The following is a 53916-nucleotide window of genomic DNA, read 5'->3' as shown; positions in this document are numbered from 1 at the left end:
CGCCCATGGCGTTGGGCTGGCCGGTGATGGAGAAGGGGCAGGCGCCGGGCTTGCCGATCCGCCCGGTCGCCAGGTGCGCATTGAGGATCGCCAGCCCCTTGGCCACGCCCTGGGCCGACTGGTTGGCGCCCATGGAGAACAGGCTGACCGTCTTGGGCGTGTCGGCGAACATCTGGAAGAAGGTCTGAAGGTCGGCCAGGTCGAGCCCGCAGTCGGCGGCCACGGCGGCAGGCGACTGGTCGGCCTGGGCGAGTTCGGCTTCCACGCTGGCGAAGCCGTTGACGTGTTCAGCGATGAAGCTGCGGTCGATGGCTCCGCGACCGATGAGGTCAGCCAGCAGGCCGTTCCACAGGCGCACGTCCATCTGCGGCGCGAGGGCCAAGTGCAGGTCGGCCACCTCGGCGGTGTCGGTGCGGCGCGGGTCGATGGCCACGTGCTTCTGGCCCCGGGCGCGTTGGGCCTCCATGCGCCGGAACAGCACCGGATGGGTCCAGGCCGCGTTGTGGCCGCTGAACACCACCAGGTCTGCCAGGTCGAGATCCTCGTAGCAGCCGGGCGCCAGGTCGGCGCCGAAGGCCTGCTTGTGGGCCGCCACCGCAGAGGCCATGCAAAGCCGCGAATTGGTGTCGATATTCCCCGAGCCGATGAAGCCCTTCATCAGCTTGTTGGCGACGTAGTAGTCCTCGGTCAGCAGCTGGCCCGAGACGTAGAAGGCCACCGAGTCCGGGCCATAGCGAGCGATGGTCTGGCTGAACCTGCGGGCCACCAGGCCGGCGGCCTCGCTCCAACCCACCTCGCGCTCGCCGATCATGGGGCTGAGCAGGCGGCCCTCCAGACCCACAGTGGCCCCCAGCGTCGAACCCTTCGAACAGAGCCTGCCTTCATTGGCCGGGTGGGCGACGTCGCCGCTCACCGCCAGGCTGCGCGCCTGGGCCACCACGCCCGAGACGCCGCAGCCCACACCGCAATAGGGGCAGGTGGTCTTGACGGCGGGGACGAGGGAACCGTCGGCCACCGCTAGCCTCCGACCAGACCCAGCATCAGGCGGCCGTCCACCACCTCCAGCGGCACCACCGGCGCGCAGCCGTGGCCCTTGTCGGCGCCGGTCCCTTCGCCGGTGGCCAGGTCGATGATCCGGCCGTGCAGCGGGCAGGTCACCGACTGGCCGTGCACGATCCCCTCGCTGAGGGGGCCGCCCTTGTGCGGGCACCTGTCCATCAGGGCGAAGACCGCGCCGTCGCCGGTGCGGAAGATGGCGATGTCACCCCGAGGGCTGGGGACCCGACGGGCGCCGCGGCGCGGAATGTCGGTCACCGCGCCCACGTCGGTCCAGAGGACGGAGGGTTCCTTCACGAGCGCGTTCATGCGGGTTCGAACTCCAGGCGGCGGCTAAGCGGGTTGAACTCTTCGGTGTGGCGGCCAGCGACCCGCTCCGCCCAGGGATCGACGCGGGAGAAACGCTGCGAATAGGAGAAGCGGTCGTAGAGCGCCCGGCGGTTGTCGAGGTCGGCGATCGCCGCCTTGATGCTGTCGAGGCCGACCCGGTCCATCCACTTGTAGATCCGCTCCAGGTACCAGCCTTCCTCGCGGTAGAGCTGCACCACGGCGCAGATGGTCCACATCGCCTCCTCCTCGGTGGCGACCTTGGTGAGGATCTCGGTGCCGCGGATATGCAGGCCCGCCGCGCCGCCCACATGGATCTCGTAGCCGCTGTCGACGCAGATCACGCCGACGTCCTTGCAGGTGGCCTCGGCGCAGTTGCGAGGACAGCCCGACACCGCCAGCTTGACCTTGGCCGGGGTCCAGGACCCCCACATGAACTTCTCCAGCCGCATGCCGAGACCGGTGGAGTCCTGGGTCCCGAACCTGCACCAGTCGGAGCCGACGCAGGTCTTCACCGTGCGCAGCCCCTTGGCGTAGGCGTGCCCCGAGACCATGCCCGCCGCATTGAGGTCGGCCCACACCGCCGGCAGGTCGTCCTTCTTGACCCCCAGCAGGTCGATCCGCTGACCGCCCGTGACCTTGACCGCCGGGATGGCGAACTTGTCGGCCACATCGGCGATGGCGCGCAGTTCGTCGGGCGTGGTCATCCCGCCCCACATGCGCGGCACAACGGAATAGGTCCCGTCCTTCTGGATGTTGGCGTGGACGCGCTCGTTGATGAAGCGCGACTGCTTGTCGTCCTGGTAGTCTCCCGGCCAGGCGCAGATCAGGTAGTAGTTGAGCGCGGGCCGGCAGGAGGCGCAGCCGTCCGGGGTCGTCCATTCCAGGGCCTGGTGGATGGCGGGCATGGACTTCAGCCGGCCATCGACGATGGCGCGCCGGACCACGTCATGGGTGTGCCCGGTGCACTTGCACATGGGGGCTGGGCCGGTCTGGACCTGGAAGCCATCCCCCAGGGTCAGCTTCAGCAGCTTTTCCACCAGCGGCGTGCACGAGCCGCACGAGGCCGAGGCCTTGGTGACCCCGCGCACGGCGTCCAGGGTGGTGAGCCCCTGGGCGGTGATGGCACCGGTGATCTGCCCCTTGCACACGCCGTTGCAGCCGCAGACCTCCTGGTCGTCGGACATGGCCGCAACGGCCGCACTAGGGTCCAGGCCCGACAGACCCTCCGTGATGGCCTGGCCGAAGATCAGGGTCTCGCGGATGCCGCTGACATCGGCGCCCTGGCGCATCAAATCGAAGTACCAGCCGCCGTCAGTGGCGTCGCCGAACAGCACCGCCCCGGCCACCTTGCCGTTTTCGAGAACGACACGCTTGTAGACGCCACGGCCCGCGTCGCGGAACACGATGTCCTCGCAGGTCTCGCCGCCCGCGAAGGCGCCGGCCGAGAACACGTCCACGCCCGACACCTTCAGCCGGGTCGAGAGCATGGAGCCGCCGTAGGCGCTGCCCTCATCGCCGGTGAGCGCCGCCGCCAGGGTCTTGCACATGTCCCAGATGGGGGCCACGAGGCCGTAGGCCACCCCCCGGTGCTCGGCGCATTCGCCCACCGCGTAGATGTCGGGGTCGTCGGTGCGCATCTGGTCGTCGACCACCACGCCGCGCGCCACGCCGATACCGGCGGCCTTGGCGAGCGCCGTATTGGGTCGGATGCCCACGGCCATCACCAGGACGCTGCAGGGCAGCACTTGGCCATCGGCCAGCTTCAGGCCGCTCACCTTGCCGTCTTCGCCGAGGATGGCTTCGGACTGGGCCGAGAGCACCGTCTCCACCCCACGCTGGGCCAGGGCCTCGGCGAGCAGGAAGCCCGCGGCGCTGTCGAGCTGGCGCTCCATCAGCACGTCCATCAGGTGGACCACGGTGGCCTTCATGCCGCGCTTGGCCAGGCCATAGGCGGCCTCCAGCCCCAGCAGGCCGCCGCCGATCACCACGGCCGCGCCACCGGCGTCGGCGGCGGCGACCATCTGCTCCACGTCGTCCAGGTCGCGGAAGGTGACCACGCCCGCGAGATCGGCGCCGGGCAGCGGCAGGCGGACGGGGTCCGAGCCGCTGGCCAGGATCAGCCGGTCATAGGGAACGCTCAACCCTCCCTCGGCCGATACCGTCTTGGTCGCCCGGTCGATCCCGGTGACCGCGCGGCCCTCGTGCAGGATGATGGCGTTGTCGCGGTACCAGGCCTCGTCGTTGATGACGATGTCGTCGAAGGCCTTCTCCCCCGCCAGCACCGGCGAGAGCATGATGCGGTTGTAGTTCACCCGCGGCTCCGCGCCGAAGATGGTGATCTCGTAGCGATCAGCATCGCGCTTGAGGATGTCCTCCACCACCCGGCACCCCGCCATACCGTTGCCGATGACGACGAGCTTCTGCTTGGCTTGCATGATCATCACCCTCAGACCCGGACCGGGGTGGAGTCGGCAGGCGCCAGGGTCGGCCAGACCGCGCGCCAGTGGTGCTTCAGGCCAGCCAGCGCCACCAGCGCGAAGACCGCCAGGGCCGCGAAGCCGAGGAAGCCGAACTGGTAGGTCCCGGCCATCTTCTTGGCGAGGCCAAGGGTGGAGGCCAGATAGAAGCCGCCGATCCCACCGGTCATGCCGATCAGGCCGGTCATCACCCCGATCTCCTTGCGGAACCGCTGGGGCGCCAGCTGGAACACCGCCCCGTTGCCGGCGCCCAGAGCCGACATGCAGAGCATCAGGACCGCGAAGGCCAACCAGACATTGGGCATCTGGAAGCTGGCGGTCGCCAGGCCAAGGGCCGCGAAGCCCAGCACCACGATCAGGGTCCGAACCCCGCCGAATCGGTCGGCCAACGCCCCGCCCACCGGCCGGATGAAGGAGCCCGCGAAGACGCAGGCCGCGGTGAAGAAGCCGGCCTTCACCGGATCGATGCCGTATTCGGAGTTGAAGTAGATGGTGAGCGAGGAGGACAGGCCCACGAAGCCGCCGAAGGTGACGCTGTAGAGCAGCATCAGCCACCAGGCGTCGGCCACCTTCAGGACGTCGAGATACTCCGAGAACTTCTTGGGTTCGGGCTGCTCGGGCGCGTCCTTGGCCATCAGCAGATAGACCACGAAGGCGACAGCCAGCGGTATGATCGCCAGGCCGATGACGTTGTTCCAGCCGAAGGTCTTGGCCAGCATCGGCGCGAACAGGGCCGCCAGGGCGGTGCCCGAGTTGCCGGCGCCGGCGATGCCGAGCGCCAGGCCCTGGTGCTCCTGAGGATACCACCGGCTGGCCAGCGGCAGGGCCACGGCGAAGGAGGCGCCGGCGACGCCCAGCAGGACGCCCAGAACCAGCACCTGCTGATAGTTGTGCACCCCCAGCAGCCAGGCGGCGCCCAGGCCGGTGATCACGATGCTCTGGCCGATCAGGCCGGTGCGCTTGGGGCCGATGCGGTCGACCATGACGCCCGCCACCAGCCGCAGCAGCGCGCCCGCCAGCACCGGAATCGCCACCATCAGGCCCTTCTGGGCGGGATCGAGATTGAAGTCCTTGGCGATGGCCACGCCCAGCGGGCCCAGCAGGACCCAGACCATGAAGCTGAAGTCGAAATAGAGGAAGGCGGCGAACAGGGTGGGCGTGTGGCCCGACTTGAGGAAGGAACGGCTCAACATGGGACTGAAACCTCGGATGAACGAGAGCGGCGGCATCGCCGTTGGGGTGACCGCATCCGAGCGGTCGTCTCGATCAGCCGCGAACGTCGTTGTCCGTGGGCCTGTCCCCATGACGCACCGCAACATGACCGCTGTCAGCCGCGGCGGCGCGATCCCAGGGCGGTTGGGCGGCAGCGCCTATTTCGCAGGCGCCGCAAAATCAGCGCTGGTGAATAACTAGGCGACTAGCCGGCGTCGAAGGTCGTGCCGTCAAACAGCGGTGCCGGATTCCCAAGGACCGGCGCGCCGAGGCCGGTGGTCCCCAGGGCCTCCAGCGCGAGGGCGGGACGGTAGACCGAGGCGATCAGGGCTTGGGCGTCCAGGTCCCCGTCGACCTGCTTCCAACGCCGCATCTGGGTGAGGAACCACTGGGCATGCTCCAGGCGCGGAACACAGGCCCCCTCGCGGTGGAAGATCAACTCCTCGCCGAGCGCCGGGCGGATCGCCTCGGCCGCCGCACCGACATATTCAGGCTGGGCCAGCAGCACCGCCAACTCGTCCCTGTTGTCCGCGACGTCGCACCAGGCCTGGGCCCGGACCAACGCCCGCAGCAGGGGCGCAAGACGATCGTCGTCGGCGAACTCCGCCCGCGCCCCGAGCACCTTGTCGGGGCCCCCTGGCCAGAACTGCGAGGTGCGCAGGGCGACACGGCCCAGGCCGCCCCGGGTCGCCACCGTGTTCCACGGCGCGCCGACGCACACCCCGTCCACCTGGCCGGTGCGCAACTGCTCCACCATGCGTGGCGGCGGCGTCACCACCAGCCGCACGTCGCGGTCGAGGTCGACCCCCGCCTCCGCCAGCCAGTAGCGCAGCGCGTAGTTGTGCATCGAATAGGTGAAGACCACCGCGAAGGTCAGCGGCGGTTCGCCGGCCGCGCGGCGCTGGCCGATGAAGGCCGCCAGTCCGGCGGCGATCTCCTGCAGGCTCTCGGCCCCGGCCGGCAGGGCCTGGCTCAGTCGGTTGGACAGGGTCACGCCTGCGCCATTCACCGCCAGGGCCAGGGGGGCGATCATCGGCGCCACGGGCCCCCCGGCGCCGGCCGTGGCCGCCAGGGCCATGGGGGCCAGCATATGGGCGGCGTCGAGGGCGCCCACCGTGACCTTGTCGCGGATGGTGGCCCAGGAGGCTTCCCGGCTCAGGGTCACATCCAGGCCCTCGCCGGCGAAGAAGCCCTTGGCCTCCGCCGCCACGAGAGCCGCGCAGTCGGTAAGGGGAATGAACCCCAGGGTCAGGCTGCTCACGATGCGTCCCCCTTCAGCACGCCCGCGAAGGCCAGCAGATCGGTGGCCACCGCACCGAGCGGCCGGCCGGTGTCCATGGCCAGTTTGCGCAGCAGCTTGTAGGCGGCGTCCTCGTCCAGGCCGCGCTCCTTCATCAAGAGACCCTTGGCGCGGTCCACCACCTTGCGGGACTCCAGGTTGGCCTTGGCCTTGGCCAGGTCGCCGCGCAGCTGCTGCATCAGCGAGAACCGGGTCATGGCCACTTCCAGGATCGGCCGCACCCGGGCCGGCGCCAGGCCATCGACGATATAGGCCGCCACCCCGGCCCGGATCGCCTGCTCGGCTAGGCCAGGCTCGGAGCGGTCGGCGAACATCACCACCGGGCGCGGATTGGTCTCGCCGGCTTCGCGCAAGCTCTCGAGCGTGTCGCGGTCGGCGCTGTCGCAGGCCACCACGATGATGTCAGGGGAAAAGCTCGCCACCTCGGCGGCGTTGAACTGGGCGCTCTGGCGCACCTCCAGCGGGTCGACGCCATCCAGCCCCTCGGCCACCAGCGCCGCCCGGGCGGGGTCGGGATCTATGACAAGGACGCGCATGGGGCCCTGCTAACCGCCAAGCCCGGCCAAGACGCCACCCGTGTCGCGCCAATCGCCCAAGGCGCCGCCAAGACGCCTGTTTTCAGGGCAAACATCGCAACTCATTTGGGCGCCTTAGGCCCATCGGGCTCGCCCGTCAGGCGATCACGCTCTTGCGGGGTATTGGCGCCTCGCAGCCGAGGAAGCAGCTCGGGGTCCAGCGCCACCTGGATCAACGCCGCCCGCTCCACGAACCGCCGCAGCGGCCAGTCGGCCTGGGCGTCCCCCGGAACCGCCGCCAGATCGAGCACCATAGGCAGAGGCTGCGCCTCGAACGCCGCGCCCGGCGCCTCGGCCGCCAGGAGGGGCGCAAGGTCCTCCGGGCGGATCGTCGGCGCATCGACCGCCAACACCAGCACCCGGCCCACCTGGTCGCCCAACAGAGCCACGCCCGCCAGCACCCCGGCCACCGGTCCGCTCAGCGGCGTGGGATCAGGCGCCCGGGGCAGGCCGAACTCGCCGTCGCCCGCCGACACCACCACCGTGGCCCCCACCGAGCGCGCCAGCTCGGCCACCCGGTCGACGGCGCGGCGGCCATCCCACAGTTGCGCGGCCTTGTCCGTCCCCATCCGACGGGACGCCCCGCCAGTCAGGATGATCGCGCCGAGGGTTGGGGGGGTGCTCATGGGCGGACCGATGGAGCGGCCGCGCCCCAAGGTCAACGCCGGAGCCTCAAATCGCGATTGACTGCGAACGGCGCCCGCCCGAGAGAGTTGGCCATGGCGAACCTAGTCCTCAGCGTAGTCGGCAGCGACCGCCCCGGTCTGACCCAGGCCCTGGCGGCCGCCGTGCTCTCGGCCGGCGGAAACTGGCTGGAAAGCCATCTCAGCCGCCTCGGCGGACTTTATGTCGGCTCCGTGCTTGTGGAGGCCGACGACCTCGAAGCCCTGCGCGCGGCCGTGCAGGCGGTGGACGCCCATGGGCTGGAGGTCCGCATCGCACCTGCCCTCGAGGCCCCGGTCGCCGGCGGGGAGGAGGTGCTCTTCGCACTGGTCGGCCAGGACCGGCTGGGCATCGTTCACCAGGTGACGGCGATCCTCAGCCGGCTAGAGGTCAATATCGAGACCTTCGAGACCCGCATCAGCGCCGAGCCCCATTCCGGCGGCGCCCTGTTCCATCTCGACGCCCGCCTGCGCCTGCCGCCGGTCCTGACCGCGCAGGATGTCCAGGCCGCCCTGGAGGCCATCTCGGCCGAGATCATGGTCGATATCAGTCTCGCCCCCGCCACAGCGCGCTAAACCTGATCGCGTTGGATCCGCCCCCGGCGGGTCTACCGGCTCGAGGCCTGACGTCGAGCCATGAGCAAGGCGCCCTCGAGGCCGGAATGTTCGAGGGCCGGGGTCCGCAGGTAGCCGGGCCCTGCGATCATGGGCGCGCCATATTCGCCCATCGCGGTCTTCAACGCGGCGGCCACCGCGTCCAGCAAGCCCGGCGTCGACATCACCCCGCCCCCCAGCACGATGCAGCGCGGCGACCAGGCGAGGGCCAGACTGGCGCAGAGCTGGGCGAGATAGTCGGCGGCCAGCGCCTTGAGGTCGGGACGTTCGGCCAGGGTCTCGCCGGCCGCCAGCCGCCGTCCCAGCGCCGGTCCCGCCGTCAGCCCTTCGGCGCAGTCGGTGTGGAAAGGACAGGCGCTGGGGGTGGTGTCGTCCAGACGGCGGTGCAGTCGCAGGTGTCCGATTTCCGGATGCAGGGCGCCTTTCAGGGTCCGCCCTTCCAAGCACAGCGCCCCGCCGATACCGGAGCCCACGGTGACATAGGCCACGGCGTCCAGGCCCCTCGCCGCGCCGATGGCCTGCTCGGCGATCGCCGCTGCGGCCACATCGGTCTCCACCACCACCGGCGCGCCGAGGCGCTGCGCCAGGACGGCGGCGAGGTTGAAGCCGCTCCAGTGCGGCTTGGGGGTCGGCAGCATCAGACCGCGGTCTGGCGAGGCGGGATCGACAATCAGGGGTCCGAAGCTGGCCAGGCCAATGGCGTCGAGCGTGTCGCCCGGCCTCAGGTCGGCCTGGATTGCGCCCACCAGGTCGATCACCGCCTGTTGCGGGGTGGTCGTCGCGAACCGATGGGTCGGGACATCAAGGGCGGCTTGCCGATCTGCGTCCGCCGTCGCCACCCGGCAGAGAATCTTCGTGCCGCCCGTCTCAATGGCGGCGATCAGGGAGCGGGTCATGCGGGCCTCCGTGGCGGTCACGCGGCAATGACCTCTGCCCGCGACGGACACTCAAGGTCAAAACTTGGTCGCCCGCGGCCCACGGGGCAATGATCTTTCCACCAAACCGGGCGCCCGCCACGGTCGCGGGCACGGATGCGAGATGTGGAAGTCGCGCGGCGGTATTCGGCCGACCCTCGACGCCCGCGACACAGGCTCACGCTCCCCGTGATAGGTTTTGGGAACCCGCGCCGGTTGAACCCTTCGTCTTGATGGGTTTCACAACTCAAGTTCGCTGAGCGATTTCTACCCAAACTGAGTACAGGTTTCCGCCGACGCCGACGAGGCTGGGCTGACGGGCCCAGCTTGGAGGTCCGCGCGACCGGTCTCCCACGCTTGAATCCAGCGCTATCGCGACTGAATTTCAAATAGAATCCCTCCTGTTGCGAGGCTGCATCCCGGCAGCATCGAACATGATCAGCGGGATTGTCGGTCGCGGCTCTCATGCCGCTTTGCAAAGGTGTAATATTCGCCTTTACTCGGCGAATCTTGAACGCGCTCCGGCCGCCCCCACCGAGCGCGCGCCGTGGTTGAGGAGAACAGGACTGTGCCGGAGCTATCCAACAAGACCCCGGACCCGATGGACGTCGCCCTGGGTGCTGCGGTTCGTATCCGCCGGCGAACGATCGGCATGTCGCAGGAGGCCCTGGCCGAACAGTGCGGCGTCAGCTTTCAGCAAATTCAAAAATATGAGAACGGCGCGAACCGCATTTCCTTCTCGCGCCTGGTGCAGATAGCCCGCGCGCTGCGATGCCGCGTCGTGGACCTGATGGACGTCCTGGACACCCCGGGGCACGACGCCGTGGGAGACCTGGACCTGCTGTCGCGCATGCGCACGCCAGGCGCCCTGGAACTTCTGGCCGCATTTGAGAAACTGCCGCAGGACGCACGCGCCTCCCTCGTCAACTTCATGCGCGCCCTCACCGGCCCGGACGGCAGCCTGCGCAGCAAGCAGAAGGAAATGGCGTAGGGACCCTAGCCGGCTGGCGGATCGCGATGGGCGAGCCCGGTCAGCTCTCAGCCAGGACCTTGTCGATGACGGCCCTTGCGTCCGTGCCTGCCCAGTCGGCGCCCCCGGCGAGGCGGGCGCGCTCCACCCCATCCTTGCCGAAGATCACCGTGGTGGGCATGCCGACGGCCGCTGGCTTGAAGTCGTAGGGAAGCTTCAGCTTGGGATCACGGTAGAAGACCAGGGGCGCGTGCTTGGCGATGAACATGCGCGCCTTGTCGGCGTCCCGCTCACCATCGACGCTGACGACCACCACGGCCACCGGCTGACCCTCATAGGCCGCCGCCAGCTTGGCCAGGGTGGGCATCTCGATCACGCAGGGGCCGCACCAGGTGGCCCACAGATTGACCACCACCACCTTGCCCTTGAAGTCGGCCAGCCGCACCGGCTTGCCGTCGGCGTCCTGGAAGCTGGTGGCCGGCGCGGGGCCGGCCTCGGCTGGGAAGATGAGCTTGGCCATCTCGCCCTTGGCGAGACTCTTCAGGCTGGTTGTCTGGCGGGGGTTTATGGATGCCTGCGCCATGATGTAGACAACCGCCGCGACGCCCAGCAGGGCGACGCCCCAGAGCGCGCCTTTCAGGAGGCCCGATTTGGGCTTCGACGTCTCCTCGGGTGCTTGGCTCATGTCCGACGACTCCACTCACGGTTCTGACGCGCCCGCATCTGGCCAGGCCATGTGGGGCGGAAGGTTCAGCGCGAAACCCGCCGAACTGATGCAGGCGATCAACGTCTCCATCGGGTTCGACAAGCGCCTGGCGCCGCAGGACCTGGCGGGGTCCCGCGCGCACGCGGCGATGTTGCGCAAGCAAGGCGTCATTACAAGCGCCGACGAGCAGGCGATCCAGGGTGGACTGCAGGCCATCGAGGCCGAGATGGCCGCCGGGACCTTCCCCTATCGCGACGAGTTCGAAGACATCCACATGAACGTGGAGGCCCGGCTGCGGGAGCTGATCGGGCCGGTGGCCGGCCGCCTGCACACCGCCCGCTCGCGCAACGACCAGGTGGCGGTCGATTTCCGCCTATGGGTCCGGGACGCCTGCGACCGCACCATCGCCCAACTGTGCGCTCTCCAGCAGGCCCTTGTCCTCAAGGCCGAGGCCCACGCTGAGACCCTGATGCCGGGCTTTACCCACCTGCAGCCCGCTCAGCCCGTCACCTTCGGCCACCACCTGATGGCCTATGTGGAAATGTTCGGCCGCGACGCCGGGCGCTTCACCGATGCGCGCCGCCGGATGAACGAGTGCCCCCTGGGCGCGGCCGCCCTGGCCGGCTCGCCCTTCCCCATCGACCGTGACGCCACGGCCCAGGCGCTCGGCTTCGACCGCCCCACCGCCAATTCGCTGGACAGCGTTTCGGACCGCGACTTCGCCCTGGAGGCCCTGGCCGCGGGCACGCTGGCGGCCATCCACCTGTCGCGTCTGGCCGAGGAGATCGTCATCTGGATGACGCCGCAGTTCGGCTTCATCAAGCTGACCGACGCCTTCACCACCGGCTCCTCGATCATGCCGCAGAAGAAGAACCCGGACGCCGCCGAGCTGGTGCGCGCCAAGACCGGCCGGCTGATGGGCTCGTTCACCCAGCTCGCCGTGGTGATGAAGGGCCTGCCGCTGGCCTATTCCAAGGACATGCAGGAGGACAAGGTCCCCACCTTCGACGCCTTCGACGCCCTGGAGCTGTCCCTGGCCGCCATGGCCGGGATGGTGGAGGACATGGAGCCGGTCTCGGCCAGGATGGCGGCCGCCGCCGGCGCCGGCTTCTCCACCGCCACGGATCTCGCCGACTGGCTGGTGCGCACCCTCGACATGCCCTTCCGCGACGCTCACCATGTGACGGGCGCGGCGGTGAAACGGGCCGAGCAGCTTGGCTGTGATCTCTCCGACCTGCCGCTGAAGGAGCTTCAGGCCCTGTCGCAGGGGATCACCGCCGAGGTCTACGACGTTCTCACCCCACGGGCTTCCGCCGGGAGCCGCAAAAGCTACGGCGGCGCCGCGCCGGACCAGGTTCGCGCCCAAGTCGCGCGTTGGAAGGATATGCTGAAATGACCCTTCGCCCCTTCATGCTGATCGGCGCGCTCGCGCTCTCCGCCACCGCTCTGTCGGGCTGCGGCAAGATGGGTGAGCTGGAACGCCCCGGCCCCATCGGCCAGGCACGCTCCAGCGCCGACGCCGGGTCCGCGCCGATGCGCTCGATCCGCACCGTCGATCCCCGCGACCGCAACGCCGATCCCTCGCCCCAGCGCACCGAGCCGATCGAGAGCACCAACGACCCCATGGCCAGCGGGCCGCAGGGCGCCATCCCCGACCCCTACGCCCGCCCGCGATGAACCACTTTGAGCTGTCGGGGGGCGAGCTCGCCTGCGAGGACGTTGGGCTGACCACGATCGCGCAAGCCGTCGGCACGCCGGTCTATGTCTATTCCACAGCCACCCTGGAGCGGCACTATACGGTGCTACGCGACGCCCTGGTGAACGAGGGCCTGGGCGACCCGCTGATCGCCTTCGCCGTGAAGTCCAACTCAAATGTGGCCGTGCTGCGCACCCTGGGCAATCTGGGCGCGGGCGCGGACACGGTTTCCGAAGGCGAGATCCGCCGGGCGCTGGCGGCCGGCATCCCGGGTGAGCGCATCGTCTTCTCCGGGGTCGGCAAGACCGAAGGCGAGATCGCCTTCGCCCTCACGAACGGGGTCGGCGAGATCAATGTCGAGTCCGAGCCAGAGATGCACATGGCGTCCAGGGTCGCCCAGTCGCTTGGAACCCGCGCCACGATCGCCATCCGCGTGAACCCGGACGTCTCGGCCGGCGGACACGCCAAGATCTCCACCGGAAAGTCCGACAACAAGTTCGGCGTCTCCTTCTCCGAGGCCGAGCGGCTCTACGCCCAGGCCTCCAACAACGCGGGCCTGAAGCCGGTGGGCGTCACCTGCCACATCGGCAGCCAGATCACCCATCTGGCGCCGCTGGAGGAAGCCTTCGTCAAGATGCGCGGCCTCGTGGAGCGGCTGCGCGGCGAGGGTCTGGCGGTCGAGCGCCTGGACCTCGGCGGCGGGCTCGGCGTGCCCTATTTCAACATGCCGACGCCGGCGAGCCCCGCTGACTATGCGGCCATGATCGCCCGGACCATGAGGGGCCTGGACGTCCAGTTCGCCTTCGAGCCCGGCCGCATGATCTGCGCCAACGCCGGGATTCTGCTGTCGAGGGTGCAGCATATCCACGAGCGGCCCGAGGGGCGGAAGTTCGCGGTGCTGGACGCGGCCATGAACGACCTGATCCGGCCGGCCATGTACGACGCCTATCACGACATCCGGCCGGTGAAGCCCCGCGCCGGAGATCCCGTGACCTATGACGTGGTGGGTCCGATCTGTGAGACCGGCGACACCTTCACCCGCGACCGCGACCTGCCCCGCCTGGCGGCCGGCGATCTGGTGGCCTTCATGAGCGCGGGCGCCTACGGGGCGGTGATGTCGAGCGAATACAACAGCCGCCTGCTGGTTCCCGAGGTGCTGGTGAACGGCGACAGGTTCGCCGTCATCCGCCCGCGTCCGACCTATGAGGACATGCTGGCCCGCGAGGCCATGCCCGACTGGCTGGAGGCCTGACGGGCGCCCGGAACCCCAAGGCCTCGGCCCTTGTTCCCTTGGGTGACCTAGGAGGTCTCCCCATGAGTACGCGTCTCTATATCGCCGCCGTTCTTAGCCTGATGGTCGCCGGCGTTCTGTTCGGCATCGGCGCCATTCCGGTCTTGATGATCCCGGCCCTGTCGGCGAAGGCCAATCTGCTCCTGCCCATCGTCGTGGTGCTGTCGATCGTCCTGACCCCGCCGATCGCCTGGAAGCTTGCGCCGAAGCTGCGCGCCAGGCCCCACCGGCCCTAGGTCAGTCCAGCGCCCCGATATAGGGCAGCCCGCGAAGAGCGCCGGCGGCATCCATGCCATAGCCAACCAGGTAGCGGGCGGGCGCTTCCCAGGCCACGAAGTCCGGCACGATGGCCCTGGGCGTCGGCCAGGGTTTGGAGGCGAAGACGGCGGTGAAGGCGCGCGCCGCGCCGGCGTCGCGAACCAGGCGACTGGCTTCAGACAGCGACAGGCCGGTGTCGATGACGTCGTCGATGATCAGGGCGGTGCGCCCCGACAACGGGCGCTGCAGGTCGGCGCGCACCTCGCACCGGCCCAGGCTGGCGCGCTCGTCGCCGTAGGAGGCCAGCCACAGGGCGTCGAAGCGGACATGCCGGCCAAGGCGCGACAGGGCCCGCGTCAGGTCCGAGGCGAACCACAGGCCTCCGGTCAACAGGCACACCGCCACGGTGTCATCGTCGATCGCCGGCGCGATCTGCGCGGCCAGGGCGGCGACCCGGCGGGCGACCTCTTCCTCCGACAGCAGGACGACCGGATCAGCCATGGGGCTCCAGGGCGTAGGGGCTGTCGGACGACAGGGGCTTGGCCTCCACCGGCGCGGGGCCGTGAGACGCCGCAGGCGCATGGGGCGCCTCAGCCTCCGCCGCACCGCGCAGGGAGTGTTCCGGCGCCGGGTGAGCAGGCACAGGGACCTTGGCCTTGGTCTTCTTGCCCTTGGACTTGGCGGTGTCGGGCGCGAAGGAGATCTGCAGGTCGTGGGCCGAGGTCGGCGGGTCGAGGATCGCCAGGGCGAAGTGGCGGGTTTCGCCGGGGGGCACTACCGGGTCGGCGGGCCGGGCGATCTTGGTGACGATGGTCTTGCCGGCCTTGTTGAGCAGCTCGATCTTCAGGGGCGGGGTGACGATGGCGTGGTCTTCGACATTGCGGATCATGCCGGAGATGGACAGGGCCGCGTGTCCGTCCTGCAGGGCAGGTTCGGCCCGCGAGCCCTCGATCACCAGGCCAAGGGTGTTCACCGGCAGCCCCGCGAGGGCATAGGCCTTGGCCGAGCCCGGCATGATCTTGACCACATCGACCCGGAACACGACGGCCAGGCCGACGATGATGGCGAGCGTCGCGGCCATACCAGCCCAGACGATGCCGTGGGTGGCGGCCTCGCGCACCTTGCGCGTGTTCTCCACCTTGGCGCGGATCACCTTGGGCAGTTCGGCGCCGGGCAGGTCGCTCAGCGCGGCGGGTTCCTCGGCCTGAGGTTCGAAGGGATCGCGGGCGACCGCGCCCTCCTCAGCCGAGACGTCCAGTTCCAGGGTCGCCTCGCGGTGGGCCGTCCAGCGGTGGCCACAGGAGGCGCACTTCACCGCGCGGCCCTCCGGGGCGATCTTGCGATCGTCCACGAAATAGCTGGTGGCGCACTCTGGACAGGTCAGGATCATGACGGCGGAACGGGTCTCGTAACCGGGGCTGTTGTTCTGGAGCGTCGCCGCCCTGGGACGGTCGGCGGTTCTGGAGGTTCGTCCTCCGGTCCCCACGCCGACGCGAACTGTTATCGCGATTCCTAGCACGCGGGCCTTGCCAAAACCCAAATCCCTGGCAGCGGCCGATCGTCCGGGTGGGAGATTCGCCCATCAGGCGAGCGCTGCGCAAGCTTGACCCAGGGACGGCGGCGCTTGCGGAGGGTGGCCGCTGGTTCTGCTGGCGCATCGACCGGGCTTAGGGTAGCCGGGAAGACCGATGTCCAGACAGCCGCATGACGAACAGGCGCTCGACGCCGATGACGCCATCCTGGCCTTCGACGACGTGTCGATGCGCTACGGCCGCGGGCCGGAGACGTTGAAAGACCTGACTTTTTCCCTGGAACCCGGCTCCTTCCATTTCCTCACCGGGGCTTCCGGGGCGGGCAAGAGTTCGCTGCTGAAGCTGATCTATCTTGCCGCCAAGCCCTCCAAGGGCCTGATGCACCTGTTTGGCCAGGACGTGTCGGCGGTCCCTGCGAAGCAGCAGCCGATGCTGCGACGGCGGATCGGGGTGGTGTTCCAGGAATTCCGCCTGCTCGACCACATGAGCGCCTTCGACAACGTCGCCCTCCCCCTGCGCATCGCCGGTCGCAAGCCCGACAGCTACCGGCAGGACGTCGCCGAACTGCTGGCCTGGGTGGGCCTGCGCAGCCGCATGCACGCCATGCCCGCGACCCTGGCCGGCGGCGAGAAGCAGAGGCTGGCGATCGCGCGTGCGGTGGTCAATCGCCCCGACATCCTGCTGGCCGATGAACCTACGGGGAATGTCGATCACGAGATGGGCCTGCGCATCCTGCGCCTGTTCGTGGAGCTGAACCGCCTGGGCGCCACTGTGCTGATCGCCACCCACGACCAGGATCTGGTGGCGCGGTCGGGCAAGCCGGTCCTGCACCTGGAGGACGGCCGCCTGACTCAGCTGGGGCCCATCGGAGGCGCGTCATGAGCGACTTCGATCCTGGTCGCTGGAAGCCCGCCCCCTTCCTTCCCGAGACCGACGCCCGCGACGGCTCGCTGATCTTCGTGGTGGCGACGCTCTGCTTCCTGGCCTGCCTGACGGCGCTGACCGTGCTCGCCACCGACCGGGCCGCCCGGGGCTGGAGCGACCAGCTCAGCGGCCAGGCCACCGTCATCGTTCGCGCCAAGGGCTCCGAGACCCCAGACAGCGCCGCCGCCCGCGCCGCCGAGGCCCTGTCGGGCCTGCCCGGGGTCGGCGAGGTCCGGGCCCTGGAGAAGGAGAAGGCCGAGGCCCTCATCGCCCCCTGGCTTGGCGACACCGCCGACCTGGACGACCTGCCGGTGCCGCGCCTCGTCGCCGTGGACCTCGACCCCAAGGCGCCCGCAACCCCGCAGAGCCTGGACAAGGCCCTGAAGGCCCAGGGCCTGGACGCGGTCGTCGACGATCACTCCATCTGGCTGAAGGACATTCAGCGCGCGGCCGGCATCGCCCGCTGGATCGGGGTTGGGGTGTTCGTCCTGATCGCGGCGGCCGCGGGCGCCGTGGTGGCCTTCGCCACCCGCGCAGGCCTCACCGCGCGGCACGAGGTGGTGGAGGTGCTGCACCTGGCCGGGGCTGAGGACACCTTCATCGCGCGCCTGTTCCAGATGCGGTTTGCGCGCATGGCGGCCCTGGCGGGCTTGTTTGGCGCCGGCGGCGCGGCGATCATGGGGGCGATACTGCGCCTCATGGGAGGGGGCCAAGGCTTGACCCCGGTGCTGCCCATCGTCTGGACCGATCTGCTGGCCGTCCTGCCCTGCCCCGTGGCGGCGGGTCTGGTGGCGGCGGTAGCCGCGCGCCTCACCGCCCAGTCCCTGATCGCGAAGATGACATGAGAAGCCTAGCCGCCATCCTGCTGGCCGCCTTCATCTGGACGGTGGGCCTGCTCTCCTTCACCGCCCGGATCGAGAATTCCACCCCCATGCCCGCGCCGCCGCGCGCCGATGGCATCGTGGCCCTGACCGGCGCGGGATCCAACGAGCGGCTGGCCGCCGCCGTCAGCCTGCTCGAGGACGGCAAGGCCCAGCGGATGCTGGTCTCAGGGGTCAATCCGGAGGCCAGCCGCGAGGACATCCGCACCGTCAGCAAGGCGGTTCGCCGGCTCTATGACTGCTGCGTCGACCTGGATTTCACGGCCGCCGACACGGTGGGCAACGCCCGGGAGACGGCCGACTGGGCCAACAACCTGCGCTACAAGAGCCTGATCGTGGTCACCGCCGACTATCACATGCCCCGCGCCATGCTGGAGCTTCGGGCCACCATGCCCGACATCGACCTGCGGCCCTATCCGGTGGTCACCAAGGTGGTGAACGCCAAGCGCTGGTGGCGCACCAGCGGCGGGGCTCGCTTGATGATCCTTGAATATTCCAAGTATCTGGCGATCCTCGGCCGCGAGGCCGTCCGGAAGCTGGGGCCAAGCGACGCGCCCGCCCAAGACAAGAAGGCCTGATCTTGCAGAAGCTCCGCTCCCTGACCTTCGCCGTGGTGTTCTACGCCTGGTCGGTCTTCGTCTCCCTGGTGATCCTCACCCCGCTTCTCATCGCCCCGCGCAGCTGGACGGCGGCGACCTTCGGACTCTGGAGTCGGGGAATCCGCCTGCTGCTGAAAGTGATCGCCGGCATTGAGGTCGAGGTGCGCGGCCGCGAATTCATGCCCACCACGGCGGCCCTGGTGGCCCCCAAGCACCAGTCGATGTTCGACGTCTTCTCTCAGTTCTCCCTGCTGCCGGACGCCTGTTTCGTCACCAAGAAGGAGCTGCTGATGATCCCCTTCTTCGGCTGGTTCGCCATGAAGGCCACCATGATCAGCGTCGACCGCGCAGGGCATGCCACGGCGCTGCGCAAGCTGGTCCGGGACGCCAAGGACCGCTTCAAGATTCCGCGCCAGCTGGTGATCTTCCCCGAAGGCACCCGGGGCGAACCCGGGGCGCCTGGCGACTACAAGCCCGGCATCGCTGCCCTCTATCGCGAGCTCGAACTGCCGGTCTATCCGATGGCCACCAACGCCGGGGTCCACTGGTCGCGCAAGGGCTTCAACCTGACGCCGGGGACCATCGTCTTCGAGTATCTGGAGCCGATCCCGCCCGGCCTGAAACGCGGCGAGTTCATGCGCACCCTGGAGGAGCGGATCGAGGCGGCAACCGCCAAGCTGCTCAGTGAAGATCCCGCCTATCGGCCTCAACCAGCGCCAGCAATCGCGCCATGATCAAATCGTGGACGCCCTCGGCCCGAAGGTGCTCCACCAGGTCGCGCAGGTAGTCGACATTCTTGCCCGACAGGCCGGTGGCCCCCGCGATCAGCTCGGCCTGGCGCTCCAGGCTCAGCGCGCCTGCCCACTGCGGGTGCCGCGTGTCGGACAGGAAGACCAGTGTCTCAACGCGGCGGCCGTCGGCGAGGCGGACATGGGCGCTGCTTTCCACATAGGTCTCCGTGGGCTGCTCGCGCTCCCGCAGATAGGCGTAGACCTCGTCCCAGTCGCCTTCCGCCACCCGGTAGGCCGCACCGCGCACCGCACCGCCGGGGGCGAGACCCAAGACCAGGCCCGGGCGTTCATAGGTGCCCCGGTGGTGGACGGAATAGATGCAGAAGGCGCGGCGGCGGCCATGTAGGGTGGCGCTCTGGCGTTCGACGTATGCGAAGCCAGGCCGCCACATCAACGACCCGTAACCGAAAACCCAACGCTCAACAGACATGGCCCGCCGTTCAAAGACCCCCGAAGCTCCCCCTGTGCCCGATCCGGAACCCGCCCGCAAACCGCGAAGGTTCTGGCTCTATGCGCCGTTCATCGTCCTGCTGCTCGCCGCGGCGGGATGGACAGCCCTGTGGCTGCAGGTGCGCGGCCAAGCCGCAACCCGCATGGACACCGCCGTCAGCGAACTTCGCAAGGCGGGCTACGAAGTCACCTGGAAGGACCGCTCACTCGGCGGCTACCCCTTCCGTCTCGACGTGGTGCTGACCGACGCCCGCATCCGCGAGCCCGGCGGCTGGTCGATCGCCACGCCCAGGCTGGAGGCCGAGGCCTTCCTCTACTCCCTGGGTCACTGGGTCACGGCGGCGCCCGAGGGCCTGACCCTGACCCGCCCCGTCGGGGGGCCGGTGGAGGTGCGCGGCGAACTGCTGCGCGCCAGCCTCAGCGGTCTCGACAAGCGTCCCCCCAGCTTCTCCTTCGAAGGCCGCAAGCTGACCTTCGCGCCCGGCGCCGGGGCCCAGCCCTTTGGGCTGTCGGCCGCCGACAAGGTGGAGATGCACCTGCGCCCCGGCCCCGACGACCAGGGCGCCATCCTGTTCAAGGTCGACAACGGCAAGGCCCAGCTCAGCGGCCTGTTCGCTCAGCTGGCCGGCGACAAGCCGGTGTCCATCGTCTGGGATTCCATCCTCACCCGGATGAGCGGCTTCAAGGGCCAGACCTGGCCCGACGCCGTGCGGGCCTGGAGCACCGGCGGGGGCCTTATCCAGGTGCGGCAGGCCGGCGTCACAGCCGGCGACGCCCTGATCGGCGCCCAGGCCGGTCAGCTTGGGGTCGGCTATGACGGCCGCCTGGTGGGATCGATGGACGTCACCCTGCGCCAGGCGCCCCGCGCGCTCGCCGCCATGGCCGCGACGGGGACCCTGCCGCCGGAAACGGCGCTCGCCGCCGCCGCCGTGGCCGCCGCCCGTGAGGACAGCGCCTCGGTGGCCCGCGCGACCCTCACCTTCGAGGCCGGGCGCATGACCCTGGGCCCCGTGGCGATCGGCGCCTCACCCCGCGTCTACTGATGCTGGGCTAGCCGAACGCCACTCCGCCGCCCTCTCCCGGCGGCGGGTCGGGCCCTTCTTCGCCTATTTGACCGCCCGCAGGGCGCCGGCCAGTTCGTCCGGGGCGGCGCAGAGGGCGTGCGCGCCCGCCTGCACGAGCTCCGCCTCCGACCCGTACCCCCACAGCACGCCCAGGGCCGCCATGCCGTTCTTGCGGGCGGCGATGATGTCATAACTGCGGTCGCCGACCATGATCGCCTTGACAGGGTCAATGCCCAGGGTGGTGATCATATGGGCGATGAGGTCGGCCTTGTCCTCGAACTGTCCGTCGGGATGGGCGCCGTAGACGCCCGCCATATAGGGGCTGAACCCGAAGTGATCAGCCACCGCCTCGGCGAAGGGCTGGGATTTGGCGGTGCAGATGAACACCCGTCCCGCATAGGCCTCGCGCAGTTCGGCCAGCGCCTCCAGGATCCCCGGATAGACCGCCGCCTCCTTGAGGCCGCGCTGCGCGACATAGGCGCGGTAGAGGCGCACGCCCTCCTCCATGTCCCCATCGTCGCCCAGCAGGCGCCGGAACGAGACGCGGATCGGCGGGCCGATCATCGAGAGCAGGTCGTCATCTGGCGGAGTCTCGCGGCCCATCGCCGTCAGCGCTACGCGCACTCCGGCGAGGATGCCGGGGGCGGGATCGGTCAGGGTGCCGTCAAGGTCGAGCAGGAGGGTGGGGGCCATGTCGACAGCTAGACTACGACGCCTTTGCCCGGCAACCGGTTTCCCGTGCAACTTTATTGCGGCGGACCGCCCTATTGCGCCCGGCCACGCGATGACTTAAGCGCCGAACCTTCGTTTTCGGGGGACAAAATGGCCGACGCCGATCCCAAGCTTGCCGCACCGTCGCTGGACGCCGTGCGCGCGCGCCTGGACGAGATCGACGCGAACCTGCTGGCCCTGGTCGATGAGCGCGCCGGTCTGGCCAAGCACGTGGCCGCCGCCAAGCAGGCGGCCGGCGACGGCGACAAGTTCGCCCTGCGGCCTGGCCGCGAGACGGCCCTCCTGCGACGCCTGCTGGCCAAGGAGCGCACGGCGGCGAGGCCCAGCCTCGTCGTCCGCATCTGGCGCGAGCTGATCGGCGACAGCCTCTCGCGCCAGGGGCCCTTCCACATCAATGTCTGGGGCGGCAAGGAGTCGGCCCGGTCCGTCGAGCTGGCCCGTCACCGCTTTGGCGCCGCCCCGCCGCTGCGCACCCTGGCCAAGCCTGAAGAGGCCCTGGCCGCGGCCAAGACCCTGGGCGGGGTCGGGGTCCTGGCCCTGGCGTCGGACACCCCATGGTGGGGCCGCCTGCTGGCCGATCCCAAGCTGCAGGTGTTCGCCGCCCTCCCCTGCCTCGCCGCCTGGGGTCCGATGACGGCGCTCGCCGTCGCCGAGGTCGAGGTCGAGCCCACCGGCGATGACCGCACCTTCTGGGTCACCGACGCCCCCGGTTCCGCCGCCGCCATTGAGGAGACCCTGGGCCGGGACGGGGTGGTGGGCGACCTGATCGCCGAGGTCGGCGGGCTGAAGCTTTTCGCCCTGATCGGCTTCTACCAGGCCGGCGACGAACGCCTGGCCCGCGCGCCGGGGCGCCTTTCGGGGGTGATCGGGGCTGCGCCCGCCCCGCTGGACGTGTAAGAGGCGGGCCTCATCCCCGCTTGAAGCGTCCCATGTCCGACACCGTCCTCGACCGCGCCAAGGCCCAGCGGCCCACGCCGAAGCCCGGCATCCTCGACATCGCCTGCTATGTTCCCGGCAAGGCCAAGGTCGAAGGCATCGAACATCCGCTGAAGCTCTCGGCCAACGAGAACATCCTCGGCTGCAGCTCGGACGCCAAGGCGGCCTTCGCCGGCGCCATCGACCTGCTGCACATGTATCCCGACGGCCGCACCACGATCCTGCGAACCGCCATCGCGCAGAAGTACGGCCTGGAGCCTGAGCGGCTGATCTTCGGCTGCGGCTCGGACGAGATTTTCCAGCTGCTGAACCAGACCTTCCTCGAACCCGGCGACAACATCGTCCAGGGCGAGTTCGGCTTCGGGGCCTACGCCATAGGCGCGCGGGCCTGCGGCGCGACCGTGAAGCTGGCCAAGGAGGTCAACCACCGCATCGACGTCGACAACCTGCTGGCCCAGGTCGACGACCGCACCCGCCTGGTGTTCGTCGCCAACCCCGGCAACCCCACCGGCACCTGGATCACCGGCGAAGAGATCCGCCGCCTTCACGCCGGCCTGGCCCCCGGCGTCGTGCTGGTGCTGGACGGCGCCTATGCGGAGTTCGTCGCGGACCCGGCCTTCGAGGACGGCATGTCCATGGTGCGCGAGTTCGAGAACGTGGTGGTGACCCGCACCTTCTCCAAGCTGCACGGCCTGGCCGCCCTGCGGGTGGGCTGGGCCTATATGCCGGTGGAGATGGCCGACGCGCTCGACCGCATCCGCCTGCCGTTCAACGTCAACACCCCGGCCCAGATGGCGGCTGTCGCGGCGCTGGGGGACGACGACTTCCAGGCCCGCTCCCTGGCCCTGGTGGCGCAATGGCGGCCCTATCTGATCCAGCAGCTGGGCGGCCTCGGCCTGGAGCCTGTGCCCTCGGCGGCCAACTTCGTACTGGTGGGCTTCCCCAACACGCCGGGCAAGACCGCCAAGGAGGCCGAGGCGTTCCTGGCGTCGAAGGGGATCATCGTTCGAGGGGTGGGCGGCTACGGCCTGCCGGACCATTTGCGGATCACCATCGGCCTGGAAGATCACAACCGCGCCGTGGTCGACGCGCTCACCGCCTTCGTGAAATCCTGATGGGCGAGATCCTCTTCCCCCGCATGGCGGTGATCGGCTGCGGCCTGATCGGCTCCTCGGTCATCCTGGCGGCCCGCGAGGCGGGCGCCGTGGGCGAGGTCATCGTCGCCGACCTCAGCGAGGCGCACCGCGCCCGAATCGTCGAGCTGGGCTATGCCGACAAGGTCACCGGCGACATCGCGCAGGCGGTGAAGGACGCCGACCTGGTGGTCTTCGCGGTTCCCGTGCTGGCCATGGGTGACGCCGCCAAGGCCGCCGCGCCCGCCATGAAGCCCGGCGCCATCGTCACCGACGTCGGCTCGGTGAAGGGCTCGGTGGCCGCCGCCCTGACCGCGGCCCTGCCCGACAACGTCTTCATCGTGCCGGGCCACCCGATCGCCGGCACCGAACACTCGGGTCCTGACGCCGGCTTCGCCGAGCTGTTCCAGAGCCGCTGGGTGATCCTGACCCCGCAGCCGCGGCAGGACGACGCCTACCTGGAGGCGGTCAGCCAGCTGTCGGAGTTCTGGCGGGCGCTGGGGGCGAATGTTGAATTGATGGACGATAGGCACCACGACTTGGTGCTGGCCGTCACCAGCCACCTGCCTCACCTGATCGCCTACAACATCGTCGGCACCGCCGCCGACATGGAGGAGGTCACCCAGGCTGAGGTGATGAAGTATTCGGCCGGCGGTTTCCGCGACTTCACGCGTATCGCGGCGTCCGATCCCACCATGTGGCGCGATGTTTTCGTGGCCAACAAGGAGGCGGTGCTGGAGATTCTCGGCCGCTTTACTGAGGACCTGCAGGCTCTGTCCCGGCAGATACGCTGGGGGGAGAGCGACAAGCTGTTCGAGCTCTTCACCCGCACCCGAGAGATCCGCCGCGGCATTATCGCGGCCGGCCAGGAAAGCGCCGAACCCAACTTCGGCCGCGACCGCGGCAAGCACTGATCAGGCCGCCGGGGGGCGCGCATGCCGGACCTTCTGACCAGCGTCGATCTCATGCTGCGGGGCGGCGCCTGCCTGCTGCTGGTGCTGGTGGCGGTCCTGCTGCTCCGCGACCACGGGCGGGCGCAGGCCGCGCGCCTGGGCGCCCTGTTCGCCCTGAGCGCCGCGGCCTTCGCGGTGTCGTCGGCCAGCGCCCTTGAAGGCCGGCTCGGGATCGTCGCCTTTCCCATCGAGGCCCTGACGGCCGGCGGCAACCTGGCCTTCTGGCTGTTCGCGCGGGCGCTGTTCGACGACGGGTTCCGGCTGCGGCCCTGGCATGGGGCGGCGTGGGTGCTGATCGTCGCCGTCGGCCTGTTCGAGGCCCTGGCCCTGGGTCCGGAAATGACACCGGTGGCATGGGCGGTGCGCGGGTTCCTCGTCCTGGAGTCCCTGGGCCTGGGCCTGCTGGCGGCGGGTCAGACCCTGGCCTCGTGGCCGGCCGACCTGGTGGAGCCGCGCCGCCGCGTGCGGCCGTTCGTGATCGGCGCCGCCGCCGGGTTCATCGCCCTGAACGCCCTGTCTGATGTCCTGGGTCCTCGTCCGGCGAGCCCCGATGTCGGCAGCCTGATCCAGGCCCTGGCCCTGGCGCTCATCGCCCTGGCGGTGGCCGCGGCGCTGCTGCAGGTGGCGGCGAGCGGTTGGCTGACGCCGGCCGCCAGTCCGACGACCGGCCTCGCCCACTCCGTGGAACCGGCCGACCAGAGCCTGGCCGCGGCCCTGGACCACGCCATGAGCTTCGACCGGGCCTATCGGCGCGAAGGCCTGACCATCGGCCGGCTGGCCGAGATGCTGGGGGTGCAGGAGTACCGGCTGCGGCGGCTGATCAATCAGGGACTGGGCCACCGCAACTTCAACAGCTACCTGAACGGCTACCGGATCGCCGAGGCCAAGGCCGCCCTGGCCGACCGGGCCCAGGACGCGACGCCCATCCTGACCATCGCCCTGGACACGGGGTTCAACTCCCTGGGACCCTTCAACCGGGCCTTCCGGGCCGACACCGGTGTCACCCCTAGCGACTTCCGGCGCGCTACCGCCGATTTCGGAATCGGCCAGCCAGACTTCAAAACCGGCGCGAACGTCACCTCCTGAGGCGGCAGACGAGGGATCGAACCCTTCGGAGCTCCTCAATGAACATCCAACACCTGCGCCCCCTGCTGCTGATCGCGGCGGCGGCCCCCCTCGCCGGCTGCGGCGCCCTGAGCGGCGCGGCCCATGTCGCCACCGGCCTGACCAGCCACCAGCTCTGCTCGGCCACCTTCGTCTCGGGCCTCGACCCGCAGGTCATCCGCCGCGAGGCGATCGATCCGGACCTGGGCCCGGCGCACTTCCTGGTCCGCCACAAGGTGGACCGAACCAACCAGGCGGTGACCTCGAGCCTGGCGGGCTTCGCCCCCAGCCGCGCCGTCCACCGCGGCGCCGCGGGCTGCCTGGTGCTGCGTGGCGCGGCCCCGCCGCCTGCGCCCGCCAGGCCGGTGATCCCCGGCCCCGTCCCTCCTGCCCTGGAGACCGCCGCGACGTCACCCGCCATCGAGGCCGCCCTGGACCGCGCTTTCGCCGAGCCGGCCCGGCCGGCCCTGCGACAGACCAAGGCCGTCGTGATCCTGCACCGGGGCAGGATCGTCGGCGAACGCTACGCGGCCGGCTATGGCGTCGACACGCCGATCACGGGCTGGTCCATGACCAAGTCGGTGACCAACGCCCTGCTGGGGGTGCTGGTGGCCCAGGGCAAGGTCTCGGTGCAGGGGCCCGCCCCCGTGGCCGCCTGGGCCGCCCCGAGCGACCCTCGCCACGCAATCTCCATCGACAACCTGTTGCGGATGAACAGCGGCCTGGCCCTGGGCCAGTCCCTCACCGCCAGCCCCTGGAGCGCCTTCGACCCCTCGGCCCGGATCTTGTTCGCCGAGCGGGACAAGGCGCGAGCCGCCGTGGCCGCGCCCTTGAAGGCGGCGCCCGGAACCGACTGGAGCTATGCCGACGCCAGCACGCTGATCCTCTCGCGCATCCTCCGCGACCAGGCCGGCGGCGACCAGGACGCCCTGCTGGCCTTCGCTCACCGCGACCTGTTCGACAGGCTGGGCCTGAAGCACGCCACCCTGGAGCTGGACGCCACCGGCACGCCGCTGGGATCCACCCACATGTGGGCCAGCGCCCGGGACTGGGCGCGGCTGGGGCAGCTCTATCTCGATGACGGCCAGGTGGGGGGACAGCAGATCCTGCCCAAGGGCTGGGCGGACTATTCCGCCCGCCCGACCCCGGGCAGCGAGGCCGTGGGGTACGGGGCGGGGTTCTGGACCAACCGGGGACCCGGCGAAGGATCGCGGCGGCGCATCGCCTGGGGCATGCCCGCCGACGCCTTCATGGCCCGTGGCCACCACGGCCAGTACGTGATCGTGGTCCCGTCGGCGGGGCTGGTGGTGGTGCGCCTGGGGACCACCCCCACTCCGACCAGCGACATGGAGACCGTCGCCCGGCTGGTGGGGGAGGTCATCACCGCCACGCGGGCGCCGGGCTAGGGGAGCTTGCGGCGTGCGCCTGACCCGCGGGCGCGCGTTCCGGCTACGGTGGGCCGGCCCCTCGATTCGGACAGAAGGACGACCCCATGAACGGCTACGCCTGGCTCGGCATCGCCATCGTCTGCGAGGTGGTCGCCACCACCGCGCTGAAGGCGTCGGACGGGTTCTCCAAGACCCTTCCGTCGATCATTTCTGCAGCGGGCTACGGGGTGGCCTTCTACGCCCTGTCTCACTCCATGAAGACGGTGCCGGTGGGGGTCGGCTACGCCATCTGGTCGGGGATCGGCATCGTGCTGATCACCCTGCTGGCCTGGTTGATCTTCAAGCAGAAGCTCGACCTGCCCGCGGTGCTGGGCATGGGGATGATCCTGGCCGGTGTGCTGGTGATCAACCTCTACTCGAAGGCGGTGGTGTAGCCCTTTCCACCCCCGTTTACGGGGGAGGGGGACCGCCGACAGGCGGTGGAGGGGGCGCGACCGGGCTCTGAACTTGAGGCTCGCCCCCTCCACCACGCCTGCGTCGCGGTCCCCCTCCCCCTTACGCTTCGCTAAAGGGGAGGAAAGACGCTAGGCGCCGTCTACCGCGCTGATGAGAACCCCCATGTTCTTGATGAAGGCCGAGGTGGAGACGCCCATCACCGGAGTGTCCGTCGGATAGGGCGAGGTGTCGAAGTCGTCGCCCACATGGGTCTGGGAATAGTCGCCTGGGGTTGACGTCTTGGGACCAGGGCCCTTGTAGGGATGGCTGGTGGCGAGCAGGGGCGTGGGCCAATAGCCCTCGGTGTTCAGGTCGGCCAACAGCCTGGAGACGGTCTCGGGGCTGACCTTCAGCGGCGCCATCGTCCCCCCGCCGTTGAGGTCGGAGGTGGCGAAATCCTGGTTGGCGAAGAAGCGCGGCAGGGCCCCCTTGTGGGTCAGGGGAGAGTTCGCCGCCACCCTGTCCAGCGGGGTCGCCTTCAGCGCCGCATAGCGGGCGCGGAGCTCATCCAGCTTCACGAGCCGGAAGGCGCTGTAGTGGGCCAGGGTCTTCTCCGGATCGCCGTCCGCATAGTAGGCGCCGTTGACCACATTGGACCCGCGCCGGTGGACATAGAGCGGCCGGTCGGTCCCGATCTCCAGGAAGGTCGGATGGGTGCGGCCGTCCGGCCTCGGCCTGGGCAGGGCGACCTTGGCGAGCCAGTTCAGAGCCTCGGGGACGCGGGCCAGGTACTTCGGGTCGCCGGTGAGTTCGTAGAAGGTCATCAGCTGGGCGGTGTTGACCGCCGTGGTGTGGGTGGTCAGGGCCAGGGGCTCATAGCTGCGCGCGGCTGCGGGCTTCAGGTCGTCGACCCGGTGCTGCAGGCCCCAGCCGGCCTGGGGGGCGGGCTGCTGGGTGATGAGGAAGACGTCCATGGCGCGGCGGATGGCGGGGGCCACGCGGGGATCGCCCAGGGTCTGGGCCGCCATGACCAGGAACTTGATATTCTCCCCGGCCACGTCGTCATTGAAGGTGATGTGGCCCGTATAGTCGGCCCCATGCTTGGTGAACGGCCGCCCCGCGGGCCAGCGCTGCGGCCAGCCGCCGTTGGGATATTGGCTGTTCAGGACGAAATCCAGCGCCCGGTCGAGGGCCGGTTTGAACCGAGGATCGCGCTTCTCGAGATACATGCGCAGCAGGAACTGCATGGCCTCCGAGGAGCCCGCGTCGTCAAAGGTGGCGTTGCCCCAGTCGTGCTGGAATTCCTCCATCCGCCAGGCGTTGGCCCCGATGGTGGCGTACCATTTCGCCTTGGCAGCCTCGCCGCCGAAGTCGATCAGGTAGTTCCAGCCGCCGGTGGGCAGCTGGCCCGCCATCAGGCACTCGGCGGCCTGGGTGGCGGCGGCGTAGTAGGCCTCGTCGCCGGTGGCGTGATAGGCGTCGAGGAACAGGTGGCCCACCGTGCCGGTTCCCGGCGGCTGCACCCAGACCTGGGTGGCGCTGGCCTCCAGCTCCCCCCAGCGGCGCGAGAAGTCGGGCAGGTAGGACCAGACATAGCCCCCATGCACCGCGGCCTTGTCGGTCATGAAGGCGGTGGCGCGCCGCATGGCGGCCAGGACCTGGGCGCGGCTCGGAGCCGGCGCGGCGGCGGCGGGAAGCGCCACAGCGCCGGCCATGCCGGCGAGAAGGACCCGTCGGGTCGTCTGCATCTGGGGCCTCCCTGGCGGCGCTTCGTGCATAATGACACCGGTGTCAAGGGACGCAACCCTGCGTGCCGCTTGATTTCCGCATGGGAATGATAGGTTGCCTGGAGAAAATGTTCCCAGGGAAGCCAGCATGATCGACCCGGCGGCGCGCGCCTGCTTCGAGGCCCGCGTGATTGAAGGTGGGGATGGCGACGACGCCAAACGGCTGGCCGCATCCCTCCGGGCGGGCGGCGCGGCCCAGGCCGATCTGGCGGCGCTGCTGGTCCATGCCGCGACCGCGGCCCCGGAGAAGTTGGTCCTGATCTATGATGGGGCCACCGAGGGCTGGCTGGGGGTCGCTCCGCGCGGGCCGATAATCGAGGCCCACGGCGCCCCCGAGCACATCCCCGCCGCCTTCTGGGATGGCTTCTGGAGTCTGGTGGACGATCCGGTCGCCAACCTCGACGCCGGAGAGGTCACGGTCCGCACCGCCGCCCTGGCCGGAACCCTGCCTGACCTGCAAGGCCGCGTGGCCAGGTGCGCCGGGCTCTATCCCGGGGTCTCCGCCGCCGCCGCCACCGGCTATCCCAAGCCCTTCACCCTGGAGGCCCTGGCCCGCTGCCCGGCGGGATCGCTGGGGGCGGAGTTCCATGACCTGATCGTCGACAACGGCTTTGACCTGGAGGTCCTGGACCGCGAAGCGCTGGGCCTGGCCGACATGCCCGCGCCGCTGGACTACCTCAACGCCCGCATCCTGCAGTGCCACGATCTCTGGCACCTCCTGGCCGGCTACCGGACCACCGCCCTGCACGAGGTGGCGATCTCGGGCTTCCAGATGGCCCAGTTCGGCCACCACTATTCCTCGATGTTCCTGGGCATGGTCACCAGCAAGATCGCGATGGGCCAGGCCGAGGCCCTGCCCCTGTTCCTGGACACCATCCTGAGCGCCTGGACCCACGGCCGGCGGAGCCCGCCCCTGATCGGCCTGGACTGGGAGCGCCTCTGGGACCAGCCCGCCGACGCGATCCGCGCCGCCACCGGTGTCAGCCTCTATGTCTCGCCCTATCCGGCGGATCTGTTTGAGCAGATGCGGGCGGCGTGAGGCGCAACATTTCCTCTCCCGCTTGTGGGAGAGGAGAAGCTAGGTCCCCAGGAACTCCGCCGTCGCCTCGATGGCCTCCACCAGGCCGAGACGTTCGATCTTCACGCCCTCCGGCAGGCCGGAGAACAGGCGGGTGGGGGCCGCGGCGTCGAGCATGACGAAGACCCCCTTGTCGTCGGCGCGGCGGATGAGGCGGCCGAAGGCCTGGCTGATGCGGTTGCGGGCGACGCTGTCGTCATAGGACTTGCCGCCGAAGCGGACCCGGCGGGCCTTGTGCAGGATGTCGGGCCGCGGCCAGGGCACGCGGTCGAAGACCAGCAGCCGCAGGGACCGGCCCGGCACATCGACCCCGTCCCGGACCGCGTCGGTGCCCAGCAGGCAGCTGTCCTGCTCGGCCCGGAAGATGTCCACCAGGGCGCCGACCTCCAGGGGATCGACGTGCTGGGCGTAGAGGGCCAGGCCCTTGTCGGAAAGCGGGGCGGCGATCCGCTCATGGACGGCGCGCAGGCGGCGGATGGCGGTGAACAGACCGACGCCACCGCCGCCCGCGGCCAGGAACAGCTCACGCATGGCGGCGGCCACCTGGCGCGGGTCGTCGCGGCCGACGTCGGTGACCACGAAGGCCCGGGCGTTGGTCTCGTAGTCGAAGGGTGAGGCCAGGCGCAGGGTCTTAGGCCGGTCGGGCAGGCGCGCGGCGCCGGTGCGCATTTCGGCGAGCGCGAAGGGATCGGCCAGGGTGCTATCGGCCAGGGTCGCGCTGGTGACCAGCACCCCGTGGGCCGGGGCGATGACGGCGTTGGTCAGGGGCTCGGTGGGATCAACCCAGTGGCGGCGGCAGGCGGCGTCCACCACGCGGCCATAGAGGAAGGTGGCGTCGAACCAGTCGACGAAGTCGGGGTCGTCCTCGGCGTCCTCATCGATGGCGCGCAGCATGGAGCGCCAGGCCGGCAGGGTCATGCGGGCGCGGCGATCGAGCCCCCTCAAAGCCCCTTCAATACGCGCCCGGTCGCCTGGCGGCAGGGTGGCGGCCTCGTCGTCCAGCACGTCCTCCAGGTGTCGGGCGAGCGCCAGCAGGGGCGCCTCGATGGCGGCCTCGGGCGGGGCGTCGGGGACGGGCTGCTCGGTGGTGGCCATCTGCTCCTGGGCGGCCTGGGCGGCGGCGCGCAGGTCGGTGTAGGTGGCGTTGGAGATGATGTTGACCGGCACGGTGGTCCCAACCTGAGGCGGTTCCTTGGGCCAGGAAATCAGGGCGGCCACGATCACCCCGCCGTGCAGCAGGACGGAGACGATCATCGCCGCGGAGAAATCCGACCCGGTGCGCGTCATGCCGGCCTCAACCCGCCGGAGCGTCCGGGGCGGGGGTTCCGCCGGAGGAGGGGCCGCCCGTGTCGGTGATCAGGTTGATCGAGGTGAAGCCGGAGGTGGAAAGCGCCGCCATCACCTGGGCGACCACCGAGTAGGCGGCCCGGCCGTCGGCGCGGACATAGATCGGCTTGGTGGTGTCGCCGGCCATGGCGCGCAGGCGCGGCGAGAGGCCGGCGAAGGCCACGGGCTCCTCCTGCACGAACAGCGAGCCGTCGGCGCGGATGGAGACGGTCAGCGGCTCGGCCTGGTCCTGCATGGAGCCGGCCTCGGTCTTGGGCAATTCCACCGGGACGCCGACGGTCAACAGCGGCGCCGACACCATGAAGACGATCAGCAGGACCAGCATCACGTCCACCAGCGGCGTGACGTTGATTTCCGACAGGGCGCCCCTGCGGCCGCCACGGCGGCGCCTGCGGCCGCCGCCGCCCGAGGCTGAGAACGCGTCGTGGCTCGAGATCGCCATGGCCTAGGTCCGGTCCGCCAGCCGCCGCTGGATGGCGGTGGACAGGTCGTCGGCGAAGCCCTCGAGGCGGCCGGTGTAGCGCGAGGCGTCGGTGGAGAACTTGTTGTAGGCGATATAGGCCGGGATGGCGGCCACCAGGCCGATGGCCGTGGCGAACAGGGCCTCGGCGATGGAGGGGGCGACCACCGAGAGGTTGGTGTTCTTCTGGATGGCGATCTCCTGGAAGGCGTTCATGATCCCCCAGACGGTGCCGAACAGGCCGATGAAGGGCGAGGCGGTGGCGACGATGGCCAGCGAGCCGAGGCCGTCCTCCACCCGCTGGGCCTCGCGGGCGATGGTGGTGTCCAGCACCCGGTCGATCCGCTGGATCAGGAAGGCGGCCTGGGTGTCGGTGGAGAGCCCCTTGCCGCGAGCGTCGCGCCATTCACGCAGGGCGCCCTGCAGCATGCGGGGCAGGGCGTGCTTGGGCCGCTCGCCGGCCTCGGCGGCGATGTCCTCCAGGCTGCGGCCCGAGGAGACCTGGTTCTCGAACCGGTCAGCCTGGCCGTTCAGCGCGCTGAAGCGGAAGAACTTGTCGATGATCACGGTCCAGGACCAGAGCGAGGCCACGGCCAGGCCGATCATCACGCTCTTCACGACCCAGTCGGCGCGCAAGAAAAGGGAGATGAAGGAGAAGGTCTCGGGGGTGATCGCGGCGGGGACTGCGGGGTCCATGCGGCCTGGGCTCCGTGGTTAGCGTCCGGCCAGGATTGGCTTGGGACAGCGCAGTGTCGAACTTGTGGCCAAGCCACCACAGAAATGTACGTTTCACTTTGAAACGAACATTTCTGCCCACTCCTGGTTAGAGCGCGATGGCCGCCGAAACCGGAAGTTCACTTTCGGCTATCGCGCTCTAGCAAAACAGGGGCCGGAGCGTCGCTATGAGTTCTTTAGGCGGTTTTCGTGGCCGTCCTGTGAGATCGATACAGGCGGCCTCGACGATCGCCTGCGCAATCAGTTGCTCGCCGCGGGTGATCTTCTGGTCGATGAACAGGCGCGGTCCCGCCATCCGATCATAGGTCGTGCGCACAAGAAGCGCGTCGTCGATGCGGGCCGGCGCCTTGAAGTCGATCTCCAGCCGCACGACGGTGAAGGCGGCCGGGTCCGGGCGGTCCAGCAGCTGCGCGTGGCCGATGCCCGCCACCCGCAGGAAATCGCTGCGGCCGCGCTCGAAGAACCGCACATACTGGCCATGGTAGACGACGCCGGTGAAGTCGGTGTCCTCGTAGTAGATGCGCACCGGCAGGCGGTGCTCGCGGCCGACGATCTCGCCGGCGGAGGGTTCGGTCATCGGGTTCGGTCCTGCACCATGGCCGAGGTGAGGAGCGCGCCGAGCCCGAACAGCAGCCAGGCTGCGCCCGCCACCAGGCGGGCGGGGTTGGCGGCATAGAGCTGGGGCGACCAGGTCATCGCCACCGAGCCCAGCAGCGCCCCCACCAGGCAGATAATAGCCGCGGTGGGCAGGCGGGGCGCCTCGCCGCCGGCGGTCAGGCGGTGCACGGCGCTCAACAGCACCGGCGCCAGCAGGGCGGTGATTCCGAACAGGATGGCCGTCGTGTACCCGCCGCCGAACAGTCCCCACGGCATGGCCAGCCGGAGGAACACCGCGGCGAGGAACCAGAGCACGGCGCCTAGCAGGATCAGGGAAAGGGTACGCATCACCCCCTTATGCCGCGACGGGAGCGAGGCGGTCGAGGCCTGGTCTCCTCTCCCCACGTCTTTCGGGGGGAGAGGGTAGGGTGAGGGGGGCGTTTCGACCGGACGCTGCGCAGCTGACAGGCCGTAGGCCCCTCACCTTACCCTCTCCGCTGAGAAGGGGAGGAGAAGCTCACTCCTCCTCGAACAGCCCCGGCTGTCCGCCCGCCTGGATCTGCGGCGGCGGGGTCAGGCCGATGTGAGTGTAGGCCTTGGCGCAGACCATCCGGCCGCGCGGCGTGCGCTGGATGAAGCCCTGCTGCAGCAGGAAGGGCTCGATGACGTCCTCCACCGCGTCGCGGGCCTCTGCGATGGCGTAGGCCAGGGTCTCCACCCCGGCCGGCCCGCCGCCGTAGTTCTCGATCAGGGCGCGGAGGTAGCGGCGGTCCAGGGCGTCCAGCCCGGCTTCGTCCACGTCCAGACGCGCCAGCGCCTTGGCGGCCGCCTTCTGGTCAATGAGGGTGGCGCCGTCGGCGGCGGCGAAGTCGCGGACCCGGCGCAGCAGGCGGCCGGCGACGCGCGGCGTGCCCCGCGCGCGGGCGGCGATCTCCAGGGCGCCGTCGGGCGACAGCTCCAGGTTCATCTTCCGGGCGGCCTGGGTCAGCACCTTCTGCAGCTCGCCGTGGGTGTAGAACTCCAGGCGCAGGGGAATACCGAACCGGTCGCGCAGGGGCGTGGCCAGCAGGCCGGCCCGGGTCGTGGCCGCCACCAGGGTGAAGGGCGCCAGGTCGATGCGGATCGAGCGGGCCGAGGGTCCGTCGCCGATGATCAGATCCAGGACATGGTCCTCCATCGCCGGATAGAGGATCTCCTCCACATTGGCCGGCAGGCGGTGGATCTCGTCGATGAACAGCACGTCGCGCGGTTCGAGATTGGTCAGGATCGCCGCGAGATCGCCGGCCTTGGCCAGGACCGGCCCGCTGGTGGCGCGGAAGTTCACCCCCAGCTCGCGGGCGACGATCTGGGCGAGCGTGGTCTTGCCCAGGCCGGGAGGGCCGAACAGCAGGACGTGGTCCAGGGCCTCGGCGCGGGCCTTGGCGGCCTCGATGAAGATCGAGAGATTGCCCTTGGCCTGCTCCTGCCCGACGAACTCCGCCAGCGTCTGCGGACGCAGCGCCTTGTCGGAGCCCTCCATGGGGACCTCCTCGCCGGAGACCAGACGGGTCAACGTCCCAGTTCCTGCAAACCGGCCTTGATCAGCGCCTGGACTGTCGCCTCATCCCCCAGGCGCAGGGCGGCCTGTTCGACGACACGCCGGGCGTTCACCTCGGCGATGCCTAACCCCATCAGGGCCGAGACCGCCTCGCCGGTGGCGGACGGCGCGAGCGGGGCGGGCGCGAGGGCTGTGGCGTGGAAGGCGGCGACCGGGCCGTCGGTGAGCGGCTTGTCCTTCAGCTCGGTGACGATGCGCAGGGCGAGCTTGGGACCGACCCCGTTGGCGCGGGCCACGGCGGCCTTGTCCTCGCGGGCGGCGGCCTGGGCCAGTTCCGCCGGCGACAGGATATCGAGCACCCCCAGCGCCGCCTTGGGACCCACCCCCTGGATGGATTGCAGGACGACGAAGGCGCGGCGCTCGTCGCGGCCGAGGAAACCGTAGAGCCGCATGCCGGTGGCCTCCGACCACTGGGTCTCGACGTGCAGCACCGCCTCCTCGCCCATGGCCGGCAGGTGGCCGAGCGTGCGCGAGCCGCAGCGGACCACATAGCCGACGCCGGCGACGTCGATCAGGGCGTCCTCCTCGCCGACCTCGGCCACCAGGCCCCGCAGCCGCCCGATCACGCGGCGGCTCCAAAGCTGCGGGCCTTGCGGGCGTGGGCATGGGCGATGGCGACGGCCAGGGCGTCGGCGGCGTCGGCGGTGGCGGGGCCGGCCTTGGGCAGCAGGCGGGCGATCATGAAGGACACCTGGGTCTTGTCGGCCGACCCGGTGCCCACCACGGACTTCTTCACCACCGTGGCGGCGTATTCCGCGACCGGCAGGCCGGCGCGGGCCGGGACCACCAGGGCCATGGCGCGGGCGTGGCCGAGCTTCAGGGCTGAGGCGGCGTTATTGTTCATGAAGGTCTCCTCCACCGCCGCCTCGTGGGGGCTGTGCAAGGCGACGACGTCGCTGATGCCGACGAACAGGGCCAGCAGGCGCTCGGAAAACGGCAGGCTGTCCTTCGGCGCGATGACCCCATGGGCCACGTGGATCAGCCGCGCCCCGTCGATCTCGATCACGCCCCAGCCGGTGCGGCGAAGACCCGGATCTAGGCCGAGGATACGGATGGCGGTCATGGCGGGACTCAAGGCGCGTTCAGGATATGTTCCGGTGATACAGGAAGCTGGATTGGTTGACGAGAGGTTGAAGGCTGGGATTTGGCGCCGAAGTCGGATCTGAGTCTGGTGACCAGAGGGCTCATCCACAGGCCTCATGTTTCCTGTGCGTAGGGCTGAACGCCGCAGTTATCCACAGGTCAGAATCGGGTGATGAATCCCTTGCGTCCGCAGCCTGTGCGGCGTGGGCGAACGCCGCCTTGGAGTGCGACATGGAGAAAGCCATGAAGATCGGACGTAACGCCGGAACCGGCCGTTTCACGACCGTGAAGCAGGCTCAGGCCAAACCGAAGACCCACGTGGTTGAAACGGTGAAGCCCGCGCCGAAATCCGGCCGGAAGTAGGCCGGGGTCATTCTTGCTACGGCTCTGCGTGACGCGGTCGTTGCAGGATGAGGAGGGGAGAGGCGGCCCAGTGCGGGCAAGCAAAAAAGCCGTCTCCCCCTCCGACCTTATCGCCTAGGCGACTCAACCTTTGTGCCTCGTAACGGCGACTGCAGGCAAGTCCAACCAAGCTGGCAACAACTAGCTCGTTGTTGCACACGCAGTCGGACACAGCATCTACAGCTTTACCCCCGCGTCTCGACCGCCAGGATCTGATGCCCCGGCCCCTTGCGCACCACCAGGTCGGCCTGGTCGCGGGCCGGCAGGATGTGGTCGTGGAGGTTCTTCAGATTGACCTTCTCCCAGACCATCCTGGCCAGGCCCTCGGTTTCGGCCCGGCTCATGTTGCGGAAGCGGGCGTAAAAGGAGCCGGGATCGTGCTCGGCGGCTTCCCACGGACCCATGAAGCGGGCGGTGTACCAGGCCTCCAGATCGTACTCCGGCGCGTCCAGATAGATCAGGCTGTCGATCAGGGACGGACCGTGGGTGGGGATCAGGTTGAGCCCCTCGATGATCAGGATGTCAGGCCGATCCAGGGTGCGGACCAGGGCTGGGTCGATGTCGTAGGTCACGTGGGAATAGCCGGGGAACGCGGTCGGTTCTCGGCGCACGCTCTCCAGGGCCGCGCGCAGGGCGGCGTGGTCATAGGACGGCGGGAAGCCCTTCTGGTTTGACAGGTCGAGTTCCGCCAGCCGGGCGTTGGAGAACAGGAATCCGTCGGTACAGACCAGCTCCACCTTCTGCCCCGCCGCCGCAAGATGCTCGGCCAGGGCGGCCGCGAACACGGTCTTGCCCGCCGCCACCGCGCCCGTGACGCCGATGATGTAGGTCCCCGACGCCGGCCGCCGCGCGGCGAGACGCTCGGCCACCTGGCTCAAATCCATCGCGGCCATCGGCCCTCCACGCGTTTTCCGGAGGTGACCCTGACACAGGCCCGCGGCTTTGGGCTAGATGGGTCCAGAGAGGGGGAACACCATGGCCAAGACCACGAACCGAACGTCCGTCGAGGACCTGAACCGCGCCAATGACGGCAAGCTGCCGGGCCATCTGGGGCTGACCATTACCGAGGTCGCCGACGGACGCGTGGTGGGGCGGTTCGAGGTGCGGCCCGACCTGGTGGCCCACACGGGCTTCCTGCTGGCCGGCTGCCTGCTGTCGGTGGCCGACATCCTCTGCGCCTACGGCGTCTCCACGGCCTGGCCGGAAGGCGCGAGCGGCTTCACCACCGCCGAGGTGAAGGCCAACTTCACGAGCACCTTGCGCGAGGGGGCGGTGATCTGCACCGCCCAGATGCTACACGGCGGCCGCACCACCCAGGTCTGGGACGCGACCCTGACGGACGCCGCCACCGGCAAGCTGATGGCCGCCTTCCGCTGCACCCAGATCATTCTCTATCCGAGAGCCTAGGCTCCGGCCGAGGCCGCGGAGGATTGGGCTTCGCTCTTGGGGGGCGGCGCCTGCAGCAGCTCGATGGTGTAGCCGTCGGGGTCCTTGGCCAGGCCGACCACCGCGCCGCCCAGGCTGGCGATCGGCGCCGGCTCGCGGATGATGGTCAGGCCATCGGCCTTGATCCGGTCGCTCACCGCCTTGGGGTCGGTGACGTAGAAGACCAGCTTGATCGGGTTGTCCTTGTAGTTCCGCTCCGAGCCGTCGGTATAGTGCATCAGCACCACCGCCGTACGGCCCTCGAAGGCCACCACCACCTCATCCATATAGTCCAGCTTGAAGGTCTGAACCTGCTTCATGCCCAGGACCCGGGTGTAGAAGTCGGTGGACCGGGCCAGGTCGCTGACCCCGATGCCGGTGGCACCGAGATAGTCGGGGGAACGGGGCATGGGTTTTCCTCTCAGGTTTTCATCCTGAATAGCTGAGCTGGCCATACCGCAATATAGAAATTCGACCGACCCTACCGGTCCCGCCTGAACTTGGCCGCATCCGCCGCCAGCGAGGATTGCATCTTGGCCTCCACATCCTCCTCCGCCTGATAGGGCAGGGAGCCGGCCACGCCGCGGATGGCCAGCCACATCTGGAAGCTGAACTGCGGCAGGATCTTCAAAGGCCGCCGCTTGTCGGTGACGTCCCAGCCGGCGGCCTCGAAAGCTTCGACCTGGTCGCGCTCGGACTGGCGCTCGATCCGGTCCCAGTCGGCGGGCAGGCTCACCTCGTCGGCCTCGTCGAGGGTCAGGCCGAAGTTGGCGCGGCTGACCTCGTCCAGTTGGGGATACTCGGCCTGGGCGCCCGGCTCGCGCATGGCGGGCTTCATGACGGAGGCGAATTCCAGGTCGGCGATGCCGGGCAGGTCGATCAGGCGGCGCAGGGTGCTCATGGCGCGAAGTCTAGCCGAAGGCTTAGCGGGCCCCAAGCGGGCTGGCCGTCGCGCCGGAGCCTGCTAGTCCTTCGCCAGCTAACGCGGCTTACGACCGGGCGGCCCCGCCGCTGGTGATTTCCTTGATCAGGCCCTGGAGCTGCTGCTTGCCGCCCGCGTTCCAGACCGCCTTCATGTGCTCGAGGGTCCGGGCCGCGCCTTCCTCGAACTTCCAGTCGCAGTCCTCGAAGCGGCAGTCCTTGAACACCGGCGCCTCACCCCCGGAATAGACCAGTCGGCACTTCTGGAAATCGCAGTCGTGGAAGGTCTCTCCGTCGAGCTGGACGGTTTCACGGGTGAAGGCTGTGGAGCTTTGCATGGCGCGGTCTTCCTGAGGTCTTTGGGGCGAGGCGGCGGGCCCACCGCGGAGGATCGCGGGTCAGGTTCGGAGAAGCGCTCGGCAGGGCGGCTAAACACCCGAACGGCGCGCAGAAAGCAAGCGTGGCCTGCGAAGACCGGTGTCGAGCCAATGTGTCGCAGCGCCGATTAGCAGTCTTCTCATCACGGCCAAGCTGGCGGTCGCCCGGCCGATGTCGCCGATCAGGGCGCGAGGATGACACCGCCACCACCGTCTGAAAACAGAGGACAGGCGGTCGTTGTCGGCGTATCGGCCCGCCATGACCGAACTCTTCTTCGACCTGCAGTCGACCCACAACCCGCACCGCTGGTTCATGCCCCTGACGCCGGCCGTCTGCGTGGGGCCGCCCGACAACCTCTTCATGTACGGCGGTATCGGCCTGGCCAGCGCCATCGCGGCCATGGAGGGAACCTGCGCCCGGCCGGTGATCTGGGCCACGGCCCAGTACCTGTCCTACGCCCGGCCTGGCTCGGTGGTGGACCTGGATGTCTGGGTGCCGGTGCAGGGCAAGTACAACAGCCAGGCGCGGGTGATCGGCCACGTCGGCGACCAGGAGATCTTCACGGTCAATGCGGCGCTCGGCGCCCGGCCCAGCACGGTCTCGCACCAGTGGGTGACCATGCCCGACATGCCGGCCCCTGAAGACTGCGAGCGCTCGGTGCTCTGGGGCGACCAGGGCGACAACCTGAACGGCCGGCTGGACGTGCGGATGGCCAAGGGCCGCTACGGCGAAGGCCCGCGCACTGGCGACCTCAGCGCCGACGGCCGCCTGGTGATGTGGATCAAGCCGGTGGAGGACTACGCCATCGACGCCAGCATGCTGGCGATCATGGCCGACTATGTGCCCTCGGGCGTCGGCGCGGCCCTGGGCCGCCAGGGCGGGGGCAACAGCCTGGACAACACCCTGCGCATTCGTCGGATCGTGCCAACCCGATGGGTGCTCTGCGACATCCAGATCACCGGCATCCACGGCGGCTTCGCCCACGGCGTCATGAATCTGTTCGCGCAGGATGGAGAGCTGATGGCTACCGCCAGCCAGTCGGTGATCGTGCGGATGATGGACTAGGATTGGGCCCGCGAGGGCGACCCCGCGCGGATCACGTGCAGGGCGTTCAGGGCGAACTCCACGTCCTCGGGCGTGTTGCGGAAGCTGGGGGTCAGGCGGACGTGGCGCTCGGCATAGGGCGAAACCGAGCCGATGATCCTGTACTGGCGCAGCCGGCGCGACACGCCGTCGGCCGATAGCCCGTCGACGTCGAAGGCCACGATGCCCGCCGACAGCCGGGGGTCGCGGGGCGTGCGCAGCCGGATGTGCGGCATCTGCACTATGCCCTCCTTCAGGCGGCCCGCCAGCTCGACGGTGCGGTTGCGGATATTGGTCTTGCCCACCCGCTGGTGAAAGCCGAAGGCCTCGGTCAGGGCCCAGACCTGCTCGAAGGCCTTGAATCCCCCGGGCGTCATCCGCGCCCCGGTGGAAGGGCCCGGATCATAGCCGCCGAGCCAGGCCGAATAGGCGCCCTCCGCCAGGAAGCTGGGCACGGTGGGCTCCACCCGGCTCCACCCCAGCGGTGTTCCGAAGATCACCCCGGTGCCGCGCGGCCCGAACAGCCACTTGTGGCAGCCGGCCACCAGGAAGTCGCAGCCAAGCTGGGGCAGGGTCGTGTCCTCGACCCCGAAGCCATGAACCCCGTCGACGCAGAACAGCACCTTCTCGTGAGGCGCGCGGCCGGCGTTGATGGGGATCAGCGCGTCCGCGATGGCGCGGATGGGCATCTTCAGCCCCGTGGAGGAGTGGACCCAGGTCAGCGCCAGGACCCGGGTCCGGGGGCCGATATTGGCCACGATCCGCCCGACGATCTGCTCGACGGTGACGGTCTCCACCCGCTCGAACAGGCTGATCTTGCGCACCGTTGCGCCGCCGCGCAGGGCGGCCAGGCGCAGGCTCTCGTGGGTGACGTAATAGTCGTGGGTGGTGGTCAGGACCTCTTGGCCGTAGCGGAGGCCAAGGCCGTTGTAGAGCAGGCCGATGCCCGAGGTGGTGCTCTCGCACAGGGCGATGTTCTGGGCCGGCACGCCGAAATAGGCGCCGGCGGCCGCGCGGGCCGCGTTCTGCAGCGGCCGGTTGTTCTTCTCCAGATAGCGCACCGGATTGGCGTCCAGGGCGCGGCGGTGGCGGTCGATGGCGTCGCGCACCGGCTTGGGATTGGAGGCGAACAGCATGGCCGAGAGATCGACCTCCCCCCAGTCCAGGGCCCACTGGTTGCGTACCCAGGTCCAGTCCACGGGTCCTGGCGCGGGGGCCGCGGTCGTCGGCCGAGCGAGAGGCGCAGGCGGCTCGCCGTCGGCGAAGTCGGGGTCGGTGACCTGATCGCTGTCCTGGGCCAGGGCGGCGGACGCGAGGGTCGCGGCGCCGAGCGCCAGGCCCGAGCGCGCCAGCAGCTCACGCCGGCTGGTCGCCCCGCCGCGGGATTTCGAAGCCATGTGTCCCCCTCATGGCCGCCTTGGCGGGCGGCCGGGGACAATAATCCCGATAGGGTGACGGCTGTTCACCCTGTTTCTTGTCCAGGATGAATCCGTCTGGGCGTCTCCCGGCAGGGTTAGCCGAACTTCTCCAGGTCCTCGTCGGAGATCTCGTAGTCGCCGTAGACGCTCTGGACGTCGTCGTCGTCCTCCAGGGCGTCCAGCAGCTTCATGAGCGTGCCGACGGAATCGCCGCTGATCGGAGTGCCGCCCTTGGCGCGCCAGATGATCTTGGTGGACTTGGCCTCGCCCAGACTGGCCTCGAGCGCGGCGGCCACCTCGGCGAAGGATTCGTAGCCGGTGAAGATGGTGTGGGTTTCCTCGTCGGACTCCACATCCTCGGCCCCGGCCTCGATGGCGGCCTCCATCACCTTGTCCTCGCTGCCGACCTTGGCCGGATAGACGATCTGGCCCAGGCGATCGAACATGAAGGCGACCGAACCCGTCGCGCCCATGTTGCCGCCGTTCTTGGAGAAGGTGGACCGGATGTTGGCCGCCGCGCGGTTGCGATTGTCGGTCAGGCCCTCGACGATCAGGGCCACACCGCCGGGGCCGAAGCCCTCGTAGCGCACTTCATCATAGGATTCGGCGTCGCCGCCCGCGCCCTTCTTGATGGCCCGGTCGATATTGTCCTTGGGCATGGACTCGGCCTTGGCGTTGGCCACCGCCAGGCGCAGGCGGGCGTTCATGGTAGGGTCGGGAAGTCCCGATTTGGCGGCTACAGTGATCTCGCGCGACAGCTTGGAGAACAGCTTGGAGCGCACCGCGTCGGCGCGCCCTTTGCGGTGCATGATGTTCTTGAACTTGGAATGTCCGGCCATGAGTGGTCTGTTGTTCTCGTTCAGGCGGTTCTTAAATGGGTTGAGGGCTTCTAGCGCCCAGGGGCGCGGAAGACCAGCGGGGGAGGAACCTCCCCAATTTCGAAGGGTTTGAGTGGCATGAAAGAGCAGTACGAACCGATGAGCGACTATGCCGAGGCGTGGGATGGGTCCCTCATCTACGGCAAGGAGCATCGTCGGCAGGGGTTGGGCCCGGTGGCGGCGTCAGGCGCCATGTTCGGATCGTTCCTGCTGGGCGCCCTCGTGGGCGTCGGTGTCATGGTGCTGATGCGCCAGCTCGACGACGCCAACGACGGCGGGGTCATCCTGCGCCGGGTCTAAGACCCGCTCCCCGGTGTCCTCCCGGCTTCGGCGGCACGCGGAAGACCGGGATCTGGACGCACCGATTTACTCTGCCCGTCCCGCGCATAGGGGACGCGGACCGCTGCGAATTTGCCAGGTGACAGCGGCGGTGGACGGTTAGACCGGGTCGCAATCGATCTGGGTGATGGTCCCGCCGCTCAGGGCGTAGATGGCGTCCTGCGGCACGGGCAGGGTCAGCAGCCCTTCGCGCGGCAGCTTGCCGTAGATGCCGCGCAGGAAACGGCCCGCCAGGCCGTGGGAGACAAGGATGACCTTGTCGTCCCGTCCCACCGAACCTAGCCAATCCGACAGACGGTCCCAGATGACCTCGAAGCTCTCGCCGTCCGGAGACTGGAAATAGCGCTCCGGATACGGGACGTCCTGCGGCCTGCGCGCCTCAAGCTCGTCGGTCTGCAGGCCGTCCCAAGACCCCATGCTGGCCTCGGCGACGCGAGGATCGAGGCCGGGGGTGAGCCTACCCCCCATGGTCTCGCAGATGATCGCCGCGGTCTGTTGCGCGCGGCCGAGCGGGCTCGCCACCATCCGCCAGCCCGTGGCGTCAGGGACCAGCCTCGCCAGCAGCTCGCCCATCCGCCGCGCCTGGGCTCGCCCAAGCGCGGTCAGGGGCGAGTCCGACGCGCCCTGATAGCGGCGCGCCAGGTTCGACTCCGTCTGGCCGTGACGGACGAGATAGATCACCGCTTGCGGCGCACCACCGGGTGGGACGACGACAGCCCGCCGTCCACGACGATGGCCTGGCCGTTGACGTAGGAGGCCTCGTCGCTGGCCAGGAACAGGGCCGCATTGGCGATCTCGATGGGCACGCCGCCCCGGGTCAGCGGGTTCAGCTGGCCGATCTTGTCCTCATTGCCGCGGGCCCGGGCGCCGTCGAAGATCGGCTGGGTCATGCCGGTCTCGATCAGGCCGGGGCAGATGGCGTTGACCCGCACGCCCGTGCCGTAGAACTCGTTGGCCGAGGTCTGGGCCAGGCTGATCACGCCGGCCTTGGAGGCCGAATAGGGCGTGCCGCCCGCGCCCGAGCGGATGCCGGCCACCGAGGCGGTGCAGATGATCGAGCCCTTGCCGGCCGGGACCATCACGCGGGCCGCGTGCTTCACCAGCAGGAAGGCGCCGATCAGATTGACCCGCAGGATCTCGGTCCAGAAGGCCTGGTCCTGGTCGTCGAAGGCCGTCCAGCCGCCGGAGATGCCGGCATTGGCCCAGGCCACGTCCAGGCCGCCATATTCGGCGACGGCCTTGGCCACGAGGCCGGCCACGAAGGCTTCGTCGCCCGCATCGCCCGCCACCGAGACAGCCTTGCCCCCGGCGTCGGTGACCATCTTGGCGGTCTCATGGACGGTGTCCATCTTGTCGGCCAGGACCAGGCTGGCGCCCTCCTGTGCGAACAGGACTGAGGCCGCGCGGCCGATGCCGGAGCCCGCGCCGGTGATGATGGCGCTCTTGCCGGAAAGACGTCCCATGATGGTTTCCTTGGGTTGTTCGAAAGGGAAGCGGCGCGCTCAGCGCGCCTTGGCCGCCGCGGCCAGGATGGCGTCGGCGACGATGTCATAAAGGGCCGGCGGCACGTCGTGGCCCATGCCGGGGATCACCCGCAGCTCGGCGCCCGGAATGGCGGCCGCCGTGGCTTCGCCGCCGCGCACCGGCACCAGGGGATCATCGGCGCCGTGCAGGACCACGGTGGGAACCGTGAGTTTCTTCAGCGCCTGCGTGCGGTCGCCATAGGCGCGGATGGCGGCCATCTGGCGGGCCGAGCCCGTGGGGTTGAAGGCCCGGCCATGCTCGGCGATCACCCGTTCGCGCAGGGCGCCTTGGGGCCAGGGGTAGTCCGGGCTGCCGATCGTGGTGGCGTTGGCGACGCCGTGGGCGATGAAGGCCTCGCGGTCGGTCTCTGGATTGGGCGGGGCGACGGTCAGCACAGCGCCGGCCTCCGGCGTCGGATCCATGGTGCCCGGCGCGCCGCTGGCAGACATGATCGAGGTCAGCGAGAGCACCCGGTCCGGATGTTCGATGGCGATGACCTGGCTGATCATCCCGCCCATCGAGACCCCGGCGATGTGGGCCTTATCGACGCCCGCGGCGTCCAGCACGGCCATGGCGTCGTCGCTCATGTCCGACAGGGTGTAGGCCTGGCCCGGCTGGAACCAGGTGGAAAGGCCGGTGTCGCGGTTGTCCATGCGGATGGCGCGGAAGCCCTTGGCGGTCAGCTTGGCGCAGAAGGCCTCGGGCCAACGGGTCATCTGCGAGCCCAGGCCGTTGATCAGCAGGATGGTCTCCGGGCCCTGCCCGAACACCTCGTACTCGATCGCCGTATCGCCGTTCCTGGCCTTGGGCATGGGTCTCTCCCTCGCGAGTTCTCGTTGAGCCCGACACGCGCCATCCCCGCTGCGACGGCGAGGATAGCGCGGTTGGCGTTGGTCTTACGGCACCATCACCACGCGGCCGACGGCGGCGCGGCTTTCGATATAGGCGTGGGCGGCGGCGGCTTCCGACAGGGGGAAGACCCGGTCGATGACCACCTCGAATTCGCCGCGGGCGGCTTCGTCGATCAGGCGCTGGATGTTGTTGTGCACCCGGTCGGTGTTCATCTCGGCGCCGAGGAAGACCCCCGACAGCGAGCGGTTGCCGCCCATCAGCGAGCCGACATCCACCACCATGGGCTCACGCCCGGCGGCGCCGACCATGGAGACCCGGCCGCGATAGGCCAGGGCGTTGATGGAGCCCTGCAGGGTGGGGCCGCCGACGCTGTCGACGATGACGTCCACGCCCTTGTTGTCGGTGAGGCGGCGAGCCTCCTTCACCACGTCGTCGCGGGTGTAGTTGATGCCGTGGTCGAGACCGAGGCGCTTCAGCTTTTCGAGGCGTTCATCCGACGAGGCGGTGGCCAGGATCAGGCCCGCGCCGGCCCGCTTGGCCAGCTGGATGGCGGCGACGCCGACCCCCGAGGCGCCGGCCTGGATCAGGACGGTCTCGCCCTTCTTCATGCGGCCGAACTCGAACAGGCAGTCGTCGGCGGTGCCGAAGGTGACCGGGATGGCGGCCGCCTTCTTCACGTCGAAGCCGTCCGGGATGACCCAGCAGTTGCGGGCGGCCACGGCGCGCATCGAGGCGTGGCTGCCGAAATTCATGACCGTGGCGACCTTCTGGCCGACCTTCAGGTGCTCCACCTCGGGGCCGACCTCAACGATGGTCCCGGCGGCCTGATAGCCCACGACGTGCGGCTTGGTGGCCAGCGGGCCGCGCCAGCGGCTCAGCGTGTCGCCACCCTCGATGGCGATGGCCTCGACGGCGATGACCACGCCCTTGGGGTGGCACTGCGGGTCGGGCATGTCCTCATATTTCAGGACTTCGGGTCCGCCGTTCTCGTAATAGACAGCAGCCTTCATGGGACTCTCCTAATGAATTAAAACAAATGTTTGACTTAGGTCTCACGCCCAAGCTGACTAGGCAAGTCGAGGAAATCTAAAGGCAGGAGGGCCGTCTTGGAACTGGCGAAACCGCGGGTCGATATCGGGCTCTCCACCAACGACCTCGAGCCGATGCTGGCCTTCTGGCAGGGCGAGGCGGGCATCCCCTTCGACCACCTGCTGAAGATCCGTCGCGGCCAGGACCAGCACCGCCACGACGCCCTGGGCTCGGTGCTGAAGATCAACCACCATGCCGATCCCCTGCCTGACACGCCCGCCACCGGTTACCGCGAACTGATCGTCGCCCGGCCGGGGCTTGAGGCGCCCGTGAAGCTCACCGATCCTGACGGCAACCGCGTGACCCTGGTTCCGCCGGGCCATGAGGGGGTCACCCAGATCGGTGTCCGCATCGCCGTCCGCGACCTCGCCGCCCACCGGAAATTCTATGCCCAGGGCCTGGGCCTCACCGAGGAGGCGCCGGGCGCCTTTCGGGCCGGGGAGACCCTGCTGATCCTGGAGGAGAGCCCCGACGCGCCCGCCGACGCCGGCATGCAGGGCCGGGGCTGGCGCTACATCACCTTCCAGGTCTTCAAGGTCGACGAGGAGCACGCCCGGATCCTCGAGACGGGAGGCCGTCAGGCCATGCCGCCCACCACGCTGGGGACCACGGCGCGCATCTCGATGGTGCGCGATCCCGACGGCAACTGGATCGAAATCTCCCAGCGCGCCTCGATCGTTGGAACCCTTGAAGCGCATTGAGAATTTGCGGTTCTTCGAACGCGTTCGCTAGAGTGCCGGCGCGGGGGGAATCAGCTTCAGTCATGGACGATGCGAAGAGCGCCAATGTCGCCCTGGTGATCGAGACCATGTACCAGGTCGCGGCCAATCCCGACGCCTGGCAACAGCTCATCGAGGCCCTGGCCGACGCCGGCGACCTGCAGGAGATGCCCAGCGAAGCCGCCACCGACATGGCCCGCAGCCTCGATGTCGCGCGCCTCACGGCCCGGCCTGAGGAGGGCCCGGTCTCCAGCGGCCGCAACGACATCGGCTGGATCGTGCTGTCGTCGCGGCGCAAGGCCCTGGCCGCCAACAGCCTGGCCCACGAGATGATGGACGCCGGCCTCGGCGGCCTGAAGCTGGGGGCGGAGCTGGCCTTCGAGGACCCAGCCAACGGCGAGGCCCTGGTTCGCGCCCTCAACCAGTCCCGCGCCCAGCCCAGCGGCCAGACGATCCTGCGGCTGGACCGCGGTGAAGATGGTCCCTGCTTCGCCTATGTGGCGCCGGCCCGCGCCCTGCCCGGGGTCGCCGACGCCGCGGCCGTCGAGCTCGCCACGGACGACCAGGCCTTCGCCCTCATCTTTCCGGCGGTGGAGGAGACCGGTCGGCTGTGGGCCTCGATCCGCGAGAGCTTCGGCCTGACGCCCGCCGAGCTGCGCCTGGCCCGCAAGCTGCGGGACGGCCGCTCGCTGAAGGAGGCGGCCGACGAACTGGAGGTCAGCGTCAACACCCTGCGCAACCAGCTTCGCGCCATCTTCGACAAGATGGGGCTGAAGCGGCAGAGCGACCTGATCCGGGCCCTGACCCAGCTGTCCTCGGTGGCCAGCGCCATCGAGGCTCAGACCCCGGCCATGATCCCGCCGGCCAGCGCCGACGCGCCGCCGGTGGTGGCCATCACCCTGCGGGATGGGCGGCGGCTGGCCTATCGGGACTATGGCGACCCTGACGGCCGGTCGGTCCTGTTCTTCCATGAGGGCCTGGGGTCGAGCCTGCTGCCGCCGGGCGCCCAGGGCCTGGCCCGCGAGCTGAACCTGCGCCTCATCTGCGCCGAGCGGCCGGGGTTTGGCCAATCCGATCCGAGCCCGGACTATTCCTTCGACAGTGTCGCCGACGACATGGTGGAGCTGTGTGACCAGCTTGGCCTCACCGATGTCCGCATCAGCGCCATCCTCTCCGGCGCGCCTTCGGCCATGCAGACCGCCATCCGCCTGGGCAAGCGGGCCGCGGGCGTGCTGCTGTGCTCGGGGCGGCCGCCCCGCCCGGTGAGCGAGGTGCGCACCCGCAACGCCCTGACCCTGTTCCGGTCACGGATCGAGAACAACCCGTGGGTGATCGAGACCTTCTACGCGATCCTGCGCCTGCGCCTTTCGGCCCAGCTGGTGGACCGCATCGTGCGGGGCTCCACCGCCAACTCCCCCGGGGACGCCGCCTATTTCGCCCAGAACGCCCACATCGCCAGCTACATCGCCACCTATGTCGGGGAATCCCTGGCCCGCACCAGCCGCGGGGCTGCCGACGAGGTGAAGGCCTTCCGCCGCGCCCGAAACCTGACCGTGGCCGAGCTCTCCTGTCCGCTGGAGGTCTGGCATGGCGAAGAGGACGTCTTCGCGCCCCTCGCCGACCTGCTGGACTATCTGGGCGACAAGCCCCGCGAAGTCCGGGTGTTCCCCGGCGTCGGCCACCTGATGGCCCTGAAGCACTGGGACGAGGTGCTGCGCCGCGCGGCGGCCTGAGGCCCACCCCCAAATCGGGGGCCATAGTCCGTTTGGATCATGCGGGGGATGGCGCGAACCGTCAGACAGGGTTTGCGAACTCTGAAGACCTACCCCCAAGGGTCGACCATGCGTCCTGTCACCGCCGCCCAGTGCGCGCCCGCGCCGACCGCCGATTCCGGCGCGGGGACCCGGGCTGACAGGTTCCTGGCCTCCTGCGGGGACGGTCCCAAAAACCCGTAACTCCAAGGCTGGGGGGCCAACCATGAAGAAGATCCATATTCCCGTCGTCGTCGCCGGGGCTCTGATGCTGACCGCCTGGGGCGCGCCCCAGATCGCCGCGCCGACCGCGTTGACGGCGCCGGCCCCGATCGAGGGTTCGGCCGGCAAGTACGCCTCGCCCTTCACCTCCGACGGCGTCACCGCGGGCTGGGTGACCAAGTCCATGCAGGTCAAGGCCGCGGGCCAGATCGGTTCGATGGCGGGCAACTACGCCGGCCAGAAGGCCATGGAGCAGGTGCCTTTCGTCGGCGGCTTCCTGGGCAAGAAGGCCGGTGCGGCCATGGGCCGGGGCATCGCGCTCAAGTCCATCGGCGGCGAGGAATTCCTGCGCTCCTCGACGGACCTGTCCTTCAACTCGCTGAACGACATGGCGCTGTTCATGTACGTCAACCACTCCGCGAACCCGGAGTACCAGAAGATCCTGGACGCGACCTACGCGATCTACCCGGACTTCCAGACTGCCTACCTGCCGGCGCTGCAAAGCGCCTCGGTCGGCAAGTAACCACACGCCAACACGGGGATCGGCCGCGTGTCGGGCGTGGCCGATGATCCTTCTGAATATGCGGCGGCCACCCCAAGGGCCGTCCACGCCAAGGGGGCGATCATGCGCATTCAAACCACCACCATCGGCCTGCTGGCCGTCCTCGGCCTCGCGGCCGCCGGTCCGGCCCTGGCCGCGCCGAAGCTGAAGCCCCAGGGCTCGGCCACGGTCTACCGCGACACCACCACCTCCGACGGGGTGAGGGGCGTGGGCACCGAGAGCCAGGACATCGTCTCCATGGCCGACGCCATGTTCCGTGACCTGTTGAACGTGCCGGAGCTGATGAACCGTCCGACCCCGCCGCGGATCATCGTCGACCCCAAGTTCTTCCGTAACGAGAGCTCCGAGATCATCGACAAGGCCCTGATCACCGACCGCATCCGGGTCAACCTGCTGCGCGCCGCCGGGGGGCGCATGCGCTTCATCGGCCGCGAATACGCCGGGGCGGTGGAGGAAGAACGCGCCCTGAAGGACGCCGGAAGGGTGGACGTCGGCACCACCGGCCGCACGCGGGCCCAGGCCGGCGCCGACTACCGCCTGGTGGGCCGCATCGGCACCCGGGACGCCATCGACACCCGCACGGGCACGACCTCGCGGTTCAGCCAGTACACCTTCGAACTGCTCGATATGGAGTACGGCGAGATCATCTGGTCGAACCTGTACGAGTTCAAGAAAGAGAACCGCGACGACGTCGTCTACCGCTAGGCCTGACGATGAAACTCGCAGCCCTTTCAGGGGCGCTGGCGCTCGCCGCCTTCGGCTCGGCCCAGGCCAAGCCGCCGCCTCTCCTGCCACCCGTGCCCTATGACGCGGGTCCGGAGACCTTCGTCGGCCGCCTGGCCACGGACCTTCCGGGCAACCGCGTGCTGAATCAGATGGAGATCGGCGCCCGGGCCTTCTGGCGTGGCGACCACGCCACGGCCAAGCCCGCCCTGGACGACGCCATCATGCGCATCGACTCGGTGTTCTCCGACAACGCCAACGCCGCCAAGGCCCGCAAGCTCTGGTACGACGAGGGCTCCAAGGACTTCAAGGGCGAGCCCTACGAGCGGGCCATGGTCTTCATGTACCGTGGCCTGATCTACCTGCACGACGCCGACTACGAGAACGCCCGGGCCGCCTTCCGGCGCGGCCTGATGCAGGACGCCTTCGCCGAGGAGGACCAGAACCGGTCCGACTTCGCCCTGCTGCTGTTCCTCGACGCCTGGGCCAGCCACCTCAACGGCGACACCGACCTGCGCGACGAGACCATGGTCCAGCTCAAGAAGCTGCGCCCCACCTATGGCGGCATCGGCGAGAAGGACGACACCCTGGTCCTGGCCGAGACCGGCATGGCCCCGCGCAAGCTGGGCGACGGGGCGAACCACGCGTTCTTCGTCTACCGCCGAGGCAAGCCGATCCTGGAAAACCAGGTCCAGGTGCTGAATGGCGCCGCGCCCATGCAGGCCTATCCGATGGAGGACATCTACTACCAGGCCTCCACCCGCGGTGGCCGGGAGATCGACAAGATCCTCGCCGGCAAGGCCCAGTTCAAGGCCACCACCGGGGGCATCGGCAGCTTCCTCTCCGACACCACGGTCGCCCTGTCGGAGAACAGCGGCGCCTTCAGCGCGGGGGGCCAGTACGGGGACGCCGTCGCCGCTGTCGGCGTCCTGTCCGGGGTGCTCCTGATCGTCTCCTCCAGCTCCAAGCCCCAGGCCGACGTCCGCACCTGGAGCTCCCTGCCCGACACCGTCCACGTCCTGACGCTGGGGACCGGCGGCAAGAGCCCCAACCTCACCGCCAACTTCCTCAAGGCCGGTGCGCCGGTGGCCGAAAAGCCCATCACCTGCGCCACCGACGCCAACCGCAAACAGCTGTGCCTCGTGCGCGCTCACTAAGAGAGAACGGAAATCCCATGACCTCCTTCCGCAAGCACTTGACGATCGTCGCCGCCACCGCCGCCCTGGGCCTTGGCCTGGCCGCCTGTGAGACCACCCCGCCCGAGGGCGGCGTCCGCATCGACCAGCAGAACAACATCCGCCCCGAGCTCAACTCGGTGCGGGTGATCGACAACACCCTGGCCAAGTATGTCGGCCGCAAGTTCAAGGTCGACAGCCTGCTGGACACCGAGGGCGCCTACGTCTCCACCGGCCCCACGGGCTTCAAGAAGATCACCGTCCAGATCCGCAACAAGACCAATGTGGCTCTGCCGTTGCAGGCCCGCGCCAGCTGGTACGACCAGAACGGCGTGCCCACCGACGGCGCCCAGGCCTGGACCAGCCTCTTCGTCCAGCCCAACGCCATGGTCACCTTCGAGCAGAACTCGGCCCGCCTGAACTCGGCCCAGTACTACGTCGAAATCCGCGGCGCCGAGTAAGCCCGCCTCAGGATCAGGAGGGTAAAATGCCCCACCGTATGAAGCTCGCGGCGCTAGCGGCCCTCCTGGTCGCCGGCCCCGCCATGGCCCAGCCCCAGTACCGGCCCCAGGCGCCGGAGGTGACCTATCGCGAGGGCATGCCCGAGGTGAACACCCCGGCCCCCAGCGTCAATCCCGACGCCGGCAACTTCGCCTCGTCGGGCAGCTTCGCGCGCTGGTACGCCAGCGCCGGGCGGCCCACCATGCTGATGTTCTGGAACCGCCAGCTCATCGAGGACGCCACCAGCCAGTACGACAGCGTCCAGACCACGCGGTCGGCGGGTGTCGCCATGGGCGAAGCCGCCGCGGTGCGCGGCCGGGGCTGGGCGGCCAGCGCGTCGAGCGGCGTCGCGGCCTCGGCCAGCGAGAGCCGTCAGTACCAGGAGCGGATGACGGACTCGAGCTACGGCTTCCGCAGCAACAACTTCACGCGCGGCGTCGAAAGCTCGATCCTCAGCACCTTCCTGTCGGCGGGCGCCCGGATCGTCGACCGCGAGGCGGTGATCCGCAAGGTCTCGGCCAAGCACTCCCGCGAGGACCGCATGGACATCCAGTATCTGGAGACCTTGGCCATGGGCCAGGGCATCCAGTACCTGATCGAGATCCTGCCCGACGACGACGCCTCCTCGCCCACCGGTGTCACCTTCACGGTGAAGGTCACCCACCTGCCGACCTCCACGGTGCGGGCCCAGTTCACCACCTCGGGCGATCCGCCGCGCGGCGAGGCCAAGTGGGTGGCGGTGAACGGGGCGGGCTTCGAGAAGCGCGCCGCCCCCAGCCGCCAGACCCCGCAGTTGATCGGCGCCCAGGTGGCCTACGACACCATGACCAAGCTTCGCTAGGGCTCAGGCTCTGGCGCACGGAAAGGGCCTGGAGATGGCCCGTCGTCTTTCCTTCGGGGTGGACGGAACGGCTGGGCTTGGGGGAGTTACCGGCCGGATCTCTAGACAGGCGTGGCCACCCCCCGGCGGCCACGCCTGTTGTCCTTTTGGTGGACATATCCCCGGCGCTCGCCGACGCTCCTTTCCAACAACGTGCTTAGGGAAGGGATGATCATGACCACGCGGGCCTTGGTGCTGGGCGGGGGCGGGCCGGTAGGCATCGCCTGGGAATCCGGACTGATCGCGGGCCTCGCCCAGGGCGGGGTCGATCTCGGAAAAGCCGACTTCATCATGGGCACCTCGGCGGGCTCCTTCGTCGGCGCACGCCTGGCGCTGGGCGCGGAGTCGGCGACCCTGGCCGACCCGATCCTGGCCGAACCGCCCCCCGCGCCGCGTCCGGAGGGCCAGGCCAAGTCGGCCGCGCCGTCCGCCGATCTCTCCGTCCTGGTGAAGATGATGGCGGAGGCCCAGGCCGGCGTCCGCGATCCCCAGGAGGTCCGCGCCGAGATCGGCGCCTTCGCGCTGGCCGCCCAGACCCCGGACGAGGCCACCTTCATCAAGAGCTTCGGCCATTCCTTCGCCGGCCTCCCCGACAACGCCTGGCCCGAGCGCGGCTTCGCCTGTTCGGCGGTGGACGCCCTGACCGGCGAGTTCAAGCTTTGGACCAAGGCGTCGGGCGTCGGCGTCACCCGCGCGGTGGCCTCCTCCTGCAGCGTGCCGGGCGTCTATCCCCCGGTCACTATCGACGGCCGCCGCTATATCGACGGCGGCATGCGCTCCACCCTCAACGCCGACCAGGCCGTGGGGCATGACCTCGTCGTCGTGGTCCAGGTGCGCGGCGGCGCCACCGCCGGCGCGGCCGCCGAGGCCACGGCCGCGCGCGTGCAGGCCGAGCTCGAGATCCTGCGCCAGGACGGCCCGAAGGTGGTGCTGATCGGCCCCGACGAGGGCAGTCAGGCCGCGATGGGCGTGAACCTCATGGACTTCCGCAGACGCGGCGACGCCGCGCGGGCAGGTCTGGCGCAGGGCTTGGCGCAGGCGGCGGGGTTGAAGGCGGCCTGGGCGGGTTAGCACCAACAGACCTTCTCCCCTTGCGGGAGAAGGTGGCCCTGCGGAGCAGGGTCGGATGAGGGGTCGATCGGTCCACCAAGCCAATCCTCAACGTCATCCCGGCCGCAGCGAAGCGGAGAGCCGGGACCCAGGAGCTCAGCCCAGTCACCTGGGTCCCGGCTCGGCCTAACGGCCGTCCGGGAAGACGGAGATTGTTGCCCTGAAAGCGGAGCGCGACCGGTCGCTGACCGGCGACCGTCGAGAGCGAGCCGGGCCACTTAGAGCGGGACTCGATTAGACGGAACCGTATCCGGAGTTGTGCAGGTAGTTGGCGCACTCGTGGGGTTGGAAGAGGT

61 protein-coding genes and 1 pseudogene (1 of these 62 only partly in view) are annotated in these 53916 nt (G+C 69.4%); 30 read left to right on the top strand and 32 right to left on the bottom strand.

What is annotated here, in order from left to right:
* From OCL97_RS11465 to mobA, 7 genes are all read right to left on the bottom strand, one after another.
* On the bottom strand, positions 1-1015 hold the 5' end (the start) of the coding sequence (locus OCL97_RS11465) for a nitrate reductase (RefSeq protein ID WP_377370175.1). Its footprint begins 1661 nt before the window's first position; 1015 of the gene's 2676 nt are visible here — the first part of the coding sequence; the start codon lies at positions 1013-1015; its stop codon lies off the left edge, out of view.
* A gap of 2 nt (positions 1016-1017) precedes the next feature.
* A complete protein-coding gene (locus OCL97_RS11460; protein WP_377370174.1) occupies positions 1018-1365 on the bottom strand; it encodes a nitrite reductase (NAD(P)H) small subunit in 348 nt (115 codons plus the stop codon).
* Positions 1362-3824 (bottom strand): nitrite reductase large subunit NirB, encoded by a 2463-nt coding sequence (nirB, locus tag OCL97_RS11455; RefSeq protein ID WP_377370198.1) that lies wholly within the window; start codon positions 3822-3824, stop codon positions 1362-1364. Before nirB ends, OCL97_RS11460 begins: the two co-directional genes overlap by 4 nt.
* Positions 3825-3832: 8 nt before the next feature.
* Positions 3833-5056: a nitrate/nitrite transporter gene (locus OCL97_RS11450; RefSeq protein ID WP_377370173.1), complete on the bottom strand. Its 1224-nt coding sequence runs from the start codon at positions 5054-5056 to the stop codon at positions 3833-3835.
* Positions 5057-5280: 224 nt separating this feature from the next.
* On the bottom strand, positions 5281-6336 hold the full coding sequence (locus OCL97_RS11445) for a CmpA/NrtA family ABC transporter substrate-binding protein (protein ID WP_377370172.1): 1056 nt from the start codon (positions 6334-6336) through the stop codon (positions 5281-5283).
* Positions 6333-6911 (bottom strand): ANTAR domain-containing response regulator, encoded by a 579-nt coding sequence (locus OCL97_RS11440; RefSeq protein ID WP_377370171.1) that lies wholly within the window; start codon positions 6909-6911, stop codon positions 6333-6335. Before OCL97_RS11440 ends, OCL97_RS11445 begins: the two co-directional genes overlap by 4 nt.
* 101 nt (positions 6912-7012) lie before the next feature.
* Positions 7013-7576, bottom strand: coding sequence for a molybdenum cofactor guanylyltransferase (gene mobA / locus OCL97_RS11435; protein ID WP_377370170.1), 564 nt, complete (start codon positions 7574-7576; stop codon positions 7013-7015).
* A gap of 93 nt (positions 7577-7669) precedes the next feature.
* On the opposite strand from mobA, the gene OCL97_RS11430 reads away from it, so the two are divergent.
* Positions 7670-8188: a glycine cleavage system protein R gene (locus OCL97_RS11430; RefSeq protein ID WP_377370169.1), complete on the top strand. Its 519-nt coding sequence runs from the start codon at positions 7670-7672 to the stop codon at positions 8186-8188.
* 32 nt (positions 8189-8220) lie between these two features.
* On the opposite strand, the gene OCL97_RS11425 is transcribed toward OCL97_RS11430, so the two are convergent.
* The gene (locus tag OCL97_RS11425; RefSeq protein WP_377370168.1) at positions 8221-9123 is read right to left on the bottom strand and encodes an ROK family protein; all 903 of its coding nucleotides are present in this window, start codon (positions 9121-9123) and stop codon (positions 8221-8223) included.
* Positions 9124-9709: 586 nt separating this feature from the next.
* On the opposite strand from OCL97_RS11425, the gene OCL97_RS11420 reads away from it, so the two are divergent.
* Positions 9710-10132 carry a helix-turn-helix domain-containing protein gene (locus tag OCL97_RS11420; protein WP_377370167.1) on the top strand — a complete coding sequence of 141 codons (423 nt, stop codon included), beginning with the start codon at positions 9710-9712 and terminating at the stop codon, positions 10130-10132.
* Between the two features lie 40 nt (positions 10133-10172).
* Here the strand turns inward: OCL97_RS11420 and OCL97_RS11415 are convergent, their stop codons facing one another.
* Positions 10173-10796 carry a TlpA family protein disulfide reductase gene (locus OCL97_RS11415; RefSeq protein WP_377370166.1) on the bottom strand — a complete coding sequence of 208 codons (624 nt, stop codon included), beginning with the start codon at positions 10794-10796 and terminating at the stop codon, positions 10173-10175.
* On the opposite strand from OCL97_RS11415, the gene argH reads away from it, so the two are divergent.
* The 4 genes from argH (at position 10795) to OCL97_RS11395 (ending at position 14040) form a co-directional block, all read left to right on the top strand.
* Positions 10795-12213: an argininosuccinate lyase gene (gene argH / locus OCL97_RS11410; RefSeq protein WP_377370165.1), complete on the top strand. Its 1419-nt coding sequence runs from the start codon at positions 10795-10797 to the stop codon at positions 12211-12213. The genes OCL97_RS11415 and argH overlap by 2 nt on opposite strands.
* Positions 12210-12494: a hypothetical protein gene (locus OCL97_RS11405; protein WP_377370164.1), complete on the top strand. Its 285-nt coding sequence runs from the start codon at positions 12210-12212 to the stop codon at positions 12492-12494. Before argH ends, OCL97_RS11405 begins: the two co-directional genes overlap by 4 nt.
* Positions 12491-13765 (top strand): diaminopimelate decarboxylase, encoded by a 1275-nt coding sequence (gene lysA, locus OCL97_RS11400; RefSeq protein ID WP_377370163.1) that lies wholly within the window; start codon positions 12491-12493, stop codon positions 13763-13765. Before OCL97_RS11405 ends, lysA begins: the two co-directional genes overlap by 4 nt.
* 62 nt (positions 13766-13827) lie before the next feature.
* A complete protein-coding gene (locus OCL97_RS11395; protein WP_377370162.1) occupies positions 13828-14040 on the top strand; it encodes a hypothetical protein in 213 nt (70 codons plus the stop codon).
* Position 14041: 1 nt separating this feature from the next.
* Here the strand turns inward: OCL97_RS11395 and OCL97_RS11390 are convergent, their stop codons facing one another.
* Both OCL97_RS11390 and OCL97_RS11385 read right to left on the bottom strand, forming a co-directional pair.
* Positions 14042-14563 (bottom strand): phosphoribosyltransferase, encoded by a 522-nt coding sequence (locus OCL97_RS11390; RefSeq protein WP_304776868.1) that lies wholly within the window; start codon positions 14561-14563, stop codon positions 14042-14044.
* A complete protein-coding gene (locus OCL97_RS11385; protein ID WP_377370161.1) occupies positions 14556-15452 on the bottom strand; it encodes a DUF3426 domain-containing protein in 897 nt (298 codons plus the stop codon). The genes OCL97_RS11390 and OCL97_RS11385 overlap by 8 nt, the downstream gene beginning before the upstream one ends.
* Before the next feature lie 298 nt (positions 15453-15750).
* Between OCL97_RS11385 and ftsE the strand changes: the two genes are divergently transcribed.
* Genes ftsE through OCL97_RS11365 form a run of 4 tightly spaced genes read left to right on the top strand, consistent with a single transcriptional unit; the run spans position 15751 to position 18732 of the window.
* Positions 15751-16476, top strand: a complete 726-nt coding sequence (ftsE, locus tag OCL97_RS11380) for a cell division ATP-binding protein FtsE (protein ID WP_377370160.1) — start codon at positions 15751-15753, stop codon at positions 16474-16476.
* The gene (locus OCL97_RS11375; protein ID WP_377370159.1) at positions 16473-17363 is read left to right on the top strand and encodes a cell division protein FtsX; all 891 of its coding nucleotides are present in this window, start codon (positions 16473-16475) and stop codon (positions 17361-17363) included. Before ftsE ends, OCL97_RS11375 begins: the two co-directional genes overlap by 4 nt.
* Complete coding sequence (locus OCL97_RS11370; RefSeq protein ID WP_377370158.1) at positions 17360-17977, top strand: YdcF family protein; 618 nt, start codon at positions 17360-17362, stop codon at positions 17975-17977. Before OCL97_RS11375 ends, OCL97_RS11370 begins: the two co-directional genes overlap by 4 nt.
* 2 nt (positions 17978-17979) lie before the next feature.
* The gene (locus OCL97_RS11365) at positions 17980-18732 is read left to right on the top strand and encodes a lysophospholipid acyltransferase family protein (RefSeq protein WP_304776874.1); all 753 of its coding nucleotides are present in this window, start codon (positions 17980-17982) and stop codon (positions 18730-18732) included.
* Here the strand turns inward: OCL97_RS11365 and OCL97_RS11360 are convergent.
* Positions 18680-19219 carry a gamma-glutamylcyclotransferase gene (locus tag OCL97_RS11360; RefSeq protein WP_377370157.1) on the bottom strand — a complete coding sequence of 180 codons (540 nt, stop codon included), beginning with the start codon at positions 19217-19219 and terminating at the stop codon, positions 18680-18682. The genes OCL97_RS11365 and OCL97_RS11360 overlap by 53 nt on opposite strands.
* Positions 19220-19253: 34 nt before the next feature.
* Here OCL97_RS11360 and OCL97_RS11355 point away from each other — a divergent pair, with 34 nt between their 5' ends.
* Entirely contained in the window at positions 19254-20282 is a 1029-nt protein-coding gene (locus tag OCL97_RS11355; RefSeq protein WP_377370156.1) for a DUF2125 domain-containing protein, read from the top strand.
* Positions 20283-20345: 63 nt separating this feature from the next.
* Here the strand turns inward: OCL97_RS11355 and OCL97_RS11350 are convergent, their stop codons facing one another.
* The gene (locus tag OCL97_RS11350) at positions 20346-20996 is read right to left on the bottom strand and encodes an HAD hydrolase-like protein (protein ID WP_377370155.1); all 651 of its coding nucleotides are present in this window, start codon (positions 20994-20996) and stop codon (positions 20346-20348) included.
* A gap of 129 nt (positions 20997-21125) precedes the next feature.
* Here OCL97_RS11350 and OCL97_RS11345 point away from each other — a divergent pair, with 129 nt between their 5' ends.
* The 6 genes from OCL97_RS11345 to OCL97_RS11320 all read left to right on the top strand — a co-directional run bounded on the left by OCL97_RS11345 (position 21126) and on the right by OCL97_RS11320 (position 26983).
* Positions 21126-21932, top strand: a complete 807-nt coding sequence (locus tag OCL97_RS11345) for a chorismate mutase (RefSeq protein WP_377370154.1) — start codon at positions 21126-21128, stop codon at positions 21930-21932.
* Between the two features lie 32 nt (positions 21933-21964).
* Positions 21965-23086: a histidinol-phosphate transaminase gene (gene hisC, locus OCL97_RS11340; protein WP_377370153.1), complete on the top strand. Its 1122-nt coding sequence runs from the start codon at positions 21965-21967 to the stop codon at positions 23084-23086.
* Positions 23086-24018 (top strand): prephenate/arogenate dehydrogenase family protein, encoded by a 933-nt coding sequence (locus tag OCL97_RS11335; RefSeq protein WP_304776884.1) that lies wholly within the window; start codon positions 23086-23088, stop codon positions 24016-24018. The genes hisC and OCL97_RS11335 overlap by 1 nt, the downstream gene beginning before the upstream one ends.
* Positions 24019-24039: 21 nt before the next feature.
* Positions 24040-25143, top strand: a complete 1104-nt coding sequence (locus OCL97_RS11330) for a helix-turn-helix domain-containing protein (protein ID WP_377370152.1) — start codon at positions 24040-24042, stop codon at positions 25141-25143.
* Between the two features lie 38 nt (positions 25144-25181).
* Positions 25182-26567 carry a serine hydrolase domain-containing protein gene (locus tag OCL97_RS11325; RefSeq protein WP_377370151.1) on the top strand — a complete coding sequence of 462 codons (1386 nt, stop codon included), beginning with the start codon at positions 25182-25184 and terminating at the stop codon, positions 26565-26567.
* A gap of 86 nt (positions 26568-26653) precedes the next feature.
* The gene (locus OCL97_RS11320; RefSeq protein WP_377370150.1) at positions 26654-26983 is read left to right on the top strand and encodes an SMR family transporter; all 330 of its coding nucleotides are present in this window, start codon (positions 26654-26656) and stop codon (positions 26981-26983) included.
* A 150-nt stretch (positions 26984-27133) separates the two neighbouring features.
* Here OCL97_RS11320 and OCL97_RS11315 read toward each other — a convergent pair whose 3' ends face one another.
* Complete coding sequence (locus tag OCL97_RS11315; protein WP_377370149.1) at positions 27134-28732, bottom strand: pectate lyase; 1599 nt, start codon at positions 28730-28732, stop codon at positions 27134-27136.
* Between the two features lie 127 nt (positions 28733-28859).
* Here OCL97_RS11315 and OCL97_RS11310 point away from each other — a divergent pair, with 127 nt between their 5' ends.
* Complete coding sequence (locus OCL97_RS11310; protein WP_377370148.1) at positions 28860-29810, top strand: Coq4 family protein; 951 nt, start codon at positions 28860-28862, stop codon at positions 29808-29810.
* 39 nt (positions 29811-29849) lie between these two features.
* Here OCL97_RS11310 and OCL97_RS11305 read toward each other — a convergent pair.
* From OCL97_RS11305 to ruvC, 8 genes and pseudogenes are all read right to left on the bottom strand, one after another.
* A pseudogene (locus OCL97_RS11305) lies at positions 29850-30902 on the bottom strand (helicase C-terminal domain-containing protein); the annotation flags it as partial.
* Between the two features lie 241 nt (positions 30903-31143).
* Complete coding sequence (locus OCL97_RS11300) at positions 31144-31638, bottom strand: ExbD/TolR family protein (RefSeq protein WP_310539097.1); 495 nt, start codon at positions 31636-31638, stop codon at positions 31144-31146.
* Between the two features lie 3 nt (positions 31639-31641).
* Positions 31642-32352 carry a protein TolQ gene (tolQ, locus tag OCL97_RS11295; RefSeq protein WP_377370147.1) on the bottom strand — a complete coding sequence of 237 codons (711 nt, stop codon included), beginning with the start codon at positions 32350-32352 and terminating at the stop codon, positions 31642-31644.
* A gap of 178 nt (positions 32353-32530) precedes the next feature.
* Positions 32531-32968, bottom strand: a complete 438-nt coding sequence (locus OCL97_RS11290; protein ID WP_377370146.1) for a YbgC/FadM family acyl-CoA thioesterase — start codon at positions 32966-32968, stop codon at positions 32531-32533.
* A complete protein-coding gene (locus OCL97_RS11285; protein WP_377370144.1) occupies positions 32965-33336 on the bottom strand; it encodes a hypothetical protein in 372 nt (123 codons plus the stop codon). Before OCL97_RS11285 ends, OCL97_RS11290 begins: the two co-directional genes overlap by 4 nt.
* A 169-nt stretch (positions 33337-33505) precedes the next feature.
* The gene (ruvB, locus tag OCL97_RS11280) at positions 33506-34540 is read right to left on the bottom strand and encodes a Holliday junction branch migration DNA helicase RuvB (RefSeq protein WP_377370143.1); all 1035 of its coding nucleotides are present in this window, start codon (positions 34538-34540) and stop codon (positions 33506-33508) included.
* The gene (ruvA, locus tag OCL97_RS11275) at positions 34537-35151 is read right to left on the bottom strand and encodes a Holliday junction branch migration protein RuvA (RefSeq protein WP_304783582.1); all 615 of its coding nucleotides are present in this window, start codon (positions 35149-35151) and stop codon (positions 34537-34539) included. Before ruvA ends, ruvB begins: the two co-directional genes overlap by 4 nt.
* Positions 35148-35648, bottom strand: a complete 501-nt coding sequence (gene ruvC / locus OCL97_RS11270) for a crossover junction endodeoxyribonuclease RuvC (RefSeq protein ID WP_377370142.1) — start codon at positions 35646-35648, stop codon at positions 35148-35150. Before ruvC ends, ruvA begins: the two co-directional genes overlap by 4 nt.
* Before the next feature lie 251 nt (positions 35649-35899).
* On the opposite strand from ruvC, the gene OCL97_RS11265 reads away from it, so the two are divergent.
* Positions 35900-36031, top strand: coding sequence for a hypothetical protein (locus OCL97_RS11265; RefSeq protein WP_305762338.1), 132 nt, complete (start codon positions 35900-35902; stop codon positions 36029-36031).
* 224 nt (positions 36032-36255) lie between these two features.
* Here OCL97_RS11265 and OCL97_RS11260 read toward each other — a convergent pair whose 3' ends face one another.
* The gene (locus OCL97_RS11260; RefSeq protein ID WP_377370141.1) at positions 36256-36963 is read right to left on the bottom strand and encodes a type I pantothenate kinase; all 708 of its coding nucleotides are present in this window, start codon (positions 36961-36963) and stop codon (positions 36256-36258) included.
* A gap of 82 nt (positions 36964-37045) precedes the next feature.
* Between OCL97_RS11260 and OCL97_RS11255 the strand changes: the two genes are divergently transcribed.
* Positions 37046-37477 (top strand): PaaI family thioesterase, encoded by a 432-nt coding sequence (locus tag OCL97_RS11255; RefSeq protein WP_377370140.1) that lies wholly within the window; start codon positions 37046-37048, stop codon positions 37475-37477.
* Here the strand turns inward: OCL97_RS11255 and OCL97_RS11250 are convergent.
* The 3 genes from OCL97_RS11250 to OCL97_RS11240 all read right to left on the bottom strand — a co-directional run bounded on the left by OCL97_RS11250 (position 37474) and on the right by OCL97_RS11240 (position 38754).
* Positions 37474-37905 carry a VOC family protein gene (locus OCL97_RS11250; RefSeq protein ID WP_304783566.1) on the bottom strand — a complete coding sequence of 144 codons (432 nt, stop codon included), beginning with the start codon at positions 37903-37905 and terminating at the stop codon, positions 37474-37476. The two genes, OCL97_RS11255 and OCL97_RS11250, sit on opposite strands and share 4 nt — an antisense overlap.
* Before the next feature lie 71 nt (positions 37906-37976).
* Positions 37977-38396, bottom strand: coding sequence for a hypothetical protein (locus tag OCL97_RS11245; RefSeq protein WP_377370139.1), 420 nt, complete (start codon positions 38394-38396; stop codon positions 37977-37979).
* Between the two features lie 88 nt (positions 38397-38484).
* Positions 38485-38754, bottom strand: a complete 270-nt coding sequence (locus OCL97_RS11240) for a hypothetical protein (protein WP_377370138.1) — start codon at positions 38752-38754, stop codon at positions 38485-38487.
* Between the two features lie 298 nt (positions 38755-39052).
* Between OCL97_RS11240 and OCL97_RS11235 the strand changes: the two genes are divergently transcribed.
* Positions 39053-39859: an acyl-CoA thioesterase gene (locus OCL97_RS11235; protein ID WP_304783557.1), complete on the top strand. Its 807-nt coding sequence runs from the start codon at positions 39053-39055 to the stop codon at positions 39857-39859.
* On the opposite strand, the gene OCL97_RS11230 is transcribed toward OCL97_RS11235, so the two are convergent.
* Positions 39856-41274, bottom strand: coding sequence for an aminotransferase class V-fold PLP-dependent enzyme (locus OCL97_RS11230; protein WP_377370137.1), 1419 nt, complete (start codon positions 41272-41274; stop codon positions 39856-39858). The two genes, OCL97_RS11235 and OCL97_RS11230, sit on opposite strands and share 4 nt — an antisense overlap.
* 116 nt (positions 41275-41390) lie before the next feature.
* Entirely contained in the window at positions 41391-42134 is a 744-nt protein-coding gene (locus OCL97_RS11225) for a YebC/PmpR family DNA-binding transcriptional regulator (RefSeq protein WP_304783551.1), read from the bottom strand.
* 117 nt (positions 42135-42251) lie between these two features.
* Here OCL97_RS11225 and OCL97_RS11220 point away from each other — a divergent pair, with 117 nt between their 5' ends.
* Positions 42252-42473 carry a hypothetical protein gene (locus OCL97_RS11220; RefSeq protein ID WP_305337567.1) on the top strand — a complete coding sequence of 74 codons (222 nt, stop codon included), beginning with the start codon at positions 42252-42254 and terminating at the stop codon, positions 42471-42473.
* Between the two features lie 138 nt (positions 42474-42611).
* Here OCL97_RS11220 and OCL97_RS11215 read toward each other — a convergent pair whose 3' ends face one another.
* From OCL97_RS11215 to OCL97_RS11200, 4 genes are all read right to left on the bottom strand, one after another.
* Positions 42612-43193: a histidine phosphatase family protein gene (locus tag OCL97_RS11215; protein ID WP_377370136.1), complete on the bottom strand. Its 582-nt coding sequence runs from the start codon at positions 43191-43193 to the stop codon at positions 42612-42614.
* Entirely contained in the window at positions 43190-43975 is a 786-nt protein-coding gene (locus OCL97_RS11210; protein WP_304783541.1) for an SDR family NAD(P)-dependent oxidoreductase, read from the bottom strand. Before OCL97_RS11210 ends, OCL97_RS11215 begins: the two co-directional genes overlap by 4 nt.
* 39 nt (positions 43976-44014) lie before the next feature.
* Positions 44015-44848, bottom strand: a complete 834-nt coding sequence (locus OCL97_RS11205) for an alpha/beta fold hydrolase (protein ID WP_377370135.1) — start codon at positions 44846-44848, stop codon at positions 44015-44017.
* Positions 44849-44932: 84 nt separating this feature from the next.
* Positions 44933-45898 carry a quinone oxidoreductase family protein gene (locus tag OCL97_RS11200; protein WP_305337564.1) on the bottom strand — a complete coding sequence of 322 codons (966 nt, stop codon included), beginning with the start codon at positions 45896-45898 and terminating at the stop codon, positions 44933-44935.
* A gap of 96 nt (positions 45899-45994) precedes the next feature.
* Here OCL97_RS11200 and OCL97_RS11195 point away from each other — a divergent pair, with 96 nt between their 5' ends.
* From OCL97_RS11195 to OCL97_RS11160, 8 genes are all read left to right on the top strand, one after another.
* Positions 45995-46678 carry a VOC family protein gene (locus tag OCL97_RS11195; RefSeq protein ID WP_377370134.1) on the top strand — a complete coding sequence of 228 codons (684 nt, stop codon included), beginning with the start codon at positions 45995-45997 and terminating at the stop codon, positions 46676-46678.
* Between the two features lie 62 nt (positions 46679-46740).
* On the top strand, positions 46741-48429 hold the full coding sequence (locus OCL97_RS11190) for an alpha/beta fold hydrolase (RefSeq protein WP_377370133.1): 1689 nt from the start codon (positions 46741-46743) through the stop codon (positions 48427-48429).
* A 244-nt stretch (positions 48430-48673) separates the two neighbouring features.
* A complete protein-coding gene (locus OCL97_RS11185) occupies positions 48674-49192 on the top strand; it encodes a hypothetical protein (RefSeq protein ID WP_377370132.1) in 519 nt (172 codons plus the stop codon).
* 102 nt (positions 49193-49294) lie between these two features.
* Complete coding sequence (locus tag OCL97_RS11180) at positions 49295-49936, top strand: hypothetical protein (RefSeq protein WP_304783526.1); 642 nt, start codon at positions 49295-49297, stop codon at positions 49934-49936.
* 8 nt (positions 49937-49944) lie between these two features.
* Complete coding sequence (locus OCL97_RS11175) at positions 49945-51111, top strand: hypothetical protein (RefSeq protein ID WP_377370131.1); 1167 nt, start codon at positions 49945-49947, stop codon at positions 51109-51111.
* A gap of 17 nt (positions 51112-51128) precedes the next feature.
* Entirely contained in the window at positions 51129-51590 is a 462-nt protein-coding gene (locus OCL97_RS11170; protein WP_293496084.1) for a DUF1425 domain-containing protein, read from the top strand.
* 26 nt (positions 51591-51616) lie between these two features.
* Positions 51617-52471 (top strand): hypothetical protein, encoded by an 855-nt coding sequence (locus OCL97_RS11165; RefSeq protein WP_377370130.1) that lies wholly within the window; start codon positions 51617-51619, stop codon positions 52469-52471.
* Between the two features lie 213 nt (positions 52472-52684).
* Positions 52685-53581, top strand: a complete 897-nt coding sequence (locus tag OCL97_RS11160) for a patatin-like phospholipase family protein (protein WP_377370129.1) — start codon at positions 52685-52687, stop codon at positions 53579-53581.
* Positions 53582-53916: the final 335 nt, after the last annotated feature.

Origin of the sequence: Phenylobacterium ferrooxidans, assembly GCF_042714595.1 — a bacterium.
Lineage (GTDB): Bacteria > Pseudomonadota > Alphaproteobacteria > Caulobacterales > Caulobacteraceae > Phenylobacterium > Phenylobacterium ferrooxidans.
The sequence above is the reverse complement of the archived record's forward strand: the minus strand, read 5'-3'. Positions and strand labels throughout refer to the sequence as shown.

Coding starts and splice junctions, on each gene's coding strand:
- OCL97_RS11175 (WP_377370131.1), top strand. CDS start 49,945: ATGAAACTCGCAGCCCTTTCAGGGGCGCTGGCGCTCGCCGCCTTCGGC.
- OCL97_RS11360 (WP_377370157.1), bottom strand. CDS start 19,219: ATGTCTGTTGAGCGTTGGGTTTTCGGTTACGGGTCGTTGATGTGGCGG.
- OCL97_RS11290 (WP_377370146.1), bottom strand. CDS start 32,968: ATGACCGAACCCTCCGCCGGCGAGATCGTCGGCCGCGAGCACCGCCTG.
- OCL97_RS11245 (WP_377370139.1), bottom strand. CDS start 38,396: ATGAGCACCCTGCGCCGCCTGATCGACCTGCCCGGCATCGCCGACCTG.
- OCL97_RS11405 (WP_377370164.1), top strand. CDS start 12,210: ATGACCCTTCGCCCCTTCATGCTGATCGGCGCGCTCGCGCTCTCCGCC.
- OCL97_RS11225 (WP_304783551.1), bottom strand. CDS start 42,134: ATGGCCGGACATTCCAAGTTCAAGAACATCATGCACCGCAAAGGGCGC.
- OCL97_RS11390 (WP_304776868.1), bottom strand. CDS start 14,563: ATGGCTGATCCGGTCGTCCTGCTGTCGGAGGAAGAGGTCGCCCGCCGG.
- OCL97_RS11185 (WP_377370132.1), top strand. CDS start 48,674: ATGAAGAAGATCCATATTCCCGTCGTCGTCGCCGGGGCTCTGATGCTG.
- OCL97_RS11395 (WP_377370162.1), top strand. CDS start 13,828: ATGAGTACGCGTCTCTATATCGCCGCCGTTCTTAGCCTGATGGTCGCC.
- OCL97_RS11385 (WP_377370161.1), bottom strand. CDS start 15,452: ATGATCCTGACCTGTCCAGAGTGCGCCACCAGCTATTTCGTGGACGAT.
- OCL97_RS11430 (WP_377370169.1), top strand. CDS start 7,670: ATGGCGAACCTAGTCCTCAGCGTAGTCGGCAGCGACCGCCCCGGTCTG.
- OCL97_RS11205 (WP_377370135.1), bottom strand. CDS start 44,848: ATGCCCAAGGCCAGGAACGGCGATACGGCGATCGAGTACGAGGTGTTC.
- OCL97_RS11260 (WP_377370141.1), bottom strand. CDS start 36,963: ATGGCCGCGATGGATTTGAGCCAGGTGGCCGAGCGTCTCGCCGCGCGG.
- OCL97_RS11335 (WP_304776884.1), top strand. CDS start 23,086: ATGGGCGAGATCCTCTTCCCCCGCATGGCGGTGATCGGCTGCGGCCTG.
- ftsE (WP_377370160.1), top strand. CDS start 15,751: ATGTCCAGACAGCCGCATGACGAACAGGCGCTCGACGCCGATGACGCC.
- OCL97_RS11325 (WP_377370151.1), top strand. CDS start 25,182: ATGAACATCCAACACCTGCGCCCCCTGCTGCTGATCGCGGCGGCGGCC.
- OCL97_RS11190 (WP_377370133.1), top strand. CDS start 46,741: ATGGACGATGCGAAGAGCGCCAATGTCGCCCTGGTGATCGAGACCATG.
- OCL97_RS11415 (WP_377370166.1), bottom strand. CDS start 10,796: ATGAGCCAAGCACCCGAGGAGACGTCGAAGCCCAAATCGGGCCTCCTG.
- OCL97_RS11345 (WP_377370154.1), top strand. CDS start 21,126: ATGGCCGACGCCGATCCCAAGCTTGCCGCACCGTCGCTGGACGCCGTG.
- OCL97_RS11180 (WP_304783526.1), top strand. CDS start 49,295: ATGCGCATTCAAACCACCACCATCGGCCTGCTGGCCGTCCTCGGCCTC.
- OCL97_RS11200 (WP_305337564.1), bottom strand. CDS start 45,898: ATGAAGGCTGCTGTCTATTACGAGAACGGCGGACCCGAAGTCCTGAAA.
- OCL97_RS11370 (WP_377370158.1), top strand. CDS start 17,360: ATGAGAAGCCTAGCCGCCATCCTGCTGGCCGCCTTCATCTGGACGGTG.
- OCL97_RS11440 (WP_377370171.1), bottom strand. CDS start 6,911: ATGCGCGTCCTTGTCATAGATCCCGACCCCGCCCGGGCGGCGCTGGTG.
- OCL97_RS11320 (WP_377370150.1), top strand. CDS start 26,654: ATGAACGGCTACGCCTGGCTCGGCATCGCCATCGTCTGCGAGGTGGTC.
- lysA (WP_377370163.1), top strand. CDS start 12,491: ATGAACCACTTTGAGCTGTCGGGGGGCGAGCTCGCCTGCGAGGACGTT.
- ruvC (WP_377370142.1), bottom strand. CDS start 35,648: ATGACCGCCATCCGTATCCTCGGCCTAGATCCGGGTCTTCGCCGCACC.
- OCL97_RS11425 (WP_377370168.1), bottom strand. CDS start 9,123: ATGACCCGCTCCCTGATCGCCGCCATTGAGACGGGCGGCACGAAGATT.
- OCL97_RS11230 (WP_377370137.1), bottom strand. CDS start 41,274: ATGGCTTCGAAATCCCGCGGCGGGGCGACCAGCCGGCGTGAGCTGCTG.
- OCL97_RS11285 (WP_377370144.1), bottom strand. CDS start 33,336: ATGCGTACCCTTTCCCTGATCCTGCTAGGCGCCGTGCTCTGGTTCCTC.
- OCL97_RS11300 (WP_310539097.1), bottom strand. CDS start 31,638: ATGGCGATCTCGAGCCACGACGCGTTCTCAGCCTCGGGCGGCGGCGGC.
- mobA (WP_377370170.1), bottom strand. CDS start 7,576: ATGAGCACCCCCCCAACCCTCGGCGCGATCATCCTGACTGGCGGGGCG.
- OCL97_RS11160 (WP_377370129.1), top strand. CDS start 52,685: ATGACCACGCGGGCCTTGGTGCTGGGCGGGGGCGGGCCGGTAGGCATC.
- hisC (WP_377370153.1), top strand. CDS start 21,965: ATGTCCGACACCGTCCTCGACCGCGCCAAGGCCCAGCGGCCCACGCCG.
- OCL97_RS11235 (WP_304783557.1), top strand. CDS start 39,053: ATGACCGAACTCTTCTTCGACCTGCAGTCGACCCACAACCCGCACCGC.
- OCL97_RS11460 (WP_377370174.1), bottom strand. CDS start 1,365: ATGAACGCGCTCGTGAAGGAACCCTCCGTCCTCTGGACCGACGTGGGC.
- OCL97_RS11170 (WP_293496084.1), top strand. CDS start 51,129: ATGACCTCCTTCCGCAAGCACTTGACGATCGTCGCCGCCACCGCCGCC.
- OCL97_RS11350 (WP_377370155.1), bottom strand. CDS start 20,996: ATGGCCCCCACCCTCCTGCTCGACCTTGACGGCACCCTGACCGATCCC.
- OCL97_RS11315 (WP_377370149.1), bottom strand. CDS start 28,732: ATGCAGACGACCCGACGGGTCCTTCTCGCCGGCATGGCCGGCGCTGTG.
- OCL97_RS11310 (WP_377370148.1), top strand. CDS start 28,860: ATGATCGACCCGGCGGCGCGCGCCTGCTTCGAGGCCCGCGTGATTGAA.
- tolQ (WP_377370147.1), bottom strand. CDS start 32,352: ATGGACCCCGCAGTCCCCGCCGCGATCACCCCCGAGACCTTCTCCTTC.
- OCL97_RS11265 (WP_305762338.1), top strand. CDS start 35,900: ATGGAGAAAGCCATGAAGATCGGACGTAACGCCGGAACCGGCCGTTTC.
- argH (WP_377370165.1), top strand. CDS start 10,795: ATGTCCGACGACTCCACTCACGGTTCTGACGCGCCCGCATCTGGCCAG.
- OCL97_RS11250 (WP_304783566.1), bottom strand. CDS start 37,905: ATGCCCCGTTCCCCCGACTATCTCGGTGCCACCGGCATCGGGGTCAGC.
- OCL97_RS11330 (WP_377370152.1), top strand. CDS start 24,040: ATGCCGGACCTTCTGACCAGCGTCGATCTCATGCTGCGGGGCGGCGCC.
- OCL97_RS11375 (WP_377370159.1), top strand. CDS start 16,473: ATGAGCGACTTCGATCCTGGTCGCTGGAAGCCCGCCCCCTTCCTTCCC.
- OCL97_RS11450 (WP_377370173.1), bottom strand. CDS start 5,056: ATGTTGAGCCGTTCCTTCCTCAAGTCGGGCCACACGCCCACCCTGTTC.
- OCL97_RS11165 (WP_377370130.1), top strand. CDS start 51,617: ATGCCCCACCGTATGAAGCTCGCGGCGCTAGCGGCCCTCCTGGTCGCC.
- OCL97_RS11210 (WP_304783541.1), bottom strand. CDS start 43,975: ATGGGACGTCTTTCCGGCAAGAGCGCCATCATCACCGGCGCGGGCTCC.
- OCL97_RS11255 (WP_377370140.1), top strand. CDS start 37,046: ATGGCCAAGACCACGAACCGAACGTCCGTCGAGGACCTGAACCGCGCC.
- OCL97_RS11220 (WP_305337567.1), top strand. CDS start 42,252: ATGAAAGAGCAGTACGAACCGATGAGCGACTATGCCGAGGCGTGGGAT.
- OCL97_RS11240 (WP_377370138.1), bottom strand. CDS start 38,754: ATGCAAAGCTCCACAGCCTTCACCCGTGAAACCGTCCAGCTCGACGGA.